The 55,669-nt window shown below is 64.0% G+C and carries 55 protein-coding genes, 1 tRNA gene and 1 other RNA gene (1 of these 57 cut by a window edge); 32 read left to right on the forward strand and 25 right to left on the reverse strand.

What is annotated here, in order from left to right; translation table 11 throughout:
* Positions 1-27: 27 nt before the first annotated feature.
* From FJV80_RS18760 to FJV80_RS18790, 7 genes are all read right to left on the reverse strand, one after another.
* Entirely contained in the window at positions 28-306 is a 279-nt protein-coding gene (locus FJV80_RS18760; protein WP_142877099.1) for a hypothetical protein, read from the reverse strand.
* A gap of 109 nt (positions 307-415) precedes the next feature.
* Positions 416-871 carry a periplasmic heavy metal sensor gene (locus tag FJV80_RS18765; protein WP_095771770.1) on the reverse strand — a complete coding sequence of 152 codons (456 nt, stop codon included), beginning with the start codon at positions 869-871 and terminating at the stop codon, positions 416-418.
* Positions 868-1,314, reverse strand: a complete 447-nt coding sequence (locus FJV80_RS18770; protein ID WP_246688995.1) for a hypothetical protein — start codon at positions 1,312-1,314, stop codon at positions 868-870. The genes FJV80_RS18765 and FJV80_RS18770 overlap by 4 nt, the downstream gene beginning before the upstream one ends.
* 119 nt (positions 1,315-1,433) lie before the next feature.
* Positions 1,434-1,970 carry an RNA polymerase sigma factor gene (locus tag FJV80_RS18775; RefSeq protein ID WP_142877101.1) on the reverse strand — a complete coding sequence of 179 codons (537 nt, stop codon included), beginning with the start codon at positions 1,968-1,970 and terminating at the stop codon, positions 1,434-1,436.
* 45 nt (positions 1,971-2,015) lie between these two features.
* The gene (locus tag FJV80_RS18780) at positions 2,016-2,474 is read right to left on the reverse strand and encodes an acid-shock protein (RefSeq protein ID WP_142877102.1); all 459 of its coding nucleotides are present in this window, start codon (positions 2,472-2,474) and stop codon (positions 2,016-2,018) included.
* Positions 2,475-2,696: 222 nt separating this feature from the next.
* The gene (locus FJV80_RS18785; RefSeq protein WP_019863018.1) at positions 2,697-2,885 is read right to left on the reverse strand and encodes a YodC family protein; all 189 of its coding nucleotides are present in this window, start codon (positions 2,883-2,885) and stop codon (positions 2,697-2,699) included.
* A gap of 142 nt (positions 2,886-3,027) precedes the next feature.
* Positions 3,028-3,103, reverse strand: a tRNA-Thr gene (locus FJV80_RS18790).
* A 287-nt stretch (positions 3,104-3,390) separates the two neighbouring features.
* On the opposite strand from FJV80_RS18790, the gene FJV80_RS18795 reads away from it, so the two are divergent.
* Positions 3,391-4,536, forward strand: coding sequence for a hypothetical protein (locus FJV80_RS18795; protein WP_142877103.1), 1,146 nt, complete (start codon positions 3,391-3,393; stop codon positions 4,534-4,536).
* Positions 4,537-4,539: 3 nt separating this feature from the next.
* On the opposite strand, the gene FJV80_RS18800 is transcribed toward FJV80_RS18795, so the two are convergent.
* Both FJV80_RS18800 and FJV80_RS18810 read right to left on the reverse strand, forming a co-directional pair.
* On the reverse strand, positions 4,540-6,141 hold the full coding sequence (locus FJV80_RS18800) for a cisplatin damage response ATP-dependent DNA ligase (RefSeq protein ID WP_142877104.1): 1,602 nt from the start codon (positions 6,139-6,141) through the stop codon (positions 4,540-4,542).
* Positions 6,142-6,382: 241 nt separating this feature from the next.
* Positions 6,383-7,390, reverse strand: a complete 1,008-nt coding sequence (locus FJV80_RS18810) for a ligase-associated DNA damage response exonuclease (RefSeq protein WP_142877105.1) — start codon at positions 7,388-7,390, stop codon at positions 6,383-6,385.
* Between the two features lie 123 nt (positions 7,391-7,513).
* On the opposite strand from FJV80_RS18810, the gene FJV80_RS18815 reads away from it, so the two are divergent.
* The 3 genes from FJV80_RS18815 (at position 7,514) to FJV80_RS18825 (ending at position 9,496) form a co-directional block, all read left to right on the forward strand.
* Positions 7,514-8,431, forward strand: coding sequence for a class I SAM-dependent methyltransferase (locus FJV80_RS18815; protein WP_095771964.1), 918 nt, complete (start codon positions 7,514-7,516; stop codon positions 8,429-8,431).
* A gap of 108 nt (positions 8,432-8,539) precedes the next feature.
* Entirely contained in the window at positions 8,540-8,902 is a 363-nt protein-coding gene (locus FJV80_RS18820) for a hypothetical protein (RefSeq protein WP_095787250.1), read from the forward strand.
* A 66-nt stretch (positions 8,903-8,968) separates the two neighbouring features.
* The gene (locus tag FJV80_RS18825; RefSeq protein WP_095787251.1) at positions 8,969-9,496 is read left to right on the forward strand and encodes an AAA family ATPase; all 528 of its coding nucleotides are present in this window, start codon (positions 8,969-8,971) and stop codon (positions 9,494-9,496) included.
* A 9-nt stretch (positions 9,497-9,505) separates the two neighbouring features.
* Here FJV80_RS18825 and FJV80_RS18830 read toward each other — a convergent pair whose 3' ends face one another.
* From FJV80_RS18830 to FJV80_RS18860, 7 genes are all read right to left on the reverse strand, one after another.
* A complete protein-coding gene (locus FJV80_RS18830; protein WP_095771782.1) occupies positions 9,506-10,447 on the reverse strand; it encodes a glyoxylate/hydroxypyruvate reductase A in 942 nt (313 codons plus the stop codon).
* 30 nt (positions 10,448-10,477) lie between these two features.
* Complete coding sequence (locus FJV80_RS18835; RefSeq protein ID WP_142877106.1) at positions 10,478-12,109, reverse strand: ABC transporter ATP-binding protein; 1,632 nt, start codon at positions 12,107-12,109, stop codon at positions 10,478-10,480.
* Complete coding sequence (locus FJV80_RS18840) at positions 12,106-13,251, reverse strand: ABC transporter permease (protein WP_095787254.1); 1,146 nt, start codon at positions 13,249-13,251, stop codon at positions 12,106-12,108. Before FJV80_RS18840 ends, FJV80_RS18835 begins: the two co-directional genes overlap by 4 nt.
* Entirely contained in the window at positions 13,251-14,345 is a 1,095-nt protein-coding gene (locus FJV80_RS18845) for a microcin C ABC transporter permease YejB (protein WP_095787255.1), read from the reverse strand. The genes FJV80_RS18840 and FJV80_RS18845 overlap by 1 nt, the downstream gene beginning before the upstream one ends.
* A 30-nt stretch (positions 14,346-14,375) precedes the next feature.
* Complete coding sequence (locus FJV80_RS18850; RefSeq protein WP_142877107.1) at positions 14,376-16,244, reverse strand: extracellular solute-binding protein; 1,869 nt, start codon at positions 16,242-16,244, stop codon at positions 14,376-14,378.
* The gene (locus tag FJV80_RS18855; RefSeq protein WP_142877108.1) at positions 16,244-18,121 is read right to left on the reverse strand and encodes an extracellular solute-binding protein; all 1,878 of its coding nucleotides are present in this window, start codon (positions 18,119-18,121) and stop codon (positions 16,244-16,246) included. Before FJV80_RS18855 ends, FJV80_RS18850 begins: the two co-directional genes overlap by 1 nt.
* Before the next feature lie 171 nt (positions 18,122-18,292).
* Entirely contained in the window at positions 18,293-18,973 is a 681-nt protein-coding gene (locus FJV80_RS18860) for a cytochrome c family protein (RefSeq protein WP_095771788.1), read from the reverse strand.
* A 193-nt stretch (positions 18,974-19,166) separates the two neighbouring features.
* Here FJV80_RS18860 and FJV80_RS18865 point away from each other — a divergent pair, with 193 nt between their 5' ends.
* Complete coding sequence (locus FJV80_RS18865) at positions 19,167-19,895, forward strand: 3-deoxy-manno-octulosonate cytidylyltransferase (protein WP_010913277.1); 729 nt, start codon at positions 19,167-19,169, stop codon at positions 19,893-19,895.
* A 36-nt stretch (positions 19,896-19,931) separates the two neighbouring features.
* Positions 19,932-20,795, forward strand: a complete 864-nt coding sequence (locus FJV80_RS18870; protein WP_064984594.1) for a prephenate dehydratase — start codon at positions 19,932-19,934, stop codon at positions 20,793-20,795.
* A gap of 30 nt (positions 20,796-20,825) precedes the next feature.
* Here FJV80_RS18870 and FJV80_RS18875 read toward each other — a convergent pair whose 3' ends face one another.
* From FJV80_RS18875 to FJV80_RS18895, 5 genes are all read right to left on the reverse strand, one after another.
* Positions 20,826-21,251: a type II toxin-antitoxin system VapC family toxin gene (locus FJV80_RS18875; protein WP_142877109.1), complete on the reverse strand. Its 426-nt coding sequence runs from the start codon at positions 21,249-21,251 to the stop codon at positions 20,826-20,828.
* The gene (locus tag FJV80_RS18880) at positions 21,251-21,502 is read right to left on the reverse strand and encodes a type II toxin-antitoxin system Phd/YefM family antitoxin (RefSeq protein ID WP_095791923.1); all 252 of its coding nucleotides are present in this window, start codon (positions 21,500-21,502) and stop codon (positions 21,251-21,253) included. Before FJV80_RS18880 ends, FJV80_RS18875 begins: the two co-directional genes overlap by 1 nt.
* 162 nt (positions 21,503-21,664) lie before the next feature.
* Entirely contained in the window at positions 21,665-21,970 is a 306-nt protein-coding gene (locus FJV80_RS18885; protein ID WP_095771792.1) for a Dabb family protein, read from the reverse strand.
* A 21-nt stretch (positions 21,971-21,991) separates the two neighbouring features.
* Complete coding sequence (gene nudC / locus FJV80_RS18890) at positions 21,992-22,939, reverse strand: NAD(+) diphosphatase (RefSeq protein ID WP_142877110.1); 948 nt, start codon at positions 22,937-22,939, stop codon at positions 21,992-21,994.
* Between the two features lie 69 nt (positions 22,940-23,008).
* Entirely contained in the window at positions 23,009-23,428 is a 420-nt protein-coding gene (locus tag FJV80_RS18895) for an HIT family protein (RefSeq protein WP_095771794.1), read from the reverse strand.
* A 144-nt stretch (positions 23,429-23,572) separates the two neighbouring features.
* On the opposite strand from FJV80_RS18895, the gene ffs reads away from it, so the two are divergent.
* From ffs to FJV80_RS18955, 12 genes are all read left to right on the forward strand, one after another.
* An RNA gene (gene ffs, locus FJV80_RS18900) (signal recognition particle sRNA small type) lies at positions 23,573-23,669 on the forward strand.
* Between the two features lie 105 nt (positions 23,670-23,774).
* Entirely contained in the window at positions 23,775-25,592 is a 1,818-nt protein-coding gene (locus FJV80_RS18905) for a DNA polymerase III subunit gamma/tau (RefSeq protein WP_142877111.1), read from the forward strand.
* Positions 25,593-25,615: 23 nt separating this feature from the next.
* Positions 25,616-25,939 carry a YbaB/EbfC family nucleoid-associated protein gene (locus FJV80_RS18910; protein ID WP_095771796.1) on the forward strand — a complete coding sequence of 108 codons (324 nt, stop codon included), beginning with the start codon at positions 25,616-25,618 and terminating at the stop codon, positions 25,937-25,939.
* Between the two features lie 76 nt (positions 25,940-26,015).
* Positions 26,016-26,423 carry a hypothetical protein gene (locus FJV80_RS18915; protein WP_142877112.1) on the forward strand — a complete coding sequence of 136 codons (408 nt, stop codon included), beginning with the start codon at positions 26,016-26,018 and terminating at the stop codon, positions 26,421-26,423.
* A 229-nt stretch (positions 26,424-26,652) separates the two neighbouring features.
* Entirely contained in the window at positions 26,653-27,645 is a 993-nt protein-coding gene (locus FJV80_RS18920) for a cell wall hydrolase (protein WP_142877113.1), read from the forward strand.
* 90 nt (positions 27,646-27,735) lie between these two features.
* Positions 27,736-28,341, forward strand: coding sequence for a recombination mediator RecR (recR, locus tag FJV80_RS18925; protein ID WP_142877114.1), 606 nt, complete (start codon positions 27,736-27,738; stop codon positions 28,339-28,341).
* A gap of 26 nt (positions 28,342-28,367) precedes the next feature.
* Positions 28,368-29,660 (forward strand): lytic murein transglycosylase, encoded by a 1,293-nt coding sequence (locus tag FJV80_RS18930; protein ID WP_142877115.1) that lies wholly within the window; start codon positions 28,368-28,370, stop codon positions 29,658-29,660.
* A gap of 252 nt (positions 29,661-29,912) precedes the next feature.
* Positions 29,913-31,556 (forward strand): ABC transporter substrate-binding protein, encoded by a 1,644-nt coding sequence (locus FJV80_RS18935; RefSeq protein ID WP_142877116.1) that lies wholly within the window; start codon positions 29,913-29,915, stop codon positions 31,554-31,556.
* A gap of 16 nt (positions 31,557-31,572) precedes the next feature.
* Positions 31,573-32,634, forward strand: coding sequence for an ABC transporter permease (locus FJV80_RS18940; RefSeq protein WP_095771802.1), 1,062 nt, complete (start codon positions 31,573-31,575; stop codon positions 32,632-32,634).
* The gene (gene nikC / locus FJV80_RS18945; RefSeq protein WP_142877117.1) at positions 32,631-33,551 is read left to right on the forward strand and encodes a nickel transporter permease; all 921 of its coding nucleotides are present in this window, start codon (positions 32,631-32,633) and stop codon (positions 33,549-33,551) included. Before FJV80_RS18940 ends, nikC begins: the two co-directional genes overlap by 4 nt.
* Complete coding sequence (locus FJV80_RS18950) at positions 33,548-34,384, forward strand: ABC transporter ATP-binding protein (protein WP_095791917.1); 837 nt, start codon at positions 33,548-33,550, stop codon at positions 34,382-34,384. Before nikC ends, FJV80_RS18950 begins: the two co-directional genes overlap by 4 nt.
* Entirely contained in the window at positions 34,381-35,127 is a 747-nt protein-coding gene (locus FJV80_RS18955; RefSeq protein ID WP_095771965.1) for an ABC transporter ATP-binding protein, read from the forward strand. The genes FJV80_RS18950 and FJV80_RS18955 overlap by 4 nt, the downstream gene beginning before the upstream one ends.
* 46 nt (positions 35,128-35,173) lie before the next feature.
* On the opposite strand, the gene FJV80_RS18960 is transcribed toward FJV80_RS18955, so the two are convergent.
* From FJV80_RS18960 to FJV80_RS18970, 3 genes are read right to left on the reverse strand one after another with little or no spacing between them, the layout of a single operon-like run.
* Positions 35,174-38,269 carry an efflux RND transporter permease subunit gene (locus FJV80_RS18960; RefSeq protein WP_142877118.1) on the reverse strand — a complete coding sequence of 1,032 codons (3,096 nt, stop codon included), beginning with the start codon at positions 38,267-38,269 and terminating at the stop codon, positions 35,174-35,176.
* The gene (locus tag FJV80_RS18965) at positions 38,269-39,339 is read right to left on the reverse strand and encodes an efflux RND transporter periplasmic adaptor subunit (protein WP_142877119.1); all 1,071 of its coding nucleotides are present in this window, start codon (positions 39,337-39,339) and stop codon (positions 38,269-38,271) included. Before FJV80_RS18965 ends, FJV80_RS18960 begins: the two co-directional genes overlap by 1 nt.
* Positions 39,336-40,475, reverse strand: coding sequence for an efflux RND transporter periplasmic adaptor subunit (locus FJV80_RS18970; protein ID WP_142877120.1), 1,140 nt, complete (start codon positions 40,473-40,475; stop codon positions 39,336-39,338). Before FJV80_RS18970 ends, FJV80_RS18965 begins: the two co-directional genes overlap by 4 nt.
* A gap of 233 nt (positions 40,476-40,708) precedes the next feature.
* Here FJV80_RS18970 and FJV80_RS18975 point away from each other — a divergent pair, with 233 nt between their 5' ends.
* The gene (locus tag FJV80_RS18975) at positions 40,709-41,986 is read left to right on the forward strand and encodes a 4-aminobutyrate--2-oxoglutarate transaminase (protein WP_142877121.1); all 1,278 of its coding nucleotides are present in this window, start codon (positions 40,709-40,711) and stop codon (positions 41,984-41,986) included.
* A 117-nt stretch (positions 41,987-42,103) separates the two neighbouring features.
* Here FJV80_RS18975 and FJV80_RS18980 read toward each other — a convergent pair whose 3' ends face one another.
* Positions 42,104-43,357, reverse strand: a complete 1,254-nt coding sequence (locus tag FJV80_RS18980; RefSeq protein WP_142877122.1) for an FAD-dependent oxidoreductase — start codon at positions 43,355-43,357, stop codon at positions 42,104-42,106.
* A gap of 434 nt (positions 43,358-43,791) precedes the next feature.
* Here FJV80_RS18980 and FJV80_RS18985 point away from each other — a divergent pair, with 434 nt between their 5' ends.
* The 13 genes from FJV80_RS18985 to FJV80_RS19045 form a co-directional block, all read left to right on the forward strand.
* A complete protein-coding gene (locus FJV80_RS18985) occupies positions 43,792-45,081 on the forward strand; it encodes an imelysin family protein (RefSeq protein ID WP_142877123.1) in 1,290 nt (429 codons plus the stop codon).
* A gap of 112 nt (positions 45,082-45,193) precedes the next feature.
* Positions 45,194-45,505, forward strand: a complete 312-nt coding sequence (locus tag FJV80_RS18990) for a (2Fe-2S)-binding protein (protein ID WP_142877124.1) — start codon at positions 45,194-45,196, stop codon at positions 45,503-45,505.
* The gene (gene bfr, locus FJV80_RS18995) at positions 45,471-45,956 is read left to right on the forward strand and encodes a bacterioferritin (RefSeq protein ID WP_019863056.1); all 486 of its coding nucleotides are present in this window, start codon (positions 45,471-45,473) and stop codon (positions 45,954-45,956) included. The genes FJV80_RS18990 and bfr overlap by 35 nt, the downstream gene beginning before the upstream one ends.
* Before the next feature lie 12 nt (positions 45,957-45,968).
* Positions 45,969-47,570 carry a di-heme oxidoredictase family protein gene (locus FJV80_RS19000; protein WP_142877125.1) on the forward strand — a complete coding sequence of 534 codons (1,602 nt, stop codon included), beginning with the start codon at positions 45,969-45,971 and terminating at the stop codon, positions 47,568-47,570.
* Positions 47,570-48,649 (forward strand): imelysin family protein, encoded by a 1,080-nt coding sequence (locus FJV80_RS19005; protein WP_095771811.1) that lies wholly within the window; start codon positions 47,570-47,572, stop codon positions 48,647-48,649. Before FJV80_RS19000 ends, FJV80_RS19005 begins: the two co-directional genes overlap by 1 nt.
* A gap of 2 nt (positions 48,650-48,651) precedes the next feature.
* Entirely contained in the window at positions 48,652-49,755 is a 1,104-nt protein-coding gene (locus tag FJV80_RS19010; protein WP_142877126.1) for a DUF1513 domain-containing protein, read from the forward strand.
* A 96-nt stretch (positions 49,756-49,851) separates the two neighbouring features.
* The gene (tsaB, locus tag FJV80_RS19015; RefSeq protein ID WP_095771813.1) at positions 49,852-50,529 is read left to right on the forward strand and encodes a tRNA (adenosine(37)-N6)-threonylcarbamoyltransferase complex dimerization subunit type 1 TsaB; all 678 of its coding nucleotides are present in this window, start codon (positions 49,852-49,854) and stop codon (positions 50,527-50,529) included.
* Positions 50,529-51,023, forward strand: coding sequence for a ribosomal protein S18-alanine N-acetyltransferase (rimI, locus tag FJV80_RS19020; protein WP_010913305.1), 495 nt, complete (start codon positions 50,529-50,531; stop codon positions 51,021-51,023). Before tsaB ends, rimI begins: the two co-directional genes overlap by 1 nt.
* 27 nt (positions 51,024-51,050) lie before the next feature.
* Entirely contained in the window at positions 51,051-51,851 is an 801-nt protein-coding gene (locus FJV80_RS19025; protein ID WP_142877127.1) for a 1-acyl-sn-glycerol-3-phosphate acyltransferase, read from the forward strand.
* A gap of 75 nt (positions 51,852-51,926) precedes the next feature.
* Entirely contained in the window at positions 51,927-53,336 is a 1,410-nt protein-coding gene (miaB, locus tag FJV80_RS19030) for a tRNA (N6-isopentenyl adenosine(37)-C2)-methylthiotransferase MiaB (protein ID WP_095771815.1), read from the forward strand.
* A gap of 83 nt (positions 53,337-53,419) precedes the next feature.
* Positions 53,420-54,412, forward strand: coding sequence for a PhoH family protein (locus tag FJV80_RS19035; protein ID WP_245318074.1), 993 nt, complete (start codon positions 53,420-53,422; stop codon positions 54,410-54,412).
* A 19-nt stretch (positions 54,413-54,431) separates the two neighbouring features.
* Positions 54,432-54,932, forward strand: a complete 501-nt coding sequence (gene ybeY, locus FJV80_RS19040; RefSeq protein ID WP_095771817.1) for an rRNA maturation RNase YbeY — start codon at positions 54,432-54,434, stop codon at positions 54,930-54,932.
* A 27-nt stretch (positions 54,933-54,959) separates the two neighbouring features.
* A protein-coding gene (locus tag FJV80_RS19045; protein ID WP_142877128.1) for a hemolysin family protein crosses the window boundary here: on the forward strand, positions 54,960-55,669 show its 5' portion. The gene runs 385 nt beyond the window's last position; the window shows 710 of its 1,095 coding nt (coding positions 1-710); its start codon is at positions 54,960-54,962; its stop codon lies beyond the right edge, outside the window.

The following is a 55,669-nucleotide window of genomic DNA, read 5'->3' on the forward strand; positions in this document are numbered from 1 at the left end:
CCCCTATGTTGGCGCCCCCCGAAGCCCCTACCAGCGATGCCAGCGGTGCCCGTGACGGTGCGGATGCCACCCATAGAAGACCGGGCGATGCCAATAATGGTAACCGGGGTAGACGACCACGCGATTGGGGACGCAGCGCCCCCAGGGATTGGGATGCCAGCCAGGTCCGCAACCCCAGGCGACGTGCTCGACCAGCGCCGGGGCGGCAACCGGCGCCAGTGGCATTGCCGAGGATGCCGCGACCGTAGCCACCGCTCCGGTCATCGCGAGAGCGGCGGTGGCCGCGTATTTTGTCAGATAGTTCATGACCATGCTCCGAAGTTGTCCGAGGTTGAAACCTGTCGGCGCCAGATGGCCCGGCAGATCCTGCCCTTCATCTCGTTAAACGGGCGCCATCGGCATTTTCCGTCGGTCGTCACGGCGATTTTTTTGGCGGTGTCGACGGCTGCGGCCCGGCGCGCCTTGAGAGCCCTTCCGCCAGCAGGCTGCGATCCTCGGCGGAGCCTGCCGCCGCGAACTCGATGATGCGCTGCTCCAGCCGCGTGCGCACGGTGACGTCGGCATTGCGGGCTCGCTCCAGGGCGGCGGCCAGGGCCGCCGTGTCGAGGACGGGCTGCCGCAGCAGATCCGCCGCATCGCGCCTGGCCTGCTGGCCGTCGCGAATGATTTCGCGCGACTCTTGGCGGACTTCGCGCAGCGCCTTGCGGAACAGCGTGCGTTGCTGGTCGGGAAGCCGGCCGCCTGCCGCCTCCAGCGAATAGCCCTGGGCCGGCTTGCCGCGTTTTATCCAGACGGCCCCGCCGGCAAGCGCGCCGGCCAGGAAGACGTTCAGCACCACCGATGCGATGAGGAGATTGCGGCCGGTGCTCATAGGTCTTCCTCGATCGTGTCGGGTCCGGCATCGCCGAACGCCGTCGCATTGGCGTCGAGCACATAATGGTCGGGCTGAACTTCGGGCGTGACGACGGTCACCAGGGCCAGTCCGGCAATGGCGCCGGCCAGCCCTATGCCGGCCAGCCCCAGCCCCAGCCACCAGAAGCGCTGATGCCGCCGCCGGACGATGTACCGGTCGGCGGTCCGCAGGATCGTATCGTGCAGCGCCTTGCCGGGGTGCGGGACGCGATAACTGTCGAGCACGGCGTCAAGCGTATCGGCCCGTCGCGAGATGGCCTGGCCTGTCTCGCTTGAGGCAAAGGCGGCGGCGGCGTCGCGCTCCGCTTGTGGCCAGCGCCGCAGATCGCCGCCATAGGCTTCGGCGAGTGCCGCGAAACGCCTGGCGTCCATTGCCGGTCCGTCCTCGATGTCTTCAGCCATCTGTCTTCCCCTTGCCCCTTGGTGCCGCGTGCCCACGCGGGTTGGAAACGAGGCCGGCCGGCCCCCGCCGGACGTCCATAAAGCGCGGTGAATGTCCGCCATTCATGGTCGCGGTCTTCTCAGTCATGGACGCCATCCCTGGCCAGGATCATCTGCAAGGCCCGCCGGCCGCGCGAAAGCAGGCTCTCCAGCGCATCGACGCTGATCTCCAGGGTCGCGGCCGCCTCGATGTTGGACATCTCCTGATAATAGACCAGGATGATCGCCTCGCGCTGGCGTGGCGCGATCGCCTGCAAGGCCTGCTCGATCCCCTGCGGCTCTTCGCGGGCGTCGGGAAGCGGGGCAGGGTCGACCATGTCCGGCAAATCGTCGGTCACCAGTTCGCGGCGCCGGCGCAGCCGGTCGTAGCAGAGGTTGAGCGTCACCCGGTGGATCCAGCTGTCGAAGCGTGCATTGCCGCGCCGCCAGCTCGAGGCGTGGCGCCAGATGCGCACGAAGGTCTCCTGTGCGACATCCTCGGCCTCCGCCGCATCGCCCAGCATGCGCACGGCGAGCGAAAGGATGCGCGGCAATTTGCGCGCGACGAGCGTCTGCACGGCCGCCGGGTCGCCGGTACCGACCCGGCGAACCAACTCCTCGTCCGGATCGGCGCTCATCGGCTGGCGCACTCCCGATTTCCATCACGCGTCATGGCCTCTTGGTCATTGCTCCGGCTTGGGAGCGGATTTGTGGCCTGGCATCTCGTCGGCCGTCAGAACGCCGTCGCCATTCTTGTCCAGCTTGGCAAAGCGCTTGGCGAAGAACGCATCGAGCTCGGCACGATCGATGAAGCTGTCATGGTTCGAATCGATGCGCGCGAAGGATTTGGCCGCATCGCCCTTGATGTTGCGCTTGGCTTGAAAAGCCTCCCACTCCAGCAGGCTGATCTTGCCGTCGCCATCCGTGTCGGCGGCCATGATCGCCTTCTCCCGCCGCTTCTGGAACTTGGCCAGCGTGATGTCGGACTTGGCCCTTGGTGCGGCTGGGGCGGCGGCTGGCGGCGTGGCGCCGGGAGACGTGACGCCAAGCGGCGCAGCATCTGGGGGCTGGGTCGCCGTCTGGGCGAGGGCCGCAACGGTCAGCAGGCTCAGGGCAGCGGCAAGGATTGAACGGCTTATCATGCTTCGGCGTCTCCGGTTGGCGCGTCGGCCACGGCCCATGCCGCGGTCACGCTTCAGCCGTTAAACGCCGTGACCACGGAAATCCGTCGGTCGCCTATGCCGATCATCCGATTCGGCGATGCCGCCTCAGTGCCTGTGCCAAAAGCAGCGGCCATGACACCCCATCCGGCGTCATCCGAATGCACGCCGGCTTAGCCACCGCCCTTGGCGAACGGGCAGGAGCTATGCCGATGGGTCGGCGGCCACCAACTGGTCCGGTTTGAAACCCGCATGCTGCGGGATCCAGACATCGCCCTCGCGGTTGAACCAGTGGCACAGATACATGCCGGAAGCGGCACCGTCACTGACCGTCATCTTCGGCCCTCCCGACTTCAGCTTGACGACGTCTCCGGTCTTGAAAGTGTTGGGCATTTTCGACCTCCCATGCTGAGGCCTGCGAGTTTCCCACCAAAGCTGAGTCTCGACAATGGCGGATATGGGAAGCCATTGCGCGATCCACCGCACAGGCAGTGGTCGAGTGTCGATTGCGGCACATGGAGGATAGGAAGGGAACTGGTGCCGCTTAGGTGACTCGAACACCTGACCCCATCATTACGAATGATGTGCTCTACCAACTGAGCTAAAGCGGCCCGGGAGGCCAGGGCCTCCACGATGGGCTGGGTGATAGACTCAACCGGCCGCGAATTCAAGATGCCACTTGGCAAATCATGCAAGAGCGCCTGCCGCCACCGAAACCGGGTTCGCACCTCCCCGCGCGCGAGAATTGCCGGCATGTTCCGATTTTGTTTGCCGGAATATCGCCGAGATGGACTTTGGACGGCCCGTCGAGGCAGAATGCGGCCGCCCGCCCGTTGATTGATTGGTCGCCTACGGCTAACCATCACGGAAGTTTGGGCAATTTGCAGAGGGATCCCGCTTGGACGCGATCGAAAAAGCGATCCGGAACGCCTTGGAGAAGGGCAATGCCGAGGACCGCGCGTTCCGCGAGAAGGTCTATCGGTCGGCCTTTGCCGCGCTTGACCGTGCGCTCCAGGCCAATCCCGGGGTGACCGTGGAAGTCGCCATCAAGCGCCGCAAGGCGATCCAGGCGACGATCACCGAAATCGAATCCGAGTTCCTGCCGGCCGTGCCGGATGTCGGCCTGGAGGTCGACGACCCGGCGGCCGAGCCCGCGGCCGCCGCGGCGCCCGCCATCGAGATCGGCGACAAGGCGCCATTGCCCGCCGTCACCGTCGACGGTCCCGCGCAGCCGGCATCCGATGCGCCGCGATCGCGCGTGCTACCGGTCGTTCCCGACATCATGCCGGACGCGACGCTTCCTGGCGCGCCGGCCATCGACATGTCCGCTCCCGCCGCTTCGGGTACCGCGACGGAGGTGGCGCCCGATCGCGATGAGCGGCGTATTCGCGGGCGCCGCCTGCCGTTGACCGCCATTTTCTTCACTGTCACCCTGCTTGCGGCGATCGGCATCGGCGCGTTCTTTGCCATGCAGACCGGCGTGTTCAAGACGGCGGCGCAGCTCGACACGGCGCCGCCCGAGGCGCCGCCAACCGTCGAGGACGACGATTTCACCCCGGCCGACGGCGCCAACGCGCCGGCCAAGCCCGGCGCCGCGGACCAGTCGCGCACCTGGATCAATGTGTTCTCGCCGGCCGACCCGACGCATGTCGCAGCCCCTTCGGACGCCAAGGCCTCGGTGATGAAGGACGATACCGGTCCGTTCCTGCGCATCCAGTCCGGCCCCTCCGGTTCGGCGATCGCTTTCGATGTCGGGCAGGGCGTGCTGGAGAAGCTCGCCGGCAAGCACGCCGTATTCGACATCATCGCGCGTGCCGAGGACGGCAAGGACACGCAGATTTCCGTCGACTGCAATTTCGGCGAGCTCGGCGATTGCGGCCGCAAGCGCTACGCGGTCGGCCAGCAGCGCAACGAATATCTGTTCGACGTGCAGTTCCCCAACAAGCATCCGGGCTCGGCCGGAACCATCGCCGTCAATTCCGATTTCGACAAGCAGGGCAAGGCGGTCGACATCTACGAGATCCGCGTCTCGATCGAGCCGTAAGGCTTAGCGGTCGAGCAGCGCCTGCAGCGTCTCGATGCGGTCGGCCTCGTTGGCCGGCTTGTCCCAGCGCAGCCGAGAAATGCGGGGAAAGCGCATGGCTACGCCGGATTTGTGCCGGGTCGAGCGGTTGAGCCCCTCGAAGGCGACTTCCAGCACCAGGCCGTTGTCACGATCCGCCCGCACCGAACGCACCGGGCCGAAACGCTCGACCGTGTTGTCCCGGACATATTTGTCGATCTGCTTCAGCTCCTCGTCGGTGAAGCCGAAATAGGCCTTGCCGACCGGCACCAGTTCCTCCTCGCCCTCGGCTCCGGACCAGACGCCGAACGTGTAGTCGGAGTAGAAACTCGAGCGCTTGCCATGGCCGCGCTGGGCATACATCAGCACCGCGTCCACCGTGTGCGGATCGCGCTTCCACTTGAACCACGGGCCTTTCGGCCGGCCGGCGATATAGGGCGAATCCCAGCGTTTCAGCATCACGCCCTCGATGATCGGGTGCGGCGGCGCGCGGCGCAAGTTCTCCAGCGCCTGCCAATCCGCGAAGTCGACGAAGGGCGACAGATCGAAACGGCTGGGGTCAAGCGTTTTCATGAGGGCTTCGAGGCGGCCACGCCGTTCGCGGAACGGCAATGCGCGAAGGTCTTCGTCGCCGAGCTGAAGCAGGTCGTAACAGCGCATGAAAGCCGGATATTGCTGCTGCATCTTCGGCGTCACCGTCTTGCGGTTCAGCCGCTGCTGCAAATCCGAGAAGGTTCCCGTCGCCTCTCGCGGGTCGCCGACCAGCAATTCGCCATCGAGCGTGGCGGAAAAATGCATGGCGTCGGCTAGGTCGGGAAAGGCGCCCGAGACATCGTCGCCGGTGCGCGAATAGAGCCGGTGGATGCCGCCTTCCGCCACCGCCTGGACGCGGATGCCGTCCCATTTCCATTCGGCCGCGTAGTCCGCCGGATCGAGTTTTTCGAGATCGCCGTCGCCGACCGGATTGGACAGCATCACCGGACGGAACAAAGCCATCGCCGTGTTGCGGGGTTTTTCGGCCTTGCCTTCCAGCCAGGCGAACAGCGCCATATAGGGCGGCGACAGCCCGTGCCATAGCTCCTCGATCTCGGCGACGTCGACCTTGCCGAAATCCGCCAGCGCCTGTTTGGCGAGACGCGCCGAGACGCCGATGCGCAGGCCGCCGGTGACCAGCTTGATGATGGCAAAGCGCGCCGAGATGCCGGCGCTGTCGAGCAAGCCGGCCAGCACTTTCGGTCCGTCCGAGCGGCTTGCCGCCTGTAGTTTGGCCACGACCTCGCCAAGCGTCGGCTCGTGGTTGGGGATCTTGCCCGGCGTCTGTGGCCAGACCAGCGACACCGTTTCGGCGAGATCGCCGACATAGTCGTAAGAGTAGCCGAACAGCACAGGGTCCATGCGTTCGGTGACCAGCATGCGCAGCATCGCCGGCTTGACCGCGGCTATAGTAAGGTCCCCGGTGATGGCCGCCAGCGCCAGCCCGCGATCCGGGTCCTCGACAGTTCGGAAATAGTCGACCAGCAGCGTCAGCTTGCCGTTGCGCGACGGCGTCAGCACCAGGCGGTCGAGGAGTTCGGCGAAGCGGTTCATGATGGTATGAACCACGCCATTGATGGAGGTTTGCGCTCTACGTCGCCCCCCTCTGTCCTGCCGGACATCTCCCCCACAAGGGGGGAGATTGGCAGCTTCGGCGCCGGCTCATCTTCGGCAACGATGGAGATTGGCGAACGCCGACGCGACGTCCGATCTCCCCCCTCGTGGGGGAGATGGCCGGCAGGCCAGAGGGGGGCGCCACAGTGCTCGGAGGTGGTGATTGACGAGCAATACTGCATCAATCGCCCTCGTCCTCATAGCCCACCAGATGCAGCGGCCGGGCGGCGATGCCTTCGAGCTCGCACCAGCGAACCAGCGCTTCCTCGCGGCCATGCGTCACCCAGATCTCCTCGGCGCCGGTCTCCTTGATGGTGGCCGTGAGCTCGTCCCAATCGGCATGGTCCGAGATGATCAGCGGCAGTTCGACGCCACCTTGCTTGGCGCGCTGGCGGATCCGCATCCAGCCCGACGCGAAGCACGAGATCGGATCGGGAAAGCGCCGCGCCCAGCGATCGGCGAAGGCCGATGGCGGGCCGACGACGATGGCGCCAGTGAAGCCGTCCTTGCCGTCTTCGACCGTTGCCGGCTCGAGGATACCCAGGTCGATGCCCTGGCTCTGATAGTATTCGCTGAGCCTGGCCAGCGCGCCATGGATGTAGAGCGGCTTGTCATAGCCGGCATCGCGCAACAGCCGCATCACCCGCTGCGCCTTGCCCAGCGCATAGGCGCCGACCAGATGCGAGCGTTCGGGAAACTGCGCTGCCGATTTCAACAGGCGGGCGATCTCCCCCGTGTCCGGCGGATGGCGAAACACCGGCAGGCCGAAGGTCGCTTCGGTGATGAACACGTCGCAACGGATCGGCTCGAACGGCACGCAGGTCGCATCCCTTTGTCGTTTGTAATCGCCGGAGGCGACGATGCGCGTGCCCTGATGCTCGACCGATATCTGCGCCGAACCCAGCACATGGCCGGCCGGATGGAAGCTGACGCTGACGCCGTTCAGCGCGATCGTCTCGCCGACCCGCGCGGCTTGCGTCGTTCCGGCAAAGTCCTCGCCGTAGCGCAGACCCATAATGTCGAGCGTCTGCTGCGTCGCCAGCACCGAGCGGTGGCCGGAGCGTGCATGGTCGGAATGGCCGTGCGTGATCAGCGCCCGGCCCACCGGCCGCACTGGGTCGATGAAGAAATCGCCCGGTGGACAGTAAAGACCCTCGGGCCGGGGATGAAGCAGGTCGGCAGCGCGCATGGTCCCCAAGATAGGATATAATTCCGCTGCGGGAAGCCGTTTGTCGGAGACTGCTGACTCTCAGGCCAGCTTTGCTCTACAGAGATGGCGGCCCGGCTGCCATCCGCCGGCGGAAACATCATCATGAAACCGCTTCAGACATCGTCCGGCGATTTGAACGCCGATCGCCGTGCCGACTATGCCGAGATGCTCTTTGCCTCCGGCGATCCCACGGCGGCGGCCGAGCTGCTGCTCGGCGCATTGGAGCTGGCGCCGCAATGGGCAATGGGCTGGTTCCGCCTCGGCGAGATGCACGAGGCATCGGGCAGGCTCGACCTGGCGGCGCAGGCCTGGGCGATGTCGCTGAAACTGGATGCGGCTGATCGCCAGGGCGCCGCCCTCAAACTGCAGCTGATCGGCAAGGCTCCGGTTGCCGCCGCGCCGCCCAGCGCCTTTGTCGAAGCGCTGTTCGATCATTATGCCGAGACATTCGAGGAGATGCTGGTCGGCAAGCTCGACTACCGGCTCCCCGAATTCCTCGAGCAGATGATTCGCAAGGCAAGGCCGGGCCGCTTCCGCCTGGCGCTCGACCTGGGCTGCGGAACCGGGCTGATGGGCGAGAGGCTGAGGCCGATCGTCGACCGGCTGGAAGGGGTCGATATCTCGGCCAGGATGCTGAAGAAGGCGCAGGCGAAAGGCATCTACGACACGCTGACGAAAGCCGATCTGCAGGGATTCTCTCATTCAGGCGAAAAGCCCGATCTGGTGACATCGGCCGATGTCTTGATCTACATCGGCGCGCTCGACGGTCCGATGGGCACCGTTGCCGGCCTGCTCGCCGAAGGCGGCCTGTTTGCCTTTTCCGTCGAGACCCTTGCAGACGACGGCGACTTCGCGCTGCAGCCCTCGCGGCGCTACGCTCATTCGCAACCCTATGTCAGGCGGACACTCGAAGCCAACGGGCTTGCGATCCTGGCGCTGGAGCCAACCACCATCCGGCAGGATCGCCGCGAGCCCGTCAAAGGGCTGGGCGTTGTGGCGTGGAAGCCTCACGCCGTTTGAAGCGTGCATGAACACCATCCCGCTGCTGCGAAAAAGTCCGATTTGCGTGCGCGACTGATATTTGCGATCTGGTCGCATCAGTGCGGGATATCAGGAGGAGCATATCGGATGCGCTGGAACATGATGATCTTGGCATCCTGCCTGGCAACGGCCGGCTGCGTCGGCAACTCGATGTCCGAGCGGCAGGACGCCAACGTAGAATCCTCCCTGCAATACGATACCGTGCCGTGCGACCAGTTGCTGGCGCAGCGCAATGGCCTGGCGCAGCAATACAACCTTCCGGTGACCGCGAAGCCGACCTTCTCCAATCCCGCCATGGGTTTCGGTCCGTTCACGCCCGACATGCGCTCCAAGGCCAAGCGCGACAGTGACAAGGCGTCAGGCGAGATCGATGCCATGAACCGGTCGATCGAGCGCCGCGACTGCGGCAAGCCGGACAATCAGAAGAAGAAGTTCGCCCTGCCTGCCTGAAGATAGAAGCAGCAGCCGACGAGAGCGATCGCCGGCAGCATGCTCGCGTCCGCATGGGGGCGATCAATGAAACTCTCGGACCTAGGCGACCGCATCTGCATTCTGGGGCCGTCCAACAGCGGCAAGTCGACCCTGGCCGTCGCGATTGCCCGCAAGCGTGGCCTTGACCCCGTTCACCTCGATCTGCTTCATCATCTGCCCAACACAGACTGGGAGGCGCGTCCAAAGAGCGAATTCATCGCCATGCATGACGCCGCGATCGCCGGCGAGCGCTGGGTGATGGACGGAAATTACTCGATCTGCATGCCGCAACGTTTTCGGCGGGCGACGGGAGTGATCCTGCTGGATATCTCCACGCCGGCAAGCCTGCTGCGTTACTTCAGGCGAAGCTGGTTTGAGAAGAACAGACGCGGAGCCCTGGAGGGCGGACGCGACAGCGTCAAATGGGACATGATCCACCATATTGCCGTGACCACGCCGAAAAACCGCAGAAGATACCAGGCGATGTTCGAGGAACTCGACCTGCCGAAGCTCCAGCTGTCCTCGATGGGAGCAATCAAGCAGTGCTTCAGGCAATGGGACCTGGCTATATAGGACGCCTGGCTAATATCCCGCCTTGCGATCCACCAGATTCTCGAGCTTCTCGCCGCGCTCGAAGGCGTCCATCTGGCGCAGCATGGTCGGCACCAGATGCATGGGATCGGAGGTCGCCGCGGCGTGCGGAGTCACGAACACCTTCGGATGGTTCCACAGCGGGCTGGTCTTCGGCAGCGGTTCGACCTCGAACACATCGAGGCTCGCCTCCTTCAGCGTGCCGTCGTCCAGCGCCCGCACGATGTCGGCATCCTTCTGCAGGCGGCCGCGTCCGGCGTTGATCAGCACCGAGCCGCCGAGGCCGTTGCGCTTGCGCAATTCCTTCAGCACGCCGTAATTGATGATGCCTTGCGTGTCCGGCGTCAGCGGCAAAAGCACGACAAGGATATCTGTTGCCTTGAGGAAGGGGATCAACCCGGCCTCGCCGGAATAGGTCGCCACCCCTTGCATCGGCCGCTCGGTGCGCGACCAGCCATTGACCGCGAAGCCGAGCGACAGCAGCACCGAGGCCGCAGCACGGCCGAGATTGCCGAGCCCCATAATGCCGACGGAGATGTCGCCGGCTGGCCGCTGCGGCGGCTCGTGCCAGATCTTCTTTTGCTGCTGCTGCCGGTAGAGCAGGCCCTGGCGATGATGATCGAGCACCCGCCAGACGACATATTCGGTCATGTATTGCGTAAGATTGTCGGCGACGACCTTGACGATCGGCACGTCGGGCAGGCCTGGATCGGCGAAAATATGGTCGACGCCGGCGCCGATGGAGAAGATGGCGCGCAGATTGGGCAGCGAAGACAACAAATTGGGCTTCTGCTTCCACACCACCGCATAGGTGATCGACGGATCCTTGGCGCCATCCGGCTCCAGCACTACCTCGCGCTCGGCCGACAGCAACTCGCGCCAGCGCTGCGGATGAAAGCCGGTGACGGCAAGTAGGATGCGGCCTTTTTCCATCGCGATTCGTCTAGTCCCTCTTTACGCAAATTACTGGCTGACGATGCCGACCGGCGCCGTCTCTATCTTGAAGGCGGCCGAGATCAGCGCCCGAGTATAGTCGGTTTGCGGATTTTCAAAAATCTGCTGGGAGGGGCCGGCTTCGACGATCTGGCCGTTGCGCATGACGATGACATCGTTGGCAAGCGCCCGGATGACCTTGAGGTCATGGCTGATGAAGAGATAGGCGAGGTCATGCTTGGCCTGCAGATTGCGCAGGAGGTCGACGACCTGCGCCTGCACGCTCATGTCGAGCGCCGATGTCGGCTCGTCCAGCATGACGAAGCGCGGGTTGAGCACCATGGCGCGCGCGATCGCGACACGCTGGCGCTGGCCGCCGGAAAACTCGTGCGGATAGCGGTTGCGGGTCGCCGGATCGAGGCCGACCTCCTTCAGCACGTCCGCAACCTTGTCGTCGCGTTCATCGGGCGACAGTTTCGGCTCGTGGATCTTCAGCCCTTCCTCGATGATCTCGGCGATCGACATGCGCGGGCTGAGCGAACCGAACGGGTCCTGGAACACGATCTGCAATTCGCGCCTGAGCGGCCGCATGGCGTTGAAGGTGAGCTGGTTGATGTCGCGGCCGTTGAACCGGATGGTTCCCGTCGACGAGATCATGCGCGCCAGGGCCAGGCCGAGCGTCGTCTTGCCGGAACCGGATTCGCCGACCACGCCCAGCGTCTGGCCGGCGCGCACGGTGACATCGATGCCGTCGACCGCCTTCACATGGTCGACCGTGCGGCGGAAGAAGCCCTGCTTGATCGGGAACCAGACCTTGATGTCCTTTCCGGTCATCACCGGCTTGGCGTCGGCGTTGGCGGCCGGCGGCTTGCCCTTCGGCTCGGCTGCCAGCAGGTGGCGCGTATAGGGGTGCTGCGGATTGGCGAAGATGTCCTTGGTCGGTCCGGTCTCGACGATCTTGCCCTTGGTCATGACGCAAACCCGGTCGGCGATCTTGCGCACGATGCCGAGATCGTGGGTGATGAACAGCATCGACATGCCTTTGCGGCTTTTGAGGCCCGCCAGCAGTTCGAGGATCTGCGCCTGCACGGTGACGTCGAGCGCCGTCGTCGGCTCGTCGGCGATCAGCAGTTCCGGTTCGTTGGCCAGAGCCATGGCGATCATGACGCGCTGGCGCTGGCCGCCGGACAGCTGGTGCGGATAGGCGTCGAGCCGCTTCTGCGGATCGCGGATGCCGACCTCGTTGAGCAGCGCCAGCGTGCGCGCCTTGGCCGCGCGGTCGGCCATGCCCTGATGCAGCTTCAGGATCTCGACGATCTGCTGCTCGATCGTGTGCAGCGGATTGAGCGAGGTCATCGGCTCCTGGAAGATCATGGTGATCTTGTTGCCGCGCACCTGTCGCAATTGCTTCTCGCTCATCGCCAGCAGGTCGGCGCCCTCGAACAGGATCTTTCCCGAGGGGTGGCTGGCACTGGGGTAGGGCAGGAGTTTCAACACCGACAGCGCCGAGACCGACTTGCCGGAGCCGGACTCGCCGACCAGCGCGATCGTCTCGCCCTTGGCGATGTCGAAGGAGATGTGGTCGACAGCGACAGACTGGCCGCCGCCCTGGCCGAAGGCGACGCTGAGGTCCTGGACGCTGAGCAGAGGCGCTTCGCTCATTTGAACGTCTTGCGCGGATCGAAGGCGTCGCGCGTCGCCTCGCCGACAAAGACCAGCAGCGACAGCATCAGCGAGATGACGACGAAGCCGGAAATGCCGAGCCACGGCGCATTGAGGTTGCGCTGCGCCTGCTTCAGCAACTCACCGAGCGAGGCGGACCCCGGCGGCAGGCCGAAGCCGAGATAGTCGAGCGAGGTCAGCGTCGAGATCGAGCCAGAGAGCAGGAAGGGCAGGAAGGTCAATGTCGCCACCATGGCATTGGGCAACAGATGCCGGAACATGATGGTGCGGTTGGGCACGCCGAGCGCGCGCGCGGCGTTGACGTACTCGAAGTTGCGGGCGCGCAGGAACTCGGCCCGCACGACGCCGACCAGCGCCACCCAGGAGAACAACAGCATCAGCCCGAGCAGGATGAAAAAGCCCGGTGGCAGGATGGCGGCGACGATGAGCAAGAGGTAAAGCACCGGGATCGCCGACCAGATTTCGATGAAGCGCTGGAACAGCAGGTCCGTCCAGCCGCCGAAATAGCCCTGCAAGGCGCCGGCGCCGACGCCGATCAGGGCCGAGCCGGCGGTCAGGATCAGCCCGAACAGCACCGAGATACGGAAGCCGTAGATGACGCGCGCCAAGACGTCGCGCGCCTGGTCGTCGGTGCCGAGCCAGTTCCAGTTGCCGACGATGCAGGCGGGGTCGGCAGCCCCTTGCGGATACTGGTTGCAGCGCTTCGCGGCGTCATACTGCCAGGACGGCTTGGCGGGTGCCGCTTCCGGAATGGCATTGTTGACGGTCTGGTAGGAATAGCGGATCGGCGGCCAGATCATCCAGCCATTGGCGTTGATCTCGTCCTGGATCACCGGATCGCGATAATCGGTGACGGCATAGAAGCCGCCGAATTTTTCCTCGGGGTAGGCGACCAGCACCGGAAACAGGATTTCACCCTTGTAGGACGCGATGATCGGCTTGTCGTTGGCGATGAATTCGGCAAACAGCGACAGCGCGAACAGGACGAGGAAAATCCACAACGACCAGTAGCCGCGCCGGTTGGCCTTGAAATTCTGCAGGCGGCGCTTGTTGAGCGGCGACAGGAACGGCCGTGGCATCCGCTCCGGCACCACGCCGGCAGTGACGCTTGCCTCCGACATCAGACGTCTCTCCGCTCGAAATCGATGCGCGGATCGACCCAGGTGTAGATGAGGTCGGACAGCAATCCGACGAACAGGCCGAGAAGCGAGAAAATATAGAGATTGGCGAACACCACCGGATAGTCGCGCTCGACCACCGAGCGGAAGCCGAGCAGGCCGAGGCCATCGAGCGAGAAGATGTTCTCGATCAGCAGCGAACCGGTGAAGAAGGCCGAGATGAAGGCGCCGGGGAAGCCGGCAATGACGATCAGCATGGCATTGCGGAAGACATGGCCGTAGAGCACCTGTCGCTCCGACAGGCCCTTGGCCCGCGCCGTCACCACATACTGCTTGCGGATTTCCTCCAGGAACGAGTTCTTGGTGAGCAGCGTCGTCGTGGCGAAGGCCGACAGCACCAGCGCTGTCAGCGGCAGGGTCATGTGCCAGAAATAGTCGGCGATCTTGCCTGGCCAGGACAACTGGTCCCAATTGTCCGAGACGATGCCGCGCAACGGGAACCAGTCCCAGAAGGATCCGCCGGCGAACAGCACCATCAGCATGATGCCGAACAGGAAGCCCGGAATGGCATAGCCGACGATGACGACGCCGCTGGTCCAGACGTCGAAAGGCGTGCCGTCCTTCACCGCCTTGCGGATACCGAGCGGGATGGAAATCAGATAGGACAAGAGCGTGATCCAGAGCCCGATCGAGATCGACACCGGCATCTTCTCGAGGATCAGGTCGAGCACCGAGATGTCGCGGAAGTAGCTGTTGCCGAAATCGAACCGGATATAGTTCCACAGCATCATGCCGAAGCGCTCGAGCGGCGGCTTGTCGAAGCCGTACTGCTTCTCCAGCTTCTTGATGAATTCCGGATCGAGCCCCTGCGCGCCGCGATATTTCGAGCTGACATCGCCAGCGACGTCGAAATTGGAACCGCCCGCATCGCCGCCGCCGCCTCCGAGGCGGTCGCTGCCGCCCTGATTGGTCAGCTTGGCGATCACCTGCTCGACCGGGCCGCCGGGCGCGAACTGGATGACGGCGAAGGAAATCGCCATGATGCCGAACAGGGTCGGGATCATCAAAAGGATGCGGCGCAGTATATAGGCGCCCATCAGGCTTCCTGCCCTCTGCGGACCGATACTTTAACCTTTGCCAATTTTTGCCGCCTTGCCCTTATCAAACCACCACAGCGTCTCGACCGGAAAGCCGAAATCGGGCTTTTGCTCGACAAAGCCGAACATGTCCCAATAGGCGACGCGGTGATTCGCCAGATAGTATGTTGGAATCCAGTCTAGCCGCGCGCGCAAGACCCGGTCGAGCGCTCTGAGCGCGGTGACGAGTTCTGTTCGGCTGCGCGCCTTGCCGGCGGCCACGATCAGCGCGTCGATGGCCTTGCTTTCGGTCCCCGGATAATTGCGCTGCCCCGGCGTGTTCGCCATGCGGGAATCGTAGAGCATCTCCAGGCTGTCGACCGTGGGCGTTGCTCCGATCGACCAATGCAGGACGTTGAGGTCGAAATCGAAATCACTCTGCCGCTGTTCATATTGCGCCGAATCGACCTGCCGGATCGAAGCATCGATCCCGATCGCCTTCATGTTCTCGGACCACGGAGTGAAAATGCGAACGATGCCATCGTCCTCCGCCAGCATTTCCACCCGCAGCCTCTCGCCCTTGTCGTTGACGACGAAACTACCCGTGCGTTTCCAGCCGGCTTCGGCAAGCAGTTTCGAAGCCGCGCTCAGCAGCTTGCGGTCATGACCTGAACCGTCCGAGAGCGGCTGCGTTACCGCCTCGCCAAACACCTCCGGCGGCAACTCGGCCCGCAATGGCTTGAGCAGCGCCAATTCGCCTGGCGAGGGCAGGCCCTCGGCCTTGTAATCCGAACGTTCGAAATTCGATTGCGAGCGCTCGTAGGAGCCGTAAAACAGCGCGCGCTTCATCCATTCGAAATCGAAGCAGTTGGCGATCGCCTGTCGCACCCGCTCATCGCGGAATTGCGGACGGCGCTGGTTCAGCGCGACGCCCTGCATGTCCGGCGTCTTCTCGCCGGGAAATTCCCTTTTGACGACCTTGCCATCGTTCAACGCCGGAAAATCATATCCGGTGGCCCATACACGCGAGGTGAACTCCTCACGAAAATGCGTATCGCCTTTCTTGAAGGCCTCGAATGCGGCTTGCCGGTCGAGATAGAAGTCGATGCGGATGCGGTCGAAATTGTACTGGCCGCGGTTCACCGCGAGATAGCGGCCCCAATAGTCGGCGACGCGTTCATATTCGACGGCCTGTCCGGCGACCACGCGTCCGATCTTGTAGGGTCCCGAGCCCAGCGGCGGTGTCATGGTCGAGGCATCGAACTCATTGGCCATATAATAGGCCTTGGACACGATCGGCATGGTCACGACCGCCAGGATGTTTTGCGCCGACTGTTCGCCATTGAAGGTCAGCTCAAGGGTGACGGGGTCGACCGCGACCGCGTCGGTCATGTACCGCAATGCCTTGGAAAGGTTCGGGTGACCCTTGTCCTTGTAGAGCTTCAACGCGAAGACAACGTCTCCGGCGGTCAGCGGCGAGCCGTCGTGGAAGCGCGCCTGCGGACGAAGCACGAAGCGAAAGCCATTGCGGTCCGACGACAAGGTGACGGACTCGGCGAGCAGGCCGTAGACCGTGTCCGGCTCATCGAGCGCGCTTGCCATCAGGGAATCGAAACAGAGTTCGGCGCGCGGCGGCGCCTCCCCCTTCAACACCAGGAAATTCAGTGTGTTGAAAGTCAGGAAGCTCTGATTGAGGGTTGCGCTGGGCGGCGTGAAATTCATCTGGCCGCCCTTGGGCGCGTCCGGATTGACATAGTCGAAATGCGCAAAATCCGGTGTGTATTTGAGGTCGCCGAAGGCCGACAGACCGTGCAATTTCACGCCGGTTGCAATGTCGGCGAAGGCTCTTCCCGGCAGCAGGGCCGCGGCAGCGGCGGCCCCGCTCAGTGCCAGGAAATCGCGGCGCGGCAGCATCGCCATCAATTGCCGCCCTTGTATTTGGCCGCCAGTGCCTTCTCCTTGTCGAGGTCAATCCACCAGGAATCGATGTCGACACCGACATAGGCGGGCTGCTTGTCGGGGAATTTGAACTTGTCCCGATAGGCCAGCCAGACCGCCGACCGATAATATTGCGGCACGACGTAGAAGTTCCAAAGCAGCACCCGGTCGAGCGCATGGGTGGCGGCGACAAGATCCTCGCGGTCGGTGGCGAAGATGATACGGTCGACCAGCGCATCGACGGTCGGATCCTTTATGCCCATCAGATTGCGCGAGCCCGGCGTGTCAGCGGCTTTCGAGCTCCAGAAATCGCGCTGCTCGTTGCCGGCCGAGTCCGATTGGCCGAACAAGCCCGTGACGACATCGAAATCGAAATTGTTGACGCGGTTGATGTACTGGGTCTGGTCGATGATGCGCAGCGAAGCGTCGACGCCGATCTTGCGCAGATTGGCGATGTAGGGACTGGCGATCACCTGGTCGGTGTCATTCCAGCCAAGGATCTCGAACTTGAACGGGGCGCCTGTCTTGGCGTTGACCATCTTGCCGCCCTTGATCACCCAGCCTGCCTTGGCGAATAGATCGACCGCCTGTTTCAGGTACTTTCGCTCCGCTTGTGGCGAATCGTAGACCGGCAGCTTGAACTCTTGCGTGAAGAGCTCGGGTGGTAGCTTGTCGCGATATTTCTCGAGGATCTCCAATTCCTTGCCTTGCGGCAGCCCGCTCGACGCCAATTCGGTACCCTGGAAATAGCTCGACGTGCGGGTGTTGAAGCCGAAGAACAGCGTGCGATTCATGCTCTCGAAATCGAATGGGATGGTCAGTGCCTCGCGAACAAGCCGGTCCTGGAACAGCGGCCTTCGCTGGTTGAGGACAAAGCCCTGCATCGGCTGCGGCGATTGGGTCTGGAAGTCCTTCTTGACGACGTCACCGGCCTGGATGGCCGGGAAATTATAGGCGGTCGCCCATTTGCGGGAGCTGTACTCGCGGTTGATGTCTTCCAATCCGCCCTTGGTGAAGGCCAGCCAGGCGGCATTGTCGTCGAGGATGTAGGTATATCGGCGCGTGTCGAAATTCTCGCGACCGATCTTCACCGGCAGCTTGGCCGCCCAATAGTCCGGCACGCGCTGCCAGACGATTTCCGAGCCCGGCTTGAAGCTGGCGATCTTGTAGGCCGCCGATCCCAGCGGAATTTCCAGCGTCGGCTTGGTGACGTCGCGCTTCTTGCCATTGGCGTCGGTGCCTTCCCACCAGTGCTTCGGCAGCACGGCGAGGTCGCCGATGATCTTCGGCAGTTCCCGGTTGCCCTTCTGGTTGAAATGGAACTCGACCTCGCGGTCGGAGATCGCCACTGCGTCGGTGACGTTCTCGAAATAGCGGCTGTATTGCGGACTGTTTGCCTTCAACACCTGGAACGACCAGATCACGTCGTCGACGGTGATCGGCTGGCCGTCATGCCATTTCGCGCGCGGGTCGAGCCGGTAGGTCGCCGAGGAGTAGTCAGCCGGATATTTGTAAGCGTCGGCGATCAGTGGGTGGCTGGTGCTGCCCTCATCGGTCGCCTGCTCCATCAGCGTGTCGTAGAGCAGGCCGCCGCCGAAACCGACGAGGCCCGCCGCCGGCGATCCCTGAACGATGTAAGGGTTGAAGCTGTCATAGGTACCGAGCAGCACCGAATTCAGCGTCCCGCCCTTGGGCGCGTTCGGGTTGACGTAGTCGTAGTGCTGAAAATTGTCGCCGTACTTGGAATCGCCGATCAGCGATGAGGTGGTTCGCCACTCGTCGGCCAGGGTCGTCTGCAGTCCGGCCACCAAAAGGGCTGCCGCCAGCAACGACCTGAGAAGCGTTCGGCCAACCGTCATGCACTGTCCTCTTCGCGATGCGTTTCTCCGGACCATCCAGAAAAGGCAATCTAGATGATTTGGCGCTCCTGAAAACCGCCATGCGCGGCTTTGTCGCCGCACATGCGTTTTTCCTAACAAAAAAGCCGGGCAGAACCCGGCTTTTCTATGAACGCTTTGATGACAATTCGGTTATTTGGCCGGCGCGGCTGGTGCCGGAGCCGCGGGCGCGGCAGGCTTGGCCGGCGCCGCGCCGTCAGCCGGCTTGGCCGGAGCGGCGCCATCGGCCGGCTTGGCGGGCGCGCTGGCGTCGGCGGCGGCGCCTGGTGCCGGCAGCGGCTTCGGATTGTCCGACAGCGTGCGCAGATAGGCGATGACGTTGGCGCGGTCCTCGTCCTTGGGCAGGCCGGCGAAGCCCATGGCCGTGCCCTTCACGAATTTCTTCGGCGAGGTGATGAAGTGGTTGATGTTGTCGTAGGTCCACTTCTCGGTGCCGCCCTTGGAAAATTCCTTCATGCCGGCCGAGTAGGCAAAGCCTTCATGTTCGGCGACAGGACGATCGACGAGATCCCACAGATCGGGGCCGACCTTGTTGGGGCCACCCTTTTCACCGGAATGGCAGGCCTGGCATTTCTTGAAGACCGCAGCACCCGCCTCGACATTGGCGGTCGCCAGCAGGTCGGCGATCGGCTTGGCTTCGGCGGCCGGGGCGGCCGGGCCACCTTCGGCCGGCTCGGCTGCCTCGATGGCAAAACCGGGCTTTTCAGGAGCCGGCGAGGCAAACAGCGCGTCAGATACCAGGCCGACCGAGAAAACGACGAAAACGGTTCCGAGCAATCCGGCAAGCAGCTTGTTGACTTCGTTGGAATCCATACGCCCCTTGCTCCCTTTTCCGGCGGACCGAACCGTCCACTCCGTCCGTCGGTATCGAGACCCGCCCTCCAGAGCCGGTCAAATCGGGCGGAAACTAGGTCTTTTGCTCCGGCGTTGCAACACCTATAAGGGCGCTGCCAGTGAGACCTTTTGCCACTTTTCCCCTCCTCTTTTCGAACGCCTTGCCACCGCCATGTCCACCCTGATCCTGATACCGGCCCGCATGGCCTCCACCCGCCTGCCGGGCAAGCCGCTGGCCGACATATCCGGCGCGCCGATGATCGTCCATGTCGCCCGTCGCGCGGCCGAAGCCGGCCTCGGCCGCGTGGTGGTGGCGACTGACACGCAAAGCGTCGCCGAAGCGGTGCGCGCGCATGGTTTCGAGGCGGTGATGACGCGCATCGACCACGAATCCGGCTCCGACCGCATCCACGAGGCGCTGGCCGCGCTTGATCCCGGACGCAAGGTCGAAACGATCGTCAATGTGCAGGGCGACCTGCCGACCATCGATCCCGGCATCATCGCCGCCTCGCTCAGGCCGTTCGAGGACGCGGCGGTGGATATCGCCACGCTTGGTGTCGAGATCGTCCGCGAAGAGGAAAAGACCAATCCGAACGTCGTCAAGATCGTCGGTTCGCCGCTGTCAGCCACGCGGCTGAGGGCGCTCTATTTCACCCGCGCCACAGCGCCTTGGGGCGAGGGGCCGCTCTATCACCATGTCGGCCTCTACGCCTATCGCCGCTCGGCACTCGAACGCTTCGTTGCACTGAAACCGTCGCCGCTGGAGCGCCGCGAGCGGCTTGAGCAGTTGCGGGCGCTGGAAGCCGGCATGCGCATCGATGCCGAGATCGTCCGGTCGCTGCCGCTCGGCGTCGATACGCCACAAGACCTCGAGCGCGCCCGAACCATCCTTTCAAACTGAGAAATCCCTTCGACACCGTGAATCGAGACCCGGCCCATGCCTGAAAAGACCAACAGAATATCCTTCCAGGGCGAGCCGGGTGCCAATTCCGACACCGCCTGCCGCAACGTCTATCCCTCGATGGAGCCGTTGCCATGCCCGACCTTCGAGGATGCCTTCAACGCGGTCGAGACCGGCAAGGCCGACCTCGCCATGATCCCGATCGAGAACACCATCGCCGGCCGCGTCGCCGACATCCATCATCTTCTACCGGAATCGCGGATGCACATCGTCGGCGAGTATTTCCTGCCGATCCATTTCCAGCTGATGGTGCTGCCCGGCGTCAAGCGCGACGAGATCAAGACGGTTCACAGCCACATCCACGCGCTTGGCCAGTGCCGCAAATACATCCGCAAAAACGGCTGGAAGGCGGTCGTCGCCGGCGATACGGCCGGTGCCGCTAAGATGATCTCCGAGGTCAAGGACCGCACCATGGCCGCGCTGTCGCCGGCGCTGGCGGCGACGCTCTACGGGCTCGATATCATCGAGGAAAATGTCGAGGACACCGACTCGAACGTCACCCGTTTTGTCGTCCTGACCAAGAGCAAACAATGGGCCGAGCGGCCTTCAGCCGACACCAAGATGATGACGACTTTCATCTTCCGCGTCCGCAACGTGCCGGCCGCCCTCTACAAGGCCATGGGCGGCTTCGCCACCAACGGCATCAACATGACCAAGCTGGAGAGCTACCAGCTCGGCGCCTTCACCGCGACGCTGTTCTACGCCGACATCGAGGGCCATCCCGACGATCCGCTGGTCAAGCTGGCGTTGGACGAGTTGCGCTTTTTCTCGCGAGAGGTGCGGATCCTGGGCGTCTATCCGGCCAGCGAGTCGCGTGAGCAGTGGAAAGTGGCGGATTAGAGCAATCCCAGGAAGCCATGACTTAAAAGCCTACGCCTGGATGTCCCACGGATTTACCAACGTTACTCCCGTTCCCTCGAAATCGCCAATGTTGCGCGTCACCAGCGTCATCCGCCGGGTGAAGGCCGTGGCCGCGATATAGGCATCATTGATCGGTTTGGGATTGGGCACATGCCATTGTGCCGCCTGAACGGCCGCTGCGTCGTCCAGCGGCAAGATACGACCGGAAAATGTTGTGAGAACCGCATTTTCCAACCAATTGCGCAGCACTTTGCCAGCAACGGCGTCGTTGTGCTCTACGAGTCTTACGGCAATCTCCAGTTCGTGCAGGACTACGGATGAAATGAAGGTTTCGGCGGGATCGACGGTTTCGTTCCAGACCACGACATTGGGATGCGCCCTACCGCTCGATACCTTGCGCAATTCGGACACGACATTGGTATCGAGCAACAGCATCAGGACAGGTCTACTGGTTGGGCATGTTCCGTGCGGGCCGGGAGCGGCAAGTCAACGTCACCCGCTTCCGGTGTGGCCAGCATGTCACCGAGCGACCGCGTTTTACCGGTGAGCCGTTTATATTCATCGAACGACAAGAGGACATGCACTGGCCGCCCTCTGTCGGTGATGATCACGGGGCCGTCCTTGGCAGCGCGTTTTGCGCGGCCTAGATCCTGATTGAGTTCGCGACCTGAAAGCGTGGTGATCATACCAATTCCGCAAATGTGGTTACGTAACCACATTTAATCCGTTTGAGCGGAAATTGCAAGGTTGAGCGCACGAATGGCAACCCATCGCAAGTTCACGGATAGGGTTGCGTCGCCCTTGCCAGGAGCGCTATCGCGCTTGCTGTTGTTCAACGCTGGCTGCGCTTAAATCACCGCACCCAGCGGCACATAGTCGATCTCGAGAAATTTCTCGACCTCGGGCACCCAGCGGTCGCGCACGAAGGCGACATGGTCGGGATGATCGTTGTATCTGGTGTAGGCGGCCTGGTCGGCGAACTCCATCGAGAAGCCGAACTGATAGTCGTTCTTGGGGCTGATCTGCCGCAACTGTTCGAAATGCGTGACGCCCCGGATCGTCGAGAGGGCTTTCTTGGCATCGACCAGGAAACGCTTTTCCTCCAGCGAATGCGGCGGATGCTTTAGCGTGAAGACGACGGTGTGACGGATCATTTTCTACTCCTGCAATGACTTTTAGTATTCGCTGTCGACCCAGGCGCGGATGAGATGGTGCGCGATCGCCCCTTTCGGCGGCGTGACAAGGTTGTCGGCATGCTCCCTGGCCAGCATGAGGCGCACCTCGTCGCGGCCGAACCAGCGGCAGTCCTCCAACTCGTTGAGGTCGGCCTGGATGTCCTCATTGAGCGGCTCGCCGAAGCAGCCGATCATCAGCGAATAGGGGAACGGCCAGGGCTGGCTGGCGTGGTAGACGACGCGGCCGAGCCGGATGCCGGCCTCCTCCAGCGTTTCGCGGCGCACCGCCGCCTCGATCGTCTCGCCCGGCTCGATGAAACCGGCAAGCGCCGAATACATGCCCGGCGCGAAATGCCGGCCGCGTCCGAGCAGGCATTTTTCCCGTGTCGCCGTCAGCATGATGGCCACCGGGTCGGTACGCGGAAAATGTTCGGTGCCGCAATTCGGGCAATGGCGCTTGTAGCCGCCAGCCCGCATTTGCGATTGCGTGCCGCATTTGCTGCAAAAACGATGGCTGGCGTGCCAGGCAAGCAGGGCCGCCCCTTGCGCCATCGCTCCCGCCGCCGCTTCATCGATCAGCCCCTGCATGTAGACAGACCGGTAGTCGATCGCCTTGACGGTCTCGGGCAGCTGTTCGGCCTCGATCCCCACAGGCATCGCCAGTACCGGCCCCTGTTCGGAAAAGCCGAGCAGCACAGCCCCGGCGAGGGACGGCTTGAAGGGTTCGCTCCCGGCGGCGTCGAACCAGGGATCGAGACTGCCGCTGTTACCAAGCTTCAGGTGGAGCCGGCCGCCATTCATCAGCAAAAGCCGCGTCGTGGGATCCGCCAGCGCCTTGTCGACCGAATCGTCGGCTCGATTCTCGGATTGCCGGTCGATCATGTTGCCGGCAAAGCCGACGAACTGGCTCGGCTCGCGCAAAGGCGCGTCAAACAGGCGGAAGCTCATGCGGTCTCTGATGCTTTGGAATGGACATGTCCGGGAATGAACGTGTTTCGGAACAACACCGGGGAAGGCTTATAGCGCCGCCCTTACGGTTTCGGCAAACCGGCGCAGGTCGGAACGCTGATAGGGCTCGCGCAGGCCATACCCCCACACCGGGCCGGGCCAGCCGGGATCGCCTTCGGACCGTGCGACGATATGGATATGCAGTTGGCGCACGATATTGCCGAGCGCGCCGGTGTTGATCTTGGTGCAGCCGCTGACTTTCTTGAGCGCCTGCGCCACCATATTGGTCTCGAAGGTCAGCATCGCCTGGTCGAGCGGCGTCATGTCGTGGATTTCTTCCGCGCCCGGCCGCTGTGGCACCAGGAGCAGCCATGGCCAGCGGCGGTCGTTCATCACCCGCAATTCGCACAGCCCAAGCCACATCAACTGCTCGCTGTCCGCCTCCAGCCGGGCATCCAGCGTGAATCCGGCCTTCAGGCCCGGCAGCATCGGCGTTTCCCTTGCTTTTCTTGTTTTCATCAAACCACGAACGCTAGAGCGGCTGCATCGGGGCTGCAAGCGAATCTCTCTTGTGATGGCGCCGATTTGCCTGCGCACTTGCATTTCGTCGCGCAATTGCCGATATGGACATCGGGAGGTTGGTGGTGGACGATCCACTCGCCAACCGGGTCAGGTCCGGAAGGAAGCAGCCCTAACGAGCCCGGAACGGGTCATTGTTCCAGCCTCCCACCTCATCGGCCCTTCCTCGCGACATTGACGACGCATTGCAGCGCGGGCGAGACTATGCGCAGGAATCGGCGCCTTTGGGCGCGGCCTTTTGGAGCTTAACGGGCGAATGAGCGAAGCCGGAAATTCGGGGCCAAAAAGCCCGGAGAATGGAAAGGCCGCCGCCTACCGCGTGCTGGCGCGCAAATACCGGCCGTCGAATTTTTCCGAGCTGGTCGGCCAGGAGCCGATGGTGCGCACCCTCACCAACGCCTTTGCCACCGGCCGCATTGCCCAGGCCTGGATGCTGACCGGCGTGCGCGGTGTCGGCAAGACCACCACGGCGCGCATCCTGGCGCGGGCGCTGAACTACAAGACCGCGACCGTCGACCAGCCTTCCGTCGACCTCGCCGTGCTCGGCGAGCATTGCCAGGCGATCATGGAAGGCCGCCATGTCGACGTCATCGAGATGGACGCCGCCTCGCACACCGGCATCGACGACATCAGGGACATCATCGAGCGCGTGCGCTACGCGCCGGTCTCGGCCCGCTACAAGGTCTACATCATCGACGAAGTGCACATGCTGTCGACGCAGGCCTTCAACGGCCTGCTGAAAACGCTGGAAGAGCCGCCTCCGCACGTCAAATTCATTTTCGCCACCACCGAAATCCGCAAGGTTCCGATCACCGTCCTGTCGCGCTGCCAGCGCTTTGACCTCAGGCGCATCGACGCCGGCGCGCTGGTGGCGCATCTCTCCTCGATCGCCGCCAAGGAAGGCATTTCGGTCGACGACGACGCGCTGGCGATGATCGCGCGCGCGGCCGAAGGCTCGGCTCGCGATTCGCTCTCCATCCTCGACCAGGCGATCGCGCACGGCGGCGGCGCCGTCAGCGCCGAAGCGGTGCGGACCATGCTGGGCCTGGCCGACCGCGCCCGCATCGTCGATCTGTTCGAACATGTGATGAAGGGCGACGTGGCGGCGGCACTCGCCGAATTCCGCGCGCAATACGACACCGGCGCCGATCCGGCCGCGGTGCTGACCGATCTTGCCGAGTTCAACCACCTCGTCACCCGGTTGCGTTTCGTGCCGACCGCCATGGACGATGCATCGCTGTCGCAGGACGAGCGCCAGCGCGGCGCCGATTTCGCCAGGGCGCTATCGGTCCGTGTGCTGTCGCGGACCTGGCAGATGCTGCTCAAGGGAATTCCCGAGGTGCAGTCCTCCAACCGGCCGGTCAGTGCCGCCGAAATGGTGCTGATCCGGCTGGCGCATGCCGCCGACCTGCCGACTCTGGACGAGGCGTTGCGATCACTGGACGGGGCAGCAACAGTTCAGAATGGCGCATCGCGCCCGAATGGCGCCCCTGCCGGTCCTGGCAATGGCGGCGCGGCCAGCGCGGTGGCGCAGGCGCGCATGCCATCCGGTTCCGGTGGCGCGCAGACCATGCGGCTGGTCGAGGCCACGCCGGCGCCGGCCGCCTTCGTCGCGCCGCCCGCGCCGGTGTCCGAGCCGCAGCAGGTGCCGGTCAGGTCGCTGGCCGACATCGTTGCGCTTGCCGACGCGCAGCGCGACATAGCTTTCAAGGTGCTGGTCAAGCGTTGCATCCGTCCTGTCCGCTTCGAGCCCGGCCGCATCGACGTCAGCCTGACCGACGATGCGCCCAAGCTGCTGCTCAACGACCTGACGATGAAACTGCGCGCCTGGACCGGCCGCAACTGGCTGGTGTCGCTGTCGAAGGAAGAGGGCGGCCAGACACTGGCCGAAATGGAATCGACCAAGCGCGAAAACGCCTTCCTCGATGCAAAGAGCGATCCGACGGTTGCCGCCATCCTGGCGCGCTTCCCCGGCGCCAAGATCATCGACGTGCGCATTCCCGACGCGCCGGAGGCAGACGCGACCGCAGCCGAAGTGCCGGTCGAGCCGCCGGCGGATGACGACGAGACCTGACAAACCAAGACAAGGATCGGACCATGAAAGATCTTCTCGGCCTGATGGGCAAGGCGAAGGAAATGCAGGCCAAGTTCCAGGCCATGCAGGATGAGATCGCTACGGTCGAATCCGTCGGCCAGGCCGGCGGTGGCCTGGTCAGCGTCACATTGAGCGGCAAGTTCGAGATGAAGTCGCTGAAGATCGACCCGTCCCTGTTCAAGGAGGATGAGGTCGAGATCCTCGAGGACCTGATTCTGGCCGCCCACAATGACGCCAAGGCCAAGGTCGAGCAGATCATGCAGGAAAAGACCAAGGCGCTGACATCAGGCCTGCCGATCCCGCCGGGAATGAAACTGCCGTTCTGATGCGTCTCGCTCAAGACCGTGCAGCGGTTTTGGGGTAACGGCATGCATGAAAGTTTAAACCAGCGGCGATGCGCCCATGACCGAAGAGCCGTCCGAAAGACTGATCGAGCAGCGTATCCGCAACAGGATCTACGAGATTCTGGAAATTCTCGCCGATTGCGATGCCGGCGTCGATATTGTCGGCATCAAGGGCTACTTCTACCTGTTCGAGGATTTCGTGCACCGGCCGTCGATCGAGGCCGGCACGTCGGCGCTTTCGAAGGACGAACGCGCTGTCGTGCTGGAGATCGCCGAATTCCTCGAGGCGGCCTCCGAAACGAATACCGATTTCACCAAGGCCGAATTCATCGACAGCGACTGGCCGGGAAAGATCGCGCCGGCGGCCAGGGACGCGCGGGCGCTGTTTCTCAGGCGCGGCCTGTTTTCGGAGAAGGTCGAGGAGGCTGAGCCTGGCCAGCCGGCGGCGATTGCGACCGCGCGGTAGCGATTCCCGGAAAAACGGGACGAGGTTTTTCCCTCGGCAATTGCGGCGAAACCAAGAGAGAGCGGTCATCGCTTTCGTGAAATGACGGCTCGATCTATCTGGAAAGGCTCAAAATTGTGCCTTTTCGGCAACAGTACTTTGTTAATAACGTTTTGGCCATCATTTTGCCCGAAAGTGTCTCATTCTTGCCGCAGCCCGGGGGCGGGCATCGAAGTGAGAGGGTAGCCTGTTGATCGTCACGCGATGGAAGACGCCGCTGTTGCTCGGCGTCATCACGTCTCCCCTGTTTTTGGCCGCCTGCAGCCAGACCACTTCGCACGGCATGTCCGTTGCAGGCCTGACCGATGCCATCACGCCGAGCTTCCTGACGTCGCGCGCCTCCAGCCACTCGCCGAAGGACAGGGAGTGCCTGGAGAGGGCGATGTTCTTCGAATCCAACCGCTCGAGCCGCGATGGCATGATCGCTGTCGGCACCGTGGTCATGAACCGGCTGCGCTCGGGCAACCACGGCAGCACCATCTGCCAGGTGGTCGGAGAGCCGGGGCAATTCGCGCCGGGTGTCATGACCAGGCCGATGAATTCGCGCGCCATGCCCGATGTCGAGGAAGCGGCCGATGCCGTGCTCAAAGGCGAGCGCAAGGCCAAGCTGAAGAACACGATGTATTTCCACACCGCCGGCCTGCGCTTCCCCTACAAGAACATGCACTACACCATGGTTGCCGGCGGCAATGCCTTCTACGAGAAGCGCGGCCGCAACTGGCAGCCGCTGCCGGATGAACCAATGGTGGCGGTTGCCTCGGCCGGGTCCGAGATCGTGAAGCCGGCGCCGGTGACGATGGTTGCCTCGACGGAGCCGGCGCGCCCCGCCAAAACGTCCCGAACCGCTCCGGCGCAGCAGGCCTATATGACTGCCGCCGCGGAACCGGCTCGTCAGCCCAAGATCAGGACCGCCGCCCCGGCTCAAGAGACCTATGTGACCGCCGCCGCGGCGCCCACGGCCAAGTCGGCGCGGGTGACCGTGAAGCCGACAATGGTCGCGATGCAGGAGCCGATGGAAGAACCGGACGCCGCCCGTTTCGGCGGAACCTTGAACACCCGCGTCATTTCCTCGGTTCAGGGTGCGCCGCAAGAGGCGGCGATGGGGTTCCAGTCGACGCCTGAGAACACCGACGCCATCGGTGCCATGATCGCCAGCCAGTCTCGACCGCTCGAGGTCAACTGATTCGCATCGCACGGCTTCGATTGGCAGTATGGCGACCATGCGCGAACGCGGGATGTTCCAAAGCGCTCTGAAAAACCCTAGATCAGAGCAATGTCCAAGCGAATCGCCGGTCCCGAGATCGAACGCCTGATCCAGCTCCTGGCCAAGGTGCCGGGACTTGGCCCGCGTTCGGCCAGGCGCGCGGCGCTGCATCTGATCAAGAAGAAGGAACAGTTGCTGTCGCCGCTCGCCGCCGCCATGGGCGAAGCCGCCGACAAGGTGCGCATCTGTTCCACTTGCGGCAATGTCGACACATCCGACCCTTGCATGATCTGCACCGATCCGCGCCGCGACCCCGCCACGCTGATCGTCGTGGAGGACGTGTCGGATCTCTGGGCGTTGGAGCGGGCAGCCGCCATGAATGTGCGCTACCATGTGCTCGGCGGCACGCTGTCGCCGCTCGATGGTGTCGGCCCCGACCAGCTCAACATCCGCTCGTTGATCGACCGCGTCGCCGGCGGCGAGGTCAAGGAGATCATTCTCGCCGTCAACGCAACGGTCGAGGGCCAGACGACCGCGCACTACCTCACCGACCAGCTGTCCGGCTTAGACATCAAGGTGACAAGGCTGGCGCATGGCGTGCCGGTCGGCGGTGAACTCGACTATCTCGACGAGGGCACGCTCGCCGCCGCGCTGCGCGCACGGACGGCGTTTTGATGCAATTGGCGGGAAGGGTGCGGATAATGATTGTTGCGCGTCCTTCGAGGCTGGTGCCAAGCACCGACACAGAACGCGGACGTCGCCAGCTCTGTCTTGCATTTTTCCTGGCTGCGCTTGCCTTCCTCGTCTTTTCTGCCCCCGCCTCGGCCGCCAAGATCGACGACCAATTCCGCGCCTGGCTGCAGAACGACCTCTGGCCCGAGGCCAAGGCCAAAGGCATTTCCAAGCAGACTTTCGATGCCGCCTTCGACGGCATAAGGCCCAATTTGAAGCTGCCCGACCTTATCATGCCCGGCGAGAAGCCGAAGACGCCGCAGAAGCAGCATCAGGCCGAGTTCGGCTCGCCCGGCGCCTATTTCGCCGAGAAGACGGTTCGTGCGGTGACGTCGGGCGGCCGCGCGCGCGAAGCCGCCAACGCCAGGACGCTTGCGGCGATCGAAAAGCGCTATGGCGTGCCCGGCGAGATCCTTCTGGCGATCTGGGGCCGCGAGACCGGCTTCGGCGCGGCAAAGATGCCTTACGACGCCTTCGAGGTGCTGGGCACCAAGGCGTTCACGTCGACGAAGAAGGATTTCTTTCGCACCGAGCTTTTGGCCGCGCTGGAAATCGTCCAACGCGGCCTCGCCCCGGTCGGCGCGATGAAATCGTCCTGGGCCGGTGCGCTTGGCCAGCCGCAATTCATGCCGACCTCCTTTCTCAAGCACGCGGTGGATTTCGACGGTGATGGGCGCGTCGACATCTGGAACTCGACGCCCGACGTGCTCGCCTCGATCGCCAACTATCTCGTCCATTATGGCTGGGTGAGGGGACGCGGCTGGGGCTTCGAGGTAACCGTGCCCGACAGCGTCTCCTGCTCGCTGGAAGGTCCCGATCAGGGCAAGAAGATCTCCGAGTGGGCTGGCATGGGCATCAAGCGCGTCGGCGGCAAGCCGTTTCCGGCGAGCGAGCTGAAGGTGGAGGGCTTCCTGCTGATGCCGGCCGGCCGCAGCGGGCCGGCTTTTATCGCTACCCCCAATTTCTATGTGCTGAAGGAATACAACACCAGCGACCTCTACGCGCTGTTCATCGGTCACGGCGCCGACCGCATTGCGCATGGCGACCAGAATTTTTCCGGCAACTGGGGTCCGGTCGGCGATCTCCATCGCTCCGACATCGCCGCCTTGCAGCGGGCGCTGGAGGCCAAGGGCTATGATGTCGGCAGCGCCGACGGCCTGCCGGGCTTCAAGACCCGCCGTTCGATCGGCAAGTGGCAGTCCAAGAACGGCCAGGCAGCGACCTGCTTTCCCGATGCCGGCCTGGTCGCCGTGCTGAAATAACTCGAAGAATTGGCAGATTTTCTCGTCCGGCGGCCCCGATCGGCTGGCCCGTGCGTCGACGCGCTGCCCGCCATTCTACTCGTTCTGCAAATGCTCGTTGCCCGTCACAAAGCGGCCGGATATGCTGTTGACCAATTGGACAAAAACCACGACGGTAAGGGGCTAAAGGGCTGTCGTTCGGCCCCGACAAGAATTCTGCAACCCTGAGCCGGGAACTCAGGTCAACAACCAACAAAACAGGGAACAATCACTATGATGATGGAAAAGTTTGCTCTTCGCTCGCGTGCCTTGCTGGCGGGCGCGGCGATGTCGGCGCTGCTCGTTGGCGCAGCGCCTGCCTTCGCCGTCACGCCCGCCGACACGCTGGTCGAGGGATTCGCTATCGACGACATCATCTCCATGGATCCGGGCGAAGCGTTCGAGCTGTCGACCGCCGAAGTCACCGGCAACACCTATGACCTGCTAGTCCGTCTCGACCTCGGCGACACCTCCAAGGTCAAGCCGGATCTCGCCGACAGCTGGACCGTCTCCGACGATGGCCTGACCTACACTTTCAAGCTCAAGCCGGGCCTCAAATTCGCCTCGGGCAACCCGATCACCGCGGCCGACGTCGCCTATTCGTTCGAGCGCGCCGTCAAGCTGGACAAGAGCCCGGCCTTCATCATCGACCAGTTCGGCATCAGCGGCGACAACGTCACCGAAAAGGCCAAGGCAATCGACGACACGACATTCCAGTTCACCGTCGACAAGGCCTATGCGCCGAGCTTCGTGCTGAACTGCCTGTCGGCCACCGTCGCTTCCGTTGTCGACGCCAAGCTGGTCAAGGAGCATGTCGCCGCGGTGACGCCGAGCGCCGACTACAAATGGGACAACGACTTCGGCAATGCCTGGCTGAAAACCGGTTATGCCGGCTCCGGCGCCTACAAGCTGCGCGAATGGCGCGCCAACGAAGCTGTCGTCATGGAGCGCAACGACAACTATCACGGTGAAAAAGCCAAGCTCGCCCGCGTCATCTACCGCAACATGAAGGAAAGCTCGGCCCAGCGCCTGGCGCTCGAAGCCGGCGACATCGACGTTGCCCGCAACCTCGAGCCGAACGACCTCGACGCCATCGCCAAGAACGCCGATCTCACCACCACCAGCGCGCCGAAAGGCACGGTCTACTACATCAGCCTCAACCAGAAGAACCCGAACCTCGCCAAGCCCGAGGTGCGCCAAGCCTTCAAATATCTGGTCGACTACGATGCGCTGAGCTCGACCATCCTCAAGGGTATCGGCGAAATCCACCAATCATTCTTGCCCAAGGGCGATCTCGGCGCCATCGACACCAATCCCTTCAAGCTCGACGTTGCCAAGGCCAAGGAATTGCTGGCCAAGGCCGGCCTGGCAGACGGCTTCAGCGTCACCATGGACGTGCGCACCGGCCAGCCGACGACCGGCATGGCGGAATCGATCCAGCAGACGCTCGGCCAGGCCGGCATCAAGCTGGAAATCATCCCCGGCGACGGCAAGCAGACGCTGACCAAGTACCGCGCCCGCAACCATGACATCTATATCGGCAATTGGGGCCAGGATTATTTCGATCCGAACTCCAACGCCCAGACCTTCGCCTCCAACCCCGACAATTCGGATGCCGGCAAGTCGCACACGCTCGCCTGGCGCAATTCCTGGGACATTCCGGACCTGACCAAGGAAACCGAAGCGGCACTGCTGGAGAAGGATACGGGCAAGCGCGCCGACATGTACAAGGATTTGCAGCAGAAGATCCTCGACACCAGCCCCTTCGTCATCATCCATCAGCAATTGGAAGTGGCCGGGCTGCGCAAGAACCTCAAGGGCTTCGCGCTCGGCCCGAGCTTCGACACCAACTTCGTCGGGCCGGTCTCGAAAGAATAGCGCGCGGACGCGCCGCATGAGCGCGGTTGAAAACGAGAGCGGGCGCGGCAGCGCCCGCGCCGTCGCCATTGCGTCGGCGATCGGCCGTTTCCTGGTCATCGCGGTGACGACCTACCTTGGTCTTCTCGCGGTCACCTTCTTCATCGGCCGTGTCATCCCGATCGACCCGGTGCTGGCGGTGCTCGGCGACCGGGCGCCGGCCAATGTCGTCGAGCGCACGCGCCGCGAGATGGGCCTCGACCTGCCGTTGATCGAACAATTCTACATCTATGTGAAGAATGCCCTGAGCGGTGATTTCGGCACCTCGGTGCTGACCACCAATCCGGTCATGACCGACATCCGTCGTGCTTTTCCCGCAACCATCGAACTGGCGACGTTGGGAACACTGATCGGCTCGTTCATCGGCGTGCCGCTCGGCGTGCTGGCGGCGGTCAGGCGCGGCAGCATCATCGACCAGATCGTGCGCATTATCGGCCTGATCGGCTATTCCGTGCCGATCTTCTGGCTCGGCCTGCTGGCACTGGTGCTGTTCTACGCCAAGCTGCAATGGGTGGCTTTCCCGGCGCGGCTCGATGTCGTCTACGAATACACCTTCACGCCGATCACCGGTTTCTACCTTCTCGATTCGGCGATGCAGGGGCAATGGGATGTCTTCTGGGACGCCTACCGCCACATTGTCCTGCCGGCCTCGCTGCTCGGCTATTTTTCGCTCGCCTATATCAGCCGCATGACGCGTTCCTTCATGCTCAACGAACTCGCGCAGGAATACATCGTCGCCGCGCGTGCCAAGGGCTTGTCGGAACGGCGCATCATCTGGGCCCACGCGCTGCGCAACGCCGCCGTGCCGATGGTGACGGTGATCGCGCTCTCCTATGCCAACCTGCTCGAAGGCTCGGTGCTGACCGAAACCGTTTTTTCCTGGCCCGGCATCGGTCTCTACATCACCAATTCGCTGCAGAATGCCGATATGAATGCCGTGCTCGGCGGCACCATCGCCATCGGTTCGGTCTTCATTGGCATCAATCTTCTGTCCGATCTTCTGTACCGCGTGCTCGATCCAAGGACGAAGGCAGGATGAGCGCCGAGGCGATCCAGAGCCGTCGCGATTGGCTGCTCAGCGAGCGGCCGGCCTCCCGCATGCAGGCAAGGCTTGGCCGCGCCTATGTCGCGTGGCGGCGTTTTTCCGCCAACCGGCTGGCTTTTGTCGGGCTGCTGATCATCATCGCCCTGCTGGTCATCGCGGCCCTCGCCGGCGTGCTGGCACCCTATTCGCCGACCTTCGGCGACCTGAAGAACGCGCGGCTGCTGGCGCCGAGTTCCGGGCACTGGTTCGGGACGGACGACCTCGGCCGCGATATCCTTTCGCGCATCCTCTACGGCTCGCGCTGGACGCTCTACGTCGTCATCCTGGTCGCCATCATCGCCGCACCCATCGGCCTGCTGGTCGGAACCGTCGCCGGTTATGCCGGCGGCTGGACCGATGCCATCTTGATGCGCATCACCGATGTCTTCCTCGCCTTCCCCAAGCTGGTCCTGGCGCTGGCCCTCGTCGCCGCGCTCGGCCCCGGCATCGAGAACGCGGTGCTGGCGATAGCCATCACCTCCTGGCCGCCCTATGCGCGAATTGCGCGCGCGGAAACGCTGACGGTGCGCAATTCCGATTACATCAAGGCAGTACAACTGATGGGTGCCTCGCCCTTCCGCATCGTGCTGCGCCACATCATGCCGCTCTGCATCTCCTCGCTGATCGTCCGGGTGACGCTCGACATGGCCGGCATCATTCTGATCGCCGCCGGCCTCGGTTTCCTCGGCCTCGGCGCGCAGCCGCCGCTGCCCGAATGGGGCACCATGATCGCGTCGGGCCGCCGCTTCATTCTCGACCAGTGGTGGGTGGCCGGCGCGCCCGGCTTCGCCATCCTCATCGTCAGCCTCGGCTTCAACCTGCTTGGCGACGGCTTGCGCGATGCCCTCGATCCGCGGAGCGGTGACCAATGAGCGACACCCTGCTCGACGTCGACGATCTTAGGGTCGATTTTCCGACGCGCACCGGCCTGGTCCGGGCGGTGCGCGGCGTGTCCTTCACGCTAGGCCGCGAGCGGCTCGGCATCGTCGGCGAAAGCGGCTCGGGAAAATCGCAGACCGGCCGCGCCATCATGGGCCTGACGCCGCCGCAGGCCAGGATATCGGCCAAAAAATTGGCCTTCGACGGCATTGACCTGCTCGGCATCTCGCCGCGTCAGCGCCGGGCATTGCGGGGCAACCGCATCGCCATGATCCTGCAGGATCCGAAATATTCGCTCGACCCGGTGATGAGCATCGGCCGGCAGATCGTCGAAACCCTGCGCACGCATGAAAAGGTCTCCAAGGCCGAGGCGCGCGAGCGTGCGCTGGCCATGCTGGAGGCGGTCCAGATCCGCGATCCCAAGCGGGTCTTCGACCTGCACCCGCATGAAGTCTCCGGCGGCATGGGCCAGCGCGCCATGATCGCCATGATGCTGATCGCCGGACCGGAAATGATGATCGCCGACGAGCCGACCTCGGCGCTCGACGTCACCGTGCAACTCGACGTGCTCGGCATCCTCGATAAATTGGTCAGCGATCGCGGCATGGGCCTGATCTTCATTTCGCATGATCTGCGCCTGGTCTCGTCCTTCTGCGATCGCGTCATCGTCATGTATGCCGGCAAGGTGGTCGAGCAGCTCAAGGCCTCCGAACTCGGCCAGGCCCAGCATCCCTACACGCGCGGCCTGCTCAACTGCATGCCCAGGATCGGCTTCGAGCGTCACCCCCTGCCTGTGCTCGACCGCAAGCCGGAGTGGGCGGCATGACAGCTGCGATCACCGTCGACGGGCTGGAAGTGATCTTCGACCGGTTTCGCGCGCTGAAAGGCGTCAGCCTCGAAGTCAGGTCAGGCGAATCCTTCGGCCTGGTCGGCGAGAGCGGTTCCGGCAAATCGACGCTGCTCAGGGCGATCGCCGGCCTTGCGCCGGTCGCTTCGGGCAGCATCACCGTCAACGGCAAGACGCTCGGCGCGCGCCGCGACAAGGCCTTTTATCGCGAAGTGCAGATGGTCTTCCAGGATCCTTATGGCTCGCTGCACCCGCGCCAGACCGTCGACCGGCTGCTGCAGGAGCCGCTTGCCATTCATGGTTTTGCCGATGGCGAAAAGCGCATAGAACGCGCGCTCGATGAAGTCGGTCTCGGCAACGGTTTCCGCTTCCGCTACGCACATCAATTGTCGGGTGGCCAGCGCCAGCGTGTGGCGATCGCACGCGCGCTGATCCTCGAGCCGTCAATCCTGCTGCTCGACGAGCCGACCTCGGCGCTGGATGCCTCGGTGCAGGCCGAAGTGCTCAACCTTTTGGAAGAGGTCCGCCGACGGCGCAAGCTGACCTTCCTGATGGTCAGCCACGACCTCGCCATCATCACCCATATGTGCGAGCGGTTGATGGTGATGCAAAGCGGCGAGGCGGTCGAGAACCTCACGGCAGCCCAACTCGTCGCGCACCGCGTGACCGAGGATTATACGCGCAATCTGCTGAGAGCGAGCGATGGCTTCGTGAGGGCGTAGCCAAACTTAATAAATAGACTTCCTTGGCGCCGGCGCCACGCGAGCGTCAGGCCGCTCCGCCCTCAGGCAAGGCTTCGCTGTGTCCAGCTTGGCTCGATTGCTTCGGCTCCTTGATCCTGAACCACGTCACATAAAGCGCCGGCAGGAACAGCAGCGTGATCGCCGTGCCCGCGATGATGCCGCCCATCATGGCATAGGCCATCGGACCCCAGAACACTTCGCGTGCGATCGGGATGAGCGCCAGGCTGGCGGCGGCCGCCGTCAGCGCGATCGGCCGCATGCGGTGTTCGGTCGCCTCGATGACGGCCGCCCAGCGATCCTTGCCCTCGGCGACGAGGTCCTCGATCTGCACGATCAGGATGACCGAGTTGCGTATCAGGATGCCGATCAGCGCCAGCACGCCGAGGATGGCGACGAAGCCGAGCGGCGCGCCGCTCGGCACCAGGGCCGCGACCACGCCGATCAGCCCGAGCGGCGCCACCGCCACCACCAGGAACAGGCGCTGGAAGCTCTGCAACTGGATCATCAGGATCGTGGCCATGACGAAGAGCATCAGCGGCACCACGGCCGCGATCGGACCCTGGCTCTTGGCGCTTTCCTCGACCGAGCCCGCGGTCTCGACAGAATAGCCCGGCGGCAGCTTGGCGATAAAGGCATCGACCGATGGCTTCAGCTCGTTGACCACGGTGGCCGGCAGCACGTCGCCGACCAGTCCGGCGCGCACGGTGATCGTCGGAATGCGATCGCGTCGCCATACTGTCGGCTGCTCCAGCTCGTAGCGGAAGTTGGCCACCGCCGCGAGCGGGATCGCCTCGCCGGTGCTGGTCGGCAACTGCATGTTCTGCAGCGTCCCGATCGAGCCGCGTTCGGCATCGCGTGAGCGCGCCACGACATTGATCAGATAGGTGGCGTCGCGCACCTGCGTGATGGTGGCGCCGCCGACCGTGCTGTTCAGCGCGCTGGCGATGTCGGAAGAGGTGATGCCGAGCTGGCGGGCCTTGTCCTGCAGCACGTCGACCCTCAGCACGCGCTGCGGCTCGTTCCAGTCGAAGGTGGGGGCTGCCAGCTTCGGATTGGCCGAGATCACGCCGGCGAATTGCTGTGCCAGCTCGCGCACCGTCTGGATGTCGGGACCACCGACGCGGTACTGCACCGGACGGCCGACCGGCGGCCCGAGTTCGAGCAATTTGACGAAGGCGTCGGTGCCGACGAACTCCTCGCGCAGCAGCTTTTCCAGCGCCGGCTTGACCCGGTTGCGCGCCTCGATGCTCTTGGTGACGATCACGGTCTGGCCGAAATAGGGGTTGGCCGGCTGCACGTCATAGGCCAGCACGAAGCGCACCGCGCCCTCGCCGATATAGGACGAGAAATGGTCGATATCGGGATTGCCGACCAGCGCCCGCTGCTCGAAGCGCTCCATCTGGTCGCGCGTCTCGGCGATCGAGGAATTCTGCGGCAGGTTCCAGTCGACGATCAGCTCGGGCCGGTCGGAGGGCGGGAAGAACTGCTGCTGGACGAGACCGAAGCCGGCGATCGAGGCGGCAAACAACAGCACCGTGGCGATGATGGTCAGCCAGTGGTGGCGCACCGAGCCGACAAGGACGCGCCGGAACAGCGAAGTGAAGCGTCCCGGCTGGTCATGGTGTTTCGTCTTCATCGTCGCCGGCAGGATGGTGACGCCGAGCAGCGGCGCGAACAGCACCGCCACGATCCATGACACCAAAAGCGACACGGCGATGACGACGAACAGGGTGAAAGTGTATTCGCCGGCGGCACTCGAATTGAGCCCAATCGGGATGAAGCCGGCGACCGTCACCAGCGTGCCGGTCAGCATCGGGAAGGCGGTCGAGGTGTAGACATAGGTGGCCGCCTTGCGCAGATTGTCGCCGACCTCCAGCCGCGCCACCATCATCTCGACGGCGATCATCGCGTCGTCGACCAAAAGGCCGAGCGCGATGATCAGCGCGCCGAGCGAAATGCGCTGCAGCGAAATGCCGAGATAGGCCATGACCGTGAAGGTGATGGCCAGCACCAGCGGGATCGACAGCGCCACGACGAAGCCGGCCCGCATGCCGAGGCTGATGAACGATACTGCGAGCACGATGGCCACCGCCTCGAACAAAGCGCGGGTGAAGCCCGAGACGGCCTCCTCGACGATGACCGGCTGGTCGGCAACCAGATGCACGCCGACACCGACCGGCAGGTCGGCCAGCACCTTGTTCATCTCCTCATGCAGCGCCTCCCCGAACTGCAGCAGATTGGCGTTGGGCTTCATGCCGATGGCGAGCCCGATGGCATCCTGGCCGTTGAAGCGGAACAGCGCCGTTGGCGGATCGGCATAGCCGCGCGTGATCGTCGCCACGTCGCTCAGCCGGAAGAAGCGGTCGTTGACGCGCAGGTTGATGGCGCGAAGGCTGTCCTCGGAGGTGAACTGGCCGCCGACGCGCACGCTGATGCGCTCCGGTCCAGACTGGATGACGCCGGACGGCGTGATCGCGTTCTGCGCCTGCAGGCTTGCCACGATCGCCTGCTGGTTGAGGCCGAGGGCGGCGATCTGGCGGGTCGAGAACTCGAGATAGATGGCTTCGTCCTGCGCGCCGACGAGATCGACCTTGCCGGCATTGGGCACGGTCAGGACCTTGGCGCGGACATCCTCGACATAGTCGCGCAATTGGCGCGGCGTCAGCCCGTCCGATGTGAAGGCGTAGATGTTGCCGTAGACATCGCCGAAGCGGTCATTGAAGAACGGTCCCTGCACGCCTTGCGGAAGCTGTGCCTTGATGTCGTTGACCATGTTGCGCACCTGAATCCAGTTCGGCACGACATCGCGCGCCTTGGTGGTGTCCTTCAGGTTGACGAAGATGACGGTCTGGCCGGCGGTGGTGACGGATTTGGTGTAGTCGAGGCTGTCGAGTTCCTCGAGCTTCTTCTCGATGCGGTCGGTGACTTGCTGCAAGGTCTCCTTGACGGAGGCGCCCGGCCAGTTGGCCTGGATGATCATCGTCTTGATGGTGAAGTTAGGGTCTTCCTCACGGCCGAGATTGAGGTAGGAGAAGATGCCGGCCACCACGAAGACCAGCATGAAATACCAGACCATGGAGCGGTGGCTGAGCGCCCAGTCGGAGAGATTGAAGCCCTTCATCAGACGCCGCCCTCCGGCACTTTGACCTTCTGGCCTTCGCTCAGGCTGTGGACGCCCGCGGTGACGACGCGCATGCCGGCCTCCAGCCCTTCGGCGACGGTAAAGGTTGCGGCACCCTTGGCGGCCACCTTGATCTCTTTCGTGCTCACGCTCGATGTCTGCGGATCGACGATCCACACCTTGTCGGCACCGTTCTTTTCCAGCAGCGCCGAGATGGGCAGTTCGATCGTCGGCGCCACCTTGGTCACGCGGGTCGCCGTCACCGTCGAGCCGAGCCGGAAGGCCTGCGGCGGATCGGTGAGCGTCAGCTTGACGCGCCGGGTGCGGGTCGAGCCCTCGGCCTGCGGCGCGATCTCGCGCAGCTTGGCCTGGGTCTCGATCGTCGGCAGCGACTGCAGGATGACCTGGAACGGCGTGCCGGCCGTCAGATCGCCGGTCAACTGATCGGGAATATCGACCACGGCTTCGCGCAGATCCGAGCGTGCCACGGTGACGACCGTCTGGCCGGCCGAGACGGTCTGCCCGACCTCGGCGCCGACAGCGGTGACGACGCCGTCGAAATCCGAGAACAGCCTGGCGTAGCCAAGCTGCTCCTGCGATTTGGCCAGCGAAGCCTTGGCCCGCTCGACATTGGCTTCCGCGGCCTTGCGTGCCTGCTGGGCGGCGTCGAAGACGGCCTGCGAGGCGTTGGCCGAGGCAAGCAGCTGGCGCTGGCGCTCCTCGCTGGCGGCTGCGTTGGCGAACTGGGCCTCTGCATTGGAGAGCTCGGCCTTGGCTGCTTGCACCGCCAACTCCAGCGCGGTCGGGTCGAGTGCGGCGATCGTCGTGCCCTTGCTGACGATGTCGCCGACCTTGACGTCGCGCGAGACAACCCGGCCAAGCAGGCGGAAGGCAAGGTCGGCGCTGACCTGCGGCTCGACCGAGCCGGCAAAGCCGAAGGTCTGCGTTGTGCGCGGCTCGACCACTATCGACAGGACCGGCCGGATGACCTCCGGCGGCTTTTCCTCCGATTTCGAGCAGGCGGCGAGCGCGCCAAGCGCGAACAGGCCAAGCATGACAGGCCGGTTCATTGGGCCGCTCCCGATATCTCGACCGTCTGGCCAGGACTGAGCAACTGCCCGCCCGCGGTCACGACGCTCTGGCCCTCGTTCAGTCCGCCGGTGATGACGACCGTACCTGAATCGAAGGCCTGCACCTCGACCGGCGTCGACGCCACCGCCTTGGTCGAGGGGTCGACGATCCACACCGCCGGCTTGCCGGCGCTGGATGTCAGCGCCTGCCAGGGCAGCAGGATCGCCTTCGCCGGCTTGGCGCTGACCGAGCCGATGACGGCCGCCCCCAGCGGCATGCCGGCTGGCGTGCCGGCAATGCCGACCTTGACCCGGATCGAACCGGAAGCCTGGTCGACCGCCGGCGAGATTTCGCGCACCTTGCCTGTCGCCCGGACCTGCGGGTCGGACAACAATGTGATCGTCACCGCCGGCGAGGCCGGCGTCCTGGCGACCAGCGTCTCCTGCACGTTGAACACCGCATCGCGGTCACCGTCCTCGGCGACGGTGAAGACGGTTTGTGCCGCCTGCACTACCTGGCCGGTTTCGACCTGGCGGGCGGTGATGACGCCGGCGGCACCCGCCTTGAGCTCGGTGAAGGACAGATTCTGCTGGGCGTTGGCGAATGCGCTCTGCGCGGCATCGACGCTGCCTTGCGCCACCTTCAGCGCCTGGTCGGCGGCGTCATAGTCGCGCCTTGTGGTGAAGCCCTGGGCAAGCAGCGTCTTCTGCCGGTCGAAGGCGGCGGCGGACTGGGTCAGCTGCGCTCGTGCTGCATCGAGATCGGCCTGTGCGGAACGCAGGTCGGATTGCTGCTCCTGCGGATCGATGCGGGCAAGCACCACCCCCTGGTCGACATGCTGGCCGACATCGACGAGCCGCTCGGCAATGCGGCCGCCAACCCTAAACGACAGATTGTTCAGCGTGCGCGCGGCGATCACCCCGGTCAGCGAGGTTCTCGGCGCATAGTCGGCCATCGCCACCGTTTCGGTACGCACCATGATTGGCAGTTTCTTGTCCGCCGCTTCCTGCTTCTGGCAGCCGGCCAGCAGCAATGCGGCTGCGCAGGCGCACACTGCCGAGGCAATTGGAAATGACAAAAGGCTGGAGGTTTTGACGGATGGCGGCGAGACGGACGATGTCGCGTTCCTCATCATGGGCTCCCCCAGCCGCAGGTCGCTGATCGCGATGCCTCGCGGATGTCGGGAGGATAATCGATCCCCGCAAAAAGGAAACCGGCCTCGTACGCGTATCGTCCGACTGGTTAAGGCCCGGATCTTCTCGTCGCAGGCCCAATCGCCCGCCGGTGGTGCCGACTTGAGGAAAACGTGAAATAAGGTCAGAAGACACCTGATCAACGAGGACGGGCGCCGGCCCGATGAGGGATATCATGAAGAATTCAGCCATTTCCGAACGCAAAAACCAGTCGATCTCGCGCGGCGTCGGCATGACCACGCAAATCTATGCCGACCGGGCCGAAAATTCGGAAATCTGGGATGTCGAAGGCCGTCGCTATATCGACTTTTCCTCTGGCATCGCCGTCGTCAACACCGGCCACCGCCATCCCAGGGTGATCGAAGCGGTCAAGGCGCAGCTCGACCGTTTCACCCACACCTGCCACCAGGTCGTGCCCTATGAAAGCTATGTCAGGCTGGCCGAGCGGCTGAACGTAATGCTGCCCGGCAAGTTCGACAAGAAGACCATCTTCGTCACCACCGGCGCCGAGGCGGTCGAGAACGCAATCAAGATCGCCCGCAATGCCACCGGACGCCCGGCCGTCATCGCCTTCGCCGGCGGCTTCCATGGCCGCACCTTCATGGGCATGGCGCTGACCGGCAAGGTCGTGCCCTACAAGGTCGGCTTCGGCGCCATGCCGGGCGACGTCTATCACGCGCCGTTCCCGGTGCCGCTGCACGGCGTGTCGGTTGCCGATTCGCTTGCCGCACTCGACCGGTTGTTCAAGGCCGATGTCGATCCGGCCCGCGTCGCCGCCATCATTGTCGAGCCGGTTCAGGGCGAGGGCGGTTTCTACGAGGCGCCGCGCGAATTCCTGACCGCGCTGCGCAAGCTCTGCGACCAGCACGGCATGCTTTTGATCGCCGACGAGGTGCAGACCGGCTTTGCCCGCACCGGCAAGATGTTCGCGATGGATCACCACGACGTCGCGGCCGACATCACCACAATGGCCAAGAGCCTGGCCGGCGGCTTCCCGCTGTCGGCCGTCACCGGCCGCGCCGAGATCATGGATGCGCCCGGCCCCGGCGGCCTCGGCGGCACCTATGGCGGCAGCCCGATCGGCGTTGCGGCCGCGCATGCCGTGCTTGATGTGATCGAGGACGAAAAGCTGTGCGACCGTGCCAACACGCTGGGCGCGCGGCTGAAGCAGCGCCTGCAGTCGATCCGCGACGACGTGCCCGAGATCGTCGATATAAGAGGCCTCGGCTTCATGAACGCGGTCGAGTTCAACGACGTCAAGAAGGGCCTGCCGTCGGCCGAGATCGCCAACGCCATCCGGCTGAAGGCGCTCGACAAGGGCCTGATCCTGCTGACCTGCGGCGTCTACGGCAACGTCATCCGTTTCCTCGCGCCGATCACCATCCAGGATGAGGTCATGAACGAGGCGCTCGACATACTGGAGAGCTCGATCCGTGAAGTCTGCGCTGCCTGAACCACCTTACCTCCCTCTGGTGGGGAGGTCAGACCGCAGGTCCGGGTGGGGGCATTGCGCCGACCCCCACCCCGCTGCTTCGCAGCGACCCCTCCCCACAAGGGAGGGTAAGCGCGGCTATCCCGCAGCTCTTGCCGGCTCATCCTGCTGAAAGGCAGCCAGAGCCGCCTTCAACCCTTCGGGACCCATTGCCACGGTCTCCGGCGTCGGCGAGAAGCCGGCGCCGAGCATCTTGCGGCCAAGCATGTGGTCGCCGGGGCGGTTGACGGATTCGATGCCGAGCAACCGGTCGCCGGCATAATGGTAGATCGAGAACTTGTTGTCGGGCAGTTCGCCCAGCACGACTTGGCTGTCGCCGCCGGCGGTCAGTCCGACCATCTGCAGCTTCATGTCGCCAATATCGGACCAGAACCATGGCACCGCCGAATAGGCATCCGCGTGACCGGTGATCGTGCGCGCCGCGAGGCGGGCCTGGTCGGTGGCGTTCTGCACCGATTCCAGCCGCACATCGCCGCCGGTGAACCAGTGCCGGTAGGAGGCGACGTCGCCGATGGCCAGGATTTCTGGCACCGAACTGCGCATCTGGTGATCGACACGGATGCCGTTGGCGATGGCAAGGCCGGCGTCCTGCGCCAGTTCGACATTGGGCACGGCGCCGATGCCGACGATGACCATGCGCGCCGGCAGCCTTTCGCCTGACGAGGTGATCGCGGCGACGACATGGCCGTTTTCGCCTTCGAGGCTTGAAATCGAGGTGCCAGTCAGGATGCGCACGCCGGTCGCTTCCAGCCTTTGCCGGACATGGCTCGCCACCACCGGCGCCACGGCGCGGCCAAGCAGCCGGTCCACCGCTTCCACCACCGTCACCGTGCGGCCGGCCGCGCGCAGCGTCGCGGCGATCTCCAGCCCGATGAAGCCGCCACCGAGGATGACGACATCTTCGCTCCGTGCGCTCAGGTCGCGGATCCGCCGTGCATCGGCCAGCGAGCGCAGCGACAAGACGCCGGCCAGATCAGCGCCTGGCAGCGGCAGGAGGCGCGGGCGCGACCCGGTCGCCAGGATCAGATGGTCGAAGGCAAGCATGCCGCCGCCTGATATCTCCAGGCTGCGGCCGCCGACATCCATGCGCTCGATCCGCACGTCCGACCGGTAGTCGATGGCGCTGCCGGTATAGAAGGCCTCACCCCGAAGCGGTTGCGGCTTGGCCTCGGCATCCTTGATGAAGGTCTTCGACAGCGGCGGCTTATGGTAGGGCAGTTCGTTCTCGTCACTGATGAGGATCACCGGCCCGTCATAGCCGTCCTCGCGCAGACTGGCGGCCGCTTGCACGCCCGCATGACCCGCACCGACAATGACCACGCCGTTCTTCATCGCGTCCCAAATCCTGATTCGATCCTAGGATCTCTCGGCAGGTGGCAATTGTCTGGCGCCGCCGCAAGAGAGCGTTTGCGGGTCGCACCCGGAACGGCGGCTGTCAATCGTACAGTTCGACAGCGAAGCCGGCGCAGCCGAGGTGTAAAGTTGACTTCTGTAGTTTAGAATAATTCTAAACTATTGTTTCAATTGGCTTTTCCCGCAGATTGTCGTTGACTTCCATCGGCGTCGAAGCTTTATGGGACCCTGCGTATTGGCGCATCCCTTTGATGTCTGGGCCTTGAACCCGTTCGATTGGAGGCATTTTGGTGTCGTTCTTCCCTGAACCGCGCAATGGCGCGGCAAGTCTTGGCGCTTTTGGCAACGACGTGGCCCCGCGCCGGTCGCCGCGCGCGCCGCTTATGGAATTTCCGAGAAACTGGAGAGTGATGATGACAGCACGATATGGCGGCAGGCTGGCGGCGATTGGTGCCACGGCGCTGCTGACGGCGGCGGTGTTCGTGCTGCCTGCCAAGGCGGAAACCGACGCGAAAGCGGTCATCAGGACCTATTCCGACATCGCGCTTGCCAAATATGAGGATTCGTTGACCACGGCGCAGGCTCTCGACGAGGCGGTCGATGCGCTGCTGGCCAACCCGTCGGCGGAAACGCTCAATGCCGCCCGCGCCGCCTGGAAGGCATCGCGCGTTCCCTACCAGCAGACCGAGGTCTACCGCTTCGGCAACAAGATCGTCGACGACTGGGAAGGCGAGGTGAATTCCTGGCCGCTGGACGAAGGCCTGATCGACTATGTCGCCAAGAGCTACGGCACGGAATCGGACACGAATTCGCTCTATACGGCCAATGTGATCGCCAACAAGGAAATCGAGATCAACGGCAAGAAGGTCGATGCCTCGAAGCTTTCGCCGGAATTCCTCTCCGGCACGCTGCAGCAAGCCGGCGGCGTCGAGGCCAATGTCGCCACCGGCTATCACGCCATCGAATTCCTGCTCTGGGGCCAGGACCTGCACGGCACCGGCCCGGGCGCCGGCGAGCGCCCTTACACCGACTACGACCTCAAGAACTGCACCGGCGGCAATTGTGACCGCCGTGCCGAATATCTGAAGTCCGCCACCACCCTTCTGGTTTCGGACCTGCGGAAGATGGTCAACGACTGGAAGGCAGACGGGGCCGCACGCAAGAACCTCGCCGATGGCGAGCCGAACACGGCGATCTCGGTCATCTTCACCGGCATGGGCTCGCTGTCCTACGGCGAACTGGCCGGTGAACGCATGAAACTCGGCTTGATGCTGCATGATCCCGAGGAGGAGCAAGACTGCTTCTCCGACAACACCTACAATTCCCACCTCTATGATGCGATAGGCATCCGCGCCGCCTACCTGGCCAGCTACCCGCGCCTCGACGGCACCGTCGTTTCCGGACCTTCGGTGCATGACATGGTCAAGGCGGCCGATCCTGCGATCGACAAGGAGCTGTCTGACAAGCTCGACGTCAACGTCGCCAAGATGGAGGCGATCAAGGCGCGGGCCGAGGCCGGCGAGGCCTATGACCAGCAGATCGCCGAGGGTAACGCTGCGGGCAACGCCACCGTGCAGGCGGCGATCGACGCCCTGATCGATCAGACCAAATCGATCGAGCGTGCCGTCGGCTCGCTGAAACTCAACGCCATCGCCTTCGAAGGCTCCGACAGCCTCGACGCACCCGACAAGGTGTTCAAGTAAGCGCCGAAACCTGGAGCCCGGTCGGAAGCTGATAATCGGCTTCGAAATGGGCTCCGGGACCAGAACAAGCCACACGGCGCGGGAGGCGCCGTCAGCCATCCGAGCCCTGTAAATGCTGATCTGCCATTGCAATGTCATCACCGAGAAGGAGATCGAGCAGACGATCATCGGGCTGCTGGACCTGGACCCCTGGCAACTCATCGTGCCGGCCAAGGTCTATCACGCGATGCAAAAGCGTGGCCGCTGTTGCGGCTGTTTCCCAAATGTGGTCGAAACGATCATTCGGGTTACCGAAAATTACCACGCCCGCTCGGAGGCGAGCGGCGCCGATGTCGTTTCACACCTGGATCGCGTCAGAGGCCTGCGCGTCCAATACGGGAGCAGAACCCATGAAAGGCGAAAGTCTGATCATCGAGCGGCTTAACGAGGCGCTTTTCCTGGAGCTTGGAGCCGTCAATCAATATTGGGTGCATTTCCGTCTGCTGGAGGATTGGGGGTACACGAAGCTGGCCAAGAAGGAGCGGGCGGAATCGATCGAGGAGATGCACCACGCCGACAGGCTCATCGCCCGGATCATCTTCCTTGAAGGCCATCCGAACCTGCAGTCCGTGGCGCCGCTGCGCATCGGGCAGAATGTCAAGGAAGTGCTCGAATCCGACCTTGCCGGCGAATATGACGCGCGCACGGCCTACAAGCGTTCGCGCGAAATCTGCCATGAGGTGGGCGACTACGTGACGATGAAACTGTTTGAGGATCTGCTGGCTGACGAGGAAGGTCACATCGACTTCCTCGAGACGCAGCTCGACCTGCTCGCCTCGATCGGCGAGGAGAAGTACGGCCAGCTCAACGCCGACTCGGCCAACGAGGCGGAGTAAAGGCATGCGGGAATGCGGCGCCTGCTAGAATTATCCCGCCGCTTGCGGCGGGCCGATGGCTCGCCGTTTCACCTGAAGAGACCAGCCGGACTGGCTCGTCGGCGCTGCACCATTCTCGTGTTGGCGCTGACATCGCCCGCGATTGCCGGCGAGCTTCAGCCGGCCGGACTCGCCACGACGCGCAGCGACCTCAATGCCAAGGATCAGGCGCGCGTCACCGCCGTCACCAAGTTGACCACGGATTTCTCCAAACCCGAGCCGTTCGAACTGATGCAAGGCGGCGCCGGCACGTCTGAGAAAGACGTCAGCCGCGACGCCTTCTCGCAATCCTCGGCCAACATCAGCTTCGAGCAACAGGGCACTTTCAAGCTCGGCGACGCCCTGTTCCGCAAGAACTGGGTGTCGTCGCCATCTTCGACGCAGGCGTCGGACGGGCTGGGTCCGCTGTTCAACGAACGCGCCTGCCAGAACTGCCATCTGAAGGACGGCCGCGGTCGCCCGCCGCAAGGCGATATCGGCACCACCTCGATGTTCCTGCGGCTGGCGCGCGACGCCAGCAGCGCAGAGGAAAAGTCGGCCATTGCCGACCGCGATCTGCCCAATTTCCCCGACCCGGTCTACGGGACGCAGTTGCAGGAGCTGGCCGTGCCCGGCTTGCGCGGCGAAGGCCGGATGCGCGTCGATTATCAGGAACGGCAGGTGACGCTGGCGGACGGCACGGCGGTTTCCCTGCGCAAGCCCAGCTACTCCGTCACCGATCTCGCTTATGGGCCGCTTGATCCGCGCACCACGCTGTCGCCGCGCCTGACGCCGCCGATGATCGGCCTTGGCCTGATCGAGCAGATCGCGCCGGCTGACATTCTTGCTCATGCCGATCCGGAAGACCGCGACAATGACGGCATCTCCGGCAAGCCGAACATCGTGCGTGACAGGCTGAGTGGCGAACTGACGCTTGGCCGTTTCGGCTGGAAAGCACAGACCGCGACGATCCGCCAGCAGGCGGCGGACGCCTTCGCCGGTGATATCGGCATCTCGACGCCGGAACAACCAAAGCACTGGGGCGATTGCACCACCGCACAGGCAAAATGCCTGGCCATGCCGAATGGCGTGCAGGCGCGCCTCGGTCCGGTCGAGGCGCCGCCGCCAGTGATGGCTCTCGTCACCTTCTATTCGCAGAACCTGGCGGTGCCGGCGCGCCGCGATCTCGCCGCGCCTGGCGCGCTCGCCGGCAAGAAGCTCTTTTACGAGATCGGCTGCGTTTCCTGCCACACGCCGAAATTCGTCACTCGTCGGGATGCGCCTGACAAAGCGCAGGCCTTCCAGCTGATCTGGCCCTATTCCGATTTCCTGCTGCACGACATGGGACCCGACCTGGCCGACGGCCAGGCGGTGGGCGATGCGACGGGAAGCGAATGGCGCACCCCGCCGCTGTGGGGCATCGGCCTCACCGAAACCGTCAACGGCAATTCCTTCTTTCTGCATGATGGCCGCGCGCGCAGCCTGACCGAGGCGATCCTGTGGCATGGTGGCGAGGCGCGGAAGGCGCGCGACCGCTTTGCCGCCGCCAACGCGGCCGAGCGCGATGCGCTGGTCAAATTCCTGGAGTCACTGTGATGCTGAAGCGCTCTGCACTGGTTCTCGTTCTTCCGCTGGCTCTGCTCGGTGTTTTCCCGGCCTCGGCGGCGGTGAAAGCCTCCGACATCATCCAGCGGGCAATCGACGGCTTTGTCCGTCCGGCCTATGCCGATCTGCACCAGCATGCGGAAGCGTTGACGCATGCGATGCACAAGCTCTGTGAAGCGCCCTCGCAAGGAGAGCTGGATGCGGTGCGGGCCGAATTCTCGGCCACGGTCTATGCCTGGTCGTCGGCCGAAATCATCGGTTTCGGCCCGATCAAGGAGAACAATCGGCTGGAGCGCATCCTCTACTGGCCGGATCGCAAGAGCATAGGCCTGAAACAGGTGCAGGCGGCGCTGGCGGACAAGGATTCGACGGCGACCGATCCGAAACAACTGGCCGGCAAGAGCGTCGCCATGCAGGGGCTCGGCGCGCTGGAGTTCGTGCTTTTCGGCGACGGCGCCGACGCGCTGGCGGGCAAGGACGATCCCTATCGCTGCGCCTATGGCGCGGCGGTTGCCGGCAATATCGAAACCATGGCCGGTGACGTCAGCGCGGCCTGGAACAAGCCGGACGGCTTTGCCGCGCTTTGGGCCAATCCGGGACCGCAGAACGCGCTCTACCGCGACGGCAACGAAGCGGTCACCGAACTGGTCGGCGTTTTCATCAACGAGCTGGAGATGGTCAGGGATGTCCGCCTGAAAGGTTTCCTTGGCGGCAAGCCGGATTCGGACAAGCCGAAACAGGCAATCTACTGGCGCTCGCAAAACACCGCCAATGCGCTGGCCGGAAATCTCGCCGGCGTCGACGCGCTGTTCCAGGCCTCGAAACTTGGCGATGCGCTACCGCCCGATGCACGCTGGATGGCGGAGTCCATCCACATCCAGCTGGTCAACGGCGTCGCCACCGCGAAATCGATCCAGGGTCCGATCGACAAGACGCTCGCCGACCCCGCGCTGCGCGAAAAGCTCGAGCATTTCGCGCTGATCACCTCCAGCCTGTCGACCCTGATCGGCACCCGGCTGACCGCCGAATTCGGCCTGACCGCCGGGTTTTCGTCATTGGATGGGGACTGAGCATGCGCACGCCGCTCATCGATCGCCGGGATTTCCTGAGGGTTGCGGGCATCGGCTTCGCTGCCGCGATGGCGCCGTCGGCCTGGGCGAAGACGCTTGCTGTCGACGCCGTCTTCGCCACCGCTTTCCTCAAGCGCGACGGCGGTTTTGGCGCCGCCGTGCTGTCCGAGGCCGGCAAGGTGCTGCATGCGATCGACCTGCCCGATCGCGGCCACGACGTCGCTTTTGATCCCCTGTCGAAGCGCTCGGTGGTCTTCGCCCGCCAGCCCGGTACCTTCGCCGTCGTTTTCGATCATTCGGGCCGTGAGGCGCCGCAGACCATCGCCAGCATTGCCGGCAGGCATTTCTTCGGCCATGGCGTGTTCTCGCCCGACGGCGCCCTGCTCTATGCCACCGAGAACGATTTCGACAATGCGGCCGGCGTCGTCGGCGTCTACGATGCACGCGCGAAATTCAGCCGCATCGGCGAATTCCCGACCTATGGCGTGGGCCCGCACGAGCTCCTGCTCATGGGCGACGGCCGGACGATCGCGGTCGCCAATGGCGGCATCGAGACCCATCCCGACTATGGCCGCGCCGAGCTCAACATCGCCACAATGAAGCCATCCTACGTGCTCATCGACCGCGTCACCGGCGACCTCGTCGAAAGGCATGAATTGCCGGCTTCCCTGCACCAGCTGTCGATCCGCCACATGGATGCCGACCCGTCCGGCACCGTCTGGTTTGGCTGCCAGTACCGGGGGCCGGGCACCGATCGTCCGCTGCTGGTCGGCCGCGCCGTGCGCGGCAAGGAGTTGCAGCTTCTCGACATGCCGCAGGACGTGCTGTCCGGCTTCCGCAACTATATCGGCTCGGTCGCCACCAACGCGACCGCCGGCACCGTCGCCGTCTCGTCGCCGGAAGGCAATTCGCTTGTCGTGATCGACGCGGCCAGCGGCCGGGTCGTTTCGTCCAGCGCGCTGGTCGAGGTCTGTGGCCTGGCGCCGGACGGATCGGGCTTCATGGCCACCACCGGCGCCGGCGAGATTATCGAGGGCAGCGGCGCGACACGGTCAGAGCCGGACTATGTCTGGGACAACCACATGCTGCGCATCGAACAGGTCTGACAGCCCGCTGGCGGAACCGAAGCCGCTTAACAAATTATGCTTGCGGTGGCGCGCCCTGGCGGGCACAGGGAAGTGTTTCTCGGAACCGGTCGTTTCATGAAAGTGCTTGCCATCGACTGTGCCGCCAGCCTCTGCGCCGCCTGCGTCTACGACGCGGCGGCCGGGCGAGAGCTTGGCCGTGCGGTGCTCGATCTCGGCAAGGGCCATGCCGAGCACCTGATGGCGGTCATCGCCGAGGCGCTGAAGGCCGCCGCAACCGACTACCCTGGCCTTGGCGCCATTGCCGTTTCCGTCGGCCCCGGTTCCTTCACCGGCCTGCGCGTCGGTGTCTCCACGGCGCGTGGCCTGGCGCTGGCGCTGAAAATCCCGGCGATCGGCGTGACGACGCTCGAAGCTTTGGCCGCCGAGGCCGCACTGGCATTTCCCGGCCGCGCCGTGCTGGCGGCGCTGGATGCCGGTCGCGAGGAAATCCATGCAGCACTGTACGATAGAGCGTTAGTTTTGACTTACGGTCCAGCAGTGACCACGCTGCCGGAAGTCAGTGCCTTGGCGAGGGAGACCTCTGCGGCGCTTGCCGGAACTGCGGCAGTGCAGATCGCCGAATCGGTGGGCCGGCGTTCCGATATCGGGCCTCAGACGGCGACCGCTGATGTTCTCACCTACGCCCGTCTGGCCGCCGCCAAAGGCGAGGGCGAAAGGCCGAAACCACTTTACCTGCGCGGCGCGGATGCAAAGCCGCAAGCCGGATTTATTCTTTCGAGGCAACAAAATTGATGCGCATACCTTTTCTGCAGCCGCGCCGCCGGGACTATGCTCTCGAGCCGCTCAGGATCACCGACAGCCCTGCGGTCTCGGTGCTGCATCGCGAGGACTTTGTCCGTCCGTGGACCGATGGCGAGTTCGCCGCCCTGCTCGAGCAGGACACCGTGTTCGGTTACGCCGCGCGCGAGACCGGGCAGGGGGCCAAGCCGCCCGTCGGCTTTGTGCTCGCCCGCCTGGCCGCCGGCGAGGGCGAGATCCTGACGGTCGCGGTGGCGCGATCGCACCGCCGCCAGGGACTGGGCTGGCAATTGATGGATGCGGTGCTGCGCGAACTGCACGCACAGCGCGCCGAAGCGCTGTTCCTCGAGGTCGACGAGACCAATGTCGCCGCGATCGCCCTCTACCGTCGGCTGGGCTTCCGCGAAGTCGGCAAGCGCCCGGACTACTACAAGTCGCCCGATCGCGGGCCGACCGGCGCGCTTGTCATGCGCCGCGATCTTCGCTAGCCAGAGGTCGGGTAGGGCCAGGACAGCATGATCGGAAAAATCAGGATTTTCCTGGCCTTGGGCCTTGTCGTCGCCGGCTCGCTGGTCCTGGTGCCATTGCAGATCCTGTCGATGAAGACCGGCTGGTGGCCGGAAACCGTCATTCTCAAGATCTGGCACCGGCTGATCCTCAGGGCGCTCGGCATGCGCGTCCATGTCAAGGGAACGCTGTCCGACAAGCGCCCCTTGCTGGTGGCCTCGAACCACATCTCGTGGACCGACATCATGGTGCTTGGGTCCTTTGCCGATGTGAAGTTCATCGCCAGGGCCGATATGGAAGGCTGGCCGCTGATCGGCATGCTGTCGAAACTGCAGCGAACCGTCTTCATCGAGCGCGAACGCAAGCGTTCTTCCGGCGACCAGGCAAGCGAGATCGCCAGTCGCATGGCCAAGGGCGATGCCATGGTGCTGTTTGCCGAGGGGTCGACCGGCGACGGCAATGCCGTCCTGCCGTTCAAGAGCACGCTGTTCGGTGCGGCCTCGATGGCGCTTTCGGAGGGCGCGGCCGAGCAGGTGTTCATCCAGCCGGTGGCGATCGCCTATACGCGCCTGCACGGCGTGCCGCTCGGCCGCCGCCATCGGCCGATCTCGGCCTGGATCGGCGACGAGGATCTGATTCCGCACCTCAAGGTGCTGATGGCGGAGGGCGCGCTCGACGTCGAAGTGCATTTCGGCGAGCCGGTCGCGTTTGCCAAGGGCTCGAACCGCAAGGAAACGGCCAGGCTGATGGAAAGCCAGGTGCGCGGGATGATGCAGGCGGCACTCGCCGATCCGCGCCCGAGCCGCTAGCCTGGATCCTGCGCCTGCGCGTGCGCGCCGAGAATCGTCTGTTTTTTGTCACGGAAAGGCGTTAGAAGCCGCCGGATGGACTTGAACACGATTGAAAGCGACGACATCGGCAGTGTGGCCGGACAGCCGGCAGTGCGCGCCAAGGCAGCGAAGAAGGTCTTCATCAAGACCTATGGCTGCCAGATGAACGTCTATGATTCACAGCGCATGGGCGATGCGCTGGCCGCCGACGGCTACACCGCGACCGATGCCATCGACGAGGCCGACCTGGTGCTGCTCAATACCTGCCACATCAGGGAGAAAGCGGCGGAGAAGGTCTATTCCGAGCTCGGCCGCATCCGCGACATGAAGGCGGAGCGCGCCATTGCCGGCCGCGAAATGCTGATCGGCGTCGCTGGCTGCGTGGCGCAGGCCGAGGGTGCCGAGATCATCAGGCGCTCGCCGGCCGTCGACCTTGTCATCGGGCCGCAGACCTATCACCGTCTGCCCGACGTGCTGGCGAGGGTGCGCGGCGGCGAGAAGATCGTCGAGACCGACTACGCCATCGAAGACAAGTTCGACCATCTGCCGCAGCCCAAGCGCGCCGAGGTCATCAAGCGCGGCGTCACCGCCTTCCTCACCGTGCAGGAAGGCTGCGACAAGTTCTGCACCTTCTGCGTGGTGCCCTATACAAGGGGCTCGGAAGTGTCGCGACCGGTGGCGCAGATCGTCGCCGAGGCCGAGCGGCTGGCGGAGGCTGGCGTGCGCGAGGTGACGCTGCTCGGCCAGAACGTCAATGCCTGGCACGGCCAGGGCGCGAACGGCGAGGAATGGGGCCTTGGCCGCCTGCTGTTCCGGCTGGCCGAAATTCCTGGACTGGCGCGGCTGCGCTACACCACGAGCCACCCGCGCGACATGGATGACGAGCTCATATCAGCCCACCGTGACCTGCCGTCGCTGATGCCTTATCTGCATCTGCCGGTGCAATCGGGGTCCGACCGCATCCTCAAGGCGATGAACCGCAGGCATACGGCCAGGGATTATCTGGCCCTGCTCGATCGCATCCGTGCCGCACGTCCCGATATCGCTTTGTCCGGTGACTTCATCGTCGGCTTCCCCGGCGAGACGGAGGCCGATTTCGAGGCGACGATGGACCTGGTGCGCCAGGTGAACTACGCCTCGGCCTTTTCGTTCAAATATTCGCCGCGCCCCGGCACGCCGGGCGCCGAAATGGCCGATCATGTGCCCGAAACAGTCAAGGACGAGCGCTTGCAGCGGCTGCAGGCACTGCTGTTGAAGCAACAGCAGGACTTCGGTTCCAGCCTGGTCGGCAGCACCATCGACACGCTGATCGAGAAGCCCGGCCGGCAGGCCGGCCAGAAGGTCGGCCGCTCACCTTGGCTGCAGCCGGTTATTGTTGATGAAAAGGCCGGCGAAATCGGTGACATTATCCAGGTGCGAATCACGAAGACGGGCTACAATAGCCTGTTCGCCGAATTGGCCTGATGGTCTCGGCAGATGAGGAGAGACGGTTGAGCGCAGCAGAGCTGAAGAACCTGCCCCCGGTACCGGCATCTGGGGCTTCTGACATGGCGCACATCGTTCTGACTTTCGACAACAACAAGCTTGCCAGCGCCCTTTACGGTCAGTTCGACGAGAACCTCGCCCGGCTCGAGCAGAAGCTCGGCGTCGACATCCGCTCGCGCGGCAACCAGCTGACCATCAAGGGGTCGGCTTCGGCCGCTGAACAGGCGCGCCGTGCCTTGGACAATCTCTATGGCATTCTGCAGAAGGGCGTCGATATCGGCCAGTCCGACGTTGACGGCGCCGTGCGCATGGCGGTCGCCGCCGACGATCAACTGACCCTGCCGACGCTGGAGCGCAAGGGCAAGGTCTCCGCTGCCCAGATCTCCACCCGCAAGAAGACCATCTATGCCCGTTCGCTGAACCAGGACGCCTATATGCGGGCCCTGGAGCGGTCGGAACTGGTGTTCGGCATCGGTCCGGCAGGCACCGGCAAGACCTATCTGGCGGTTGCGCATGCGGCGATGCTGCTCGAGCGCGGCATGGTCGAGCGCATCATCCTGTCGCGGCCGGCCGTCGAGGCCGGCGAGCGGCTGGGCTTTCTGCCCGGCGACATGAAGGAGAAGGTCGATCCCTATCTGCGGCCGCTCTATGACGCCCTCTACGACATGATGCCGGCCGACAAGGTCGAGCGCGCCATTGCCGCCGAAGTCATTGAAATCGCGCCGCTCGCCTTCATGCGCGGCCGCACGCTGGCGCATGCCGCGGTCATCCTCGACGAGGCGCAGAACACCACGCCGATGCAGATGAAGATGTTCCTGACCCGTCTCGGCGAGAATTCGCGCATGATCGTCACCGGCGATCCCACCCAGATCGACCTTCCCCCGAGCACGAAATCGGGCCTGGTCGAAGCCTTGCGCGTCCTCGACGGTGTGGCCGGCGCGGTCACCGTGCGTTTCAACGATGTCGATGTCGTTCGCCATCCGCTGGTGGCGGAAATCGTCAGGGCCTATGACCGCGACGCCAAGCTGGCGCGCGGCCTCGGCGCCGAGAATTGATTTTTGACGATGCCGCTTCATGCCTGAGGACAATTTATCCGGCGACGGGGAGCCTCCCGTCGACATCGATATATCGGTCGAAGCGGGTGATTGGCCCGATGAGGCAAGCCTGACACGGCTGGTCGATCGTGCGGTTGGCGCTGCTTTCACCGAGACCGGCGTGACTGGCCGTTCCGAACTCAGCGTCGTTTTTTCCGACGACGCTCATATACGTACGCTCAATGCCGAATGGCGGGGTAAGGACAAGCCCACCAACGTCTTGTCTTTCCCGGCTTTTCCGTTTGTACAAGGCGGCCCGCTGCCGCCGATGCTGGGCGATATCGTGCTCGCCGCCGAGACGGTTTCTCGCGAGGCGGCACTGGAAGACAAGCCAGTGCAGAACCATATCACCCATCTCGTCATCCACGGCCTGCTGCATTTGCTGGGCCATGATCACGAGACCGACGCCGAGGCCGAGGAGATGGAGGCCATCGAACGCGCAGCGCTCGCAAGGCTTGCCATTCCCGATCCCTACGCGTAACTACATCTGACAATTGACCGGACGACGATGAACGACAAACCAGAGACTGCCGCCCGCCCTGACGCCGGCAGTGCGCCCAAGGCTTCCGATACGTCGGAAGAGGGATCAAGTCCGAGTACCGTTACCTCTGGTGCTGCCAGCGCCGGCAGCGCAGCCAGCGAGCCTACGCCTGCCGGACCCTCCCTGTTCGACCGTGTTTTGGGCCTGTTCAGGCAACGTAATGGCACCAGCCTGCGCGAGGAAATCGCCGACGCTCTGGCCGAGACGGCGAGCGATGCCGGCGCCTTCTCGCCCGGCGAGCGCGCCATGCTCAACAACATCCTGCGCCTGCGTGAAGTGCGCGTCGAGGATGTCATGGTGCCGCGCGCCGATATCGAGGCGGTCGAGATCACCACGACACTCGGCGATCTCCTGGGCACCTTCGAACAATCCGGCCATTCCCGCATGCCGGTCTATTCCGAGACGCTCGATGACCCGCGCGGCATGGTCCATATCCGCGACGTGCTGGCCCACATCACCAAGCTCGCGCGCGTCAAGAAGGGGCGCACCACCAGGAAGACGCCCGTCGCCACGCAACTCGATCTTGCCCAGGTCGACCTCGCGCGCACCATCGGCGAGCTCAATCTGATCCGCCAGGTTCTGTTCGTGCCGCCCTCGATGCTTGCTTCCGACCTGATGGGCCGGATGCAGACAACGCGCACGCAGATGGCGCTGGTCATCGATGAGTATGGCGGCAC

The sequence above is a fragment of the Mesorhizobium sp. WSM4310 genome (assembly GCF_007003935.1).
Lineage (GTDB): Bacteria > Pseudomonadota > Alphaproteobacteria > Rhizobiales > Rhizobiaceae > Mesorhizobium.

Excerpts from the sequence above, each read along its gene's own strand:
- FJV80_RS18760 (WP_142877099.1), bottom strand. The coding sequence starts at position 306 with ATGAACTATCTGACAAAATACGCGGCCACCGCCGCTCTCGCGATGACC.
- FJV80_RS18765 (WP_095771770.1), bottom strand. The coding sequence starts at position 871 with ATGAGCACCGGCCGCAATCTCCTCATCGCATCGGTGGTGCTGAACGTC.
- FJV80_RS18770 (WP_246688995.1), bottom strand. The coding sequence starts at position 1,314 with ATGGCTGAAGACATCGAGGACGGACCGGCAATGGACGCCAGGCGTTTC.
- FJV80_RS18775 (WP_142877101.1), bottom strand. The coding sequence starts at position 1,970 with ATGAGCGCCGATCCGGACGAGGAGTTGGTTCGCCGGGTCGGTACCGGC.
- FJV80_RS18780 (WP_142877102.1), bottom strand. The coding sequence starts at position 2,474 with ATGATAAGCCGTTCAATCCTTGCCGCTGCCCTGAGCCTGCTGACCGTT.
- FJV80_RS18785 (WP_019863018.1), bottom strand. The coding sequence starts at position 2,885 with ATGCCCAACACTTTCAAGACCGGAGACGTCGTCAAGCTGAAGTCGGGA.
- FJV80_RS18800 (WP_142877104.1), bottom strand. The coding sequence starts at position 6,141 with ATGAACCGCTTCGCCGAACTCCTCGACCGCCTGGTGCTGACGCCGTCG.
- FJV80_RS18810 (WP_142877105.1), bottom strand. The coding sequence starts at position 7,390 with ATGCGCGCTGCCGACCTGCTTCATCCCCGGCCCGAGGGTCTTTACTGT.
- FJV80_RS18815 (WP_095771964.1), top strand. The coding sequence starts at position 7,514 with ATGAAACCGCTTCAGACATCGTCCGGCGATTTGAACGCCGATCGCCGT.
- FJV80_RS18820 (WP_095787250.1), top strand. The coding sequence starts at position 8,540 with ATGCGCTGGAACATGATGATCTTGGCATCCTGCCTGGCAACGGCCGGC.
- FJV80_RS18825 (WP_095787251.1), top strand. The coding sequence starts at position 8,969 with ATGAAACTCTCGGACCTAGGCGACCGCATCTGCATTCTGGGGCCGTCC.
- FJV80_RS18830 (WP_095771782.1), bottom strand. The coding sequence starts at position 10,447 with ATGGAAAAAGGCCGCATCCTACTTGCCGTCACCGGCTTTCATCCGCAG.
- FJV80_RS18835 (WP_142877106.1), bottom strand. The coding sequence starts at position 12,109 with ATGAGCGAAGCGCCTCTGCTCAGCGTCCAGGACCTCAGCGTCGCCTTC.
- FJV80_RS18840 (WP_095787254.1), bottom strand. The coding sequence starts at position 13,251 with ATGTCGGAGGCAAGCGTCACTGCCGGCGTGGTGCCGGAGCGGATGCCA.
- FJV80_RS18845 (WP_095787255.1), bottom strand. The coding sequence starts at position 14,345 with ATGGGCGCCTATATACTGCGCCGCATCCTTTTGATGATCCCGACCCTG.
- FJV80_RS18850 (WP_142877107.1), bottom strand. The coding sequence starts at position 16,244 with ATGGCGATGCTGCCGCGCCGCGATTTCCTGGCACTGAGCGGGGCCGCC.
- FJV80_RS18855 (WP_142877108.1), bottom strand. The coding sequence starts at position 18,121 with ATGACGGTTGGCCGAACGCTTCTCAGGTCGTTGCTGGCGGCAGCCCTT.
- FJV80_RS18860 (WP_095771788.1), bottom strand. The coding sequence starts at position 18,973 with ATGGATTCCAACGAAGTCAACAAGCTGCTTGCCGGATTGCTCGGAACC.
- FJV80_RS18865 (WP_010913277.1), top strand. The coding sequence starts at position 19,167 with ATGTCCACCCTGATCCTGATACCGGCCCGCATGGCCTCCACCCGCCTG.
- FJV80_RS18870 (WP_064984594.1), top strand. The coding sequence starts at position 19,932 with ATGCCTGAAAAGACCAACAGAATATCCTTCCAGGGCGAGCCGGGTGCC.
- FJV80_RS18875 (WP_142877109.1), bottom strand. The coding sequence starts at position 21,251 with ATGCTGTTGCTCGATACCAATGTCGTGTCCGAATTGCGCAAGGTATCG.
- FJV80_RS18880 (WP_095791923.1), bottom strand. The coding sequence starts at position 21,502 with ATGATCACCACGCTTTCAGGTCGCGAACTCAATCAGGATCTAGGCCGC.
- FJV80_RS18885 (WP_095771792.1), bottom strand. The coding sequence starts at position 21,970 with ATGATCCGTCACACCGTCGTCTTCACGCTAAAGCATCCGCCGCATTCG.
- nudC (WP_142877110.1), bottom strand. The coding sequence starts at position 22,939 with ATGAGCTTCCGCCTGTTTGACGCGCCTTTGCGCGAGCCGAGCCAGTTC.
- FJV80_RS18895 (WP_095771794.1), bottom strand. The coding sequence starts at position 23,428 with ATGCTGCCGGGCCTGAAGGCCGGATTCACGCTGGATGCCCGGCTGGAG.
- FJV80_RS18905 (WP_142877111.1), top strand. The coding sequence starts at position 23,775 with ATGAGCGAAGCCGGAAATTCGGGGCCAAAAAGCCCGGAGAATGGAAAG.
- FJV80_RS18910 (WP_095771796.1), top strand. The coding sequence starts at position 25,616 with ATGAAAGATCTTCTCGGCCTGATGGGCAAGGCGAAGGAAATGCAGGCC.
- FJV80_RS18915 (WP_142877112.1), top strand. The coding sequence starts at position 26,016 with ATGACCGAAGAGCCGTCCGAAAGACTGATCGAGCAGCGTATCCGCAAC.
- recR (WP_142877114.1), top strand. The coding sequence starts at position 27,736 with ATGTCCAAGCGAATCGCCGGTCCCGAGATCGAACGCCTGATCCAGCTC.
- FJV80_RS18930 (WP_142877115.1), top strand. The coding sequence starts at position 28,368 with ATGATTGTTGCGCGTCCTTCGAGGCTGGTGCCAAGCACCGACACAGAA.
- FJV80_RS18935 (WP_142877116.1), top strand. The coding sequence starts at position 29,913 with ATGATGATGGAAAAGTTTGCTCTTCGCTCGCGTGCCTTGCTGGCGGGC.
- FJV80_RS18940 (WP_095771802.1), top strand. The coding sequence starts at position 31,573 with ATGAGCGCGGTTGAAAACGAGAGCGGGCGCGGCAGCGCCCGCGCCGTC.
- nikC (WP_142877117.1), top strand. The coding sequence starts at position 32,631 with ATGAGCGCCGAGGCGATCCAGAGCCGTCGCGATTGGCTGCTCAGCGAG.
- FJV80_RS18950 (WP_095791917.1), top strand. The coding sequence starts at position 33,548 with ATGAGCGACACCCTGCTCGACGTCGACGATCTTAGGGTCGATTTTCCG.
- FJV80_RS18955 (WP_095771965.1), top strand. The coding sequence starts at position 34,381 with ATGACAGCTGCGATCACCGTCGACGGGCTGGAAGTGATCTTCGACCGG.
- FJV80_RS18960 (WP_142877118.1), bottom strand. The coding sequence starts at position 38,269 with ATGAAGGGCTTCAATCTCTCCGACTGGGCGCTCAGCCACCGCTCCATG.
- FJV80_RS18965 (WP_142877119.1), bottom strand. The coding sequence starts at position 39,339 with ATGAACCGGCCTGTCATGCTTGGCCTGTTCGCGCTTGGCGCGCTCGCC.
- FJV80_RS18970 (WP_142877120.1), bottom strand. The coding sequence starts at position 40,475 with ATGATGAGGAACGCGACATCGTCCGTCTCGCCGCCATCCGTCAAAACC.
- FJV80_RS18975 (WP_142877121.1), top strand. The coding sequence starts at position 40,709 with ATGAAGAATTCAGCCATTTCCGAACGCAAAAACCAGTCGATCTCGCGC.
- FJV80_RS18980 (WP_142877122.1), bottom strand. The coding sequence starts at position 43,357 with ATGAAGAACGGCGTGGTCATTGTCGGTGCGGGTCATGCGGGCGTGCAA.
- FJV80_RS18985 (WP_142877123.1), top strand. The coding sequence starts at position 43,792 with ATGACAGCACGATATGGCGGCAGGCTGGCGGCGATTGGTGCCACGGCG.
- FJV80_RS18990 (WP_142877124.1), top strand. The coding sequence starts at position 45,194 with ATGCTGATCTGCCATTGCAATGTCATCACCGAGAAGGAGATCGAGCAG.
- bfr (WP_019863056.1), top strand. The coding sequence starts at position 45,471 with ATGAAAGGCGAAAGTCTGATCATCGAGCGGCTTAACGAGGCGCTTTTC.
- FJV80_RS19000 (WP_142877125.1), top strand. The coding sequence starts at position 45,969 with ATGCGGCGCCTGCTAGAATTATCCCGCCGCTTGCGGCGGGCCGATGGC.
- FJV80_RS19005 (WP_095771811.1), top strand. The coding sequence starts at position 47,570 with ATGCTGAAGCGCTCTGCACTGGTTCTCGTTCTTCCGCTGGCTCTGCTC.
- FJV80_RS19010 (WP_142877126.1), top strand. The coding sequence starts at position 48,652 with ATGCGCACGCCGCTCATCGATCGCCGGGATTTCCTGAGGGTTGCGGGC.
- tsaB (WP_095771813.1), top strand. The coding sequence starts at position 49,852 with ATGAAAGTGCTTGCCATCGACTGTGCCGCCAGCCTCTGCGCCGCCTGC.
- rimI (WP_010913305.1), top strand. The coding sequence starts at position 50,529 with ATGCGCATACCTTTTCTGCAGCCGCGCCGCCGGGACTATGCTCTCGAG.
- FJV80_RS19025 (WP_142877127.1), top strand. The coding sequence starts at position 51,051 with ATGATCGGAAAAATCAGGATTTTCCTGGCCTTGGGCCTTGTCGTCGCC.
- miaB (WP_095771815.1), top strand. The coding sequence starts at position 51,927 with ATGGACTTGAACACGATTGAAAGCGACGACATCGGCAGTGTGGCCGGA.
- FJV80_RS19035 (WP_245318074.1), top strand. The coding sequence starts at position 53,420 with ATGGCGCACATCGTTCTGACTTTCGACAACAACAAGCTTGCCAGCGCC.
- ybeY (WP_095771817.1), top strand. The coding sequence starts at position 54,432 with ATGCCTGAGGACAATTTATCCGGCGACGGGGAGCCTCCCGTCGACATC.